The sequence below is a fragment of the Legionella sp. 16cNR16C genome (genome assembly GCF_021297775.1).
GTDB lineage: Bacteria > Pseudomonadota > Gammaproteobacteria > Legionellales > Legionellaceae > Legionella_C > Legionella_C quinlivanii_A.
The window spans coordinates 171,909-229,579 of sequence record NZ_JAJTMX010000003.1 but is presented as its reverse complement, the minus strand read 5'-3'; the positions used below and the strand labels follow the sequence as shown (position 1 = coordinate 229,579).

Sequence of the window (57,671 nt, the reverse complement as noted above, 5' to 3'; positions counted from 1 at the left end):
AACAATATTCACTGGATGCCGCCAGTGCGGTTAAAGGCGGTGATTTGGGCTGGGTTACCCCAGGAGAGTTAGTTCCTGAATTTGAAAAGGCAATGGACGGCTTGCCGCTGCATAAGGTCAGCAAACCGGTAAAATCAGTCTTTGGCTGGCATTTAATCGAGGTGCTGGAGCGGAAAAAAGTGGATGATTCCGCCTCTTATCAAAGGCAACAGGTTCGTCAATTCCTGCAACAGAAGAAATTTACTGAAGCCGTGCAGAACTGGCAGCAGCATTTACGTACCGATGCCTACATCAAAATTATGGATAAGGAATTGGCATGAGGCCTCTGCTGCTCAGCAGTGGTGAACCAGCCGGAATCGGCCCGGATATTTGCCTCGCTTTAGCAGAGGAAGAATATCCGGTGGTAATAGCGGGCGATCCCGATGTTTTAGCCGAGCGCGCCAGCCAGTTAAATCTTGCGGTGGAATTGGAAGTTTTTCAAGGCAGTGCTTCATTCACGCCTCGCCGAGGCAGTCTCCAGGTGTTGCCGTTTTCTTGTGCAAAAAAAGTAAAGCCTGGAGAGCTTAACCCGCAAAACGCGCCAATGGTTATCCAGATGCTCTCGGAAGGAATTGATGCCTGTCTCGCCGGTAAGTTCGCAGCCTTAGTGACCGCCCCAGTGCATAAAGCCATTATTAATCAGGCCGGTATTCCATTTACAGGGCATACCGAGTTTTTAGCCGAGCGCTGCAAAGCGGATACCGTGGTTATGATGTTGGCCTGTGAAGCGATGCGTGTTGCCTTGGTTACTACGCATTTGCCACTGCGCGCAGTGGCTGACGCGATTGATGGACCGCTTTTACAATCCGTGATTCGCCAATTGCATCGATCGCTGCAGATTGATTTCGGGATTAAAAATCCGCAGATTGCAGTGGCAGGTTTAAATCCCCATGCCGGTGAAAGCGGCTATCTGGGCCGCGAAGAAATCGATGTAATCATCCCCACACTGCGGCAATTGCAGGCCGAAGGTATTGAGGTTCACGGCCCCTTTCCTGCAGACACAATGTTCACTCCTCATCACAAGGCCGATGCCTTTGTCGCTATGTACCATGATCAGGGCTTACCGGTGCTGAAATACGCAGGCTTTGGTGATGCTGTGAATATTAGCCTGGGTTTGCCGATTATTCGCACCTCGGTAGATCATGGAACGGCGCTGGAATTGGCGGGTACAGGCAAAGCAGCTTGCGGTAGTCTGCTTGCCGCCGTAAAAACCGCATTGGCTATGGCCCAACAAAGAGCAAAATATGACACTAATTAGCTTAATTGCAGCCGTTGACGAAGCTCAGGGACTGGGTAAGAACAATCAGTTGCTCTGTCATCTACCGGCTGATCTGAAATTTTTCAAGCAAATAACTTTAGGTAAACCGATTATCATGGGTCGAAAAACCTTCGCCTCCATCGGTAAAGCGCTTCCGGGCCGTCAAAACATTGTGGTTAGCCGCTCGTCTGTTAGCGCAGCCGAGATTGAGGTGGCACACTCTCTGGAAGAGGCTCTGGAACTCTCTCAAGGGGCACCGGAAGTAATGATCATCGGTGGCGCCAGTATTTATCAGCAAATCCTGCCGCAGGCACAGCAGATTTATCTGACGCAGATTCATCATCGCTTTGATGCGGATGTGTTTTTTCCAGCGATTAATCAGGATGAATGGAGTTGTGAGAAAATTGAGGAGCATGAGCAAGATGAGAAAAATGCCTATTCAATGAGTTTTTATCTTTATAAACGAAAATAATTGAGATCTTCAGAAGCTTGAGCTTTGCTTACAATACACTAGCCAATTAGTGATACAGGCAATGGCTCTCCTGAGTCTCTGAGCCGCAACTAAAACATTATTATGGCGATCTATGAAATGCTTTAGGCAACCTGCTGCCCCAGGAGCACACCACATTTCAACTGCAATCTCCCTATCCTACACTTGATTTTGGTTCAGCCAGGATAAGTCATTACCTATATGTTTTATAATAGACCAATATTAATCAGTTCGCGATAATAATGATAAAAGCTAAGATAATGGCTTATTGTGGCTATATACGGTGCCCTTCTTCCCCCATTCGCCTACCTACCGCACATAAAGCTTTAGTTCACTTAAGCTTTCTTGACTCCAGCAGATCAATTGTGAAGGAAGAAGCCCCTCTCCCGCGGAAGAAATTTGAGCAAAATACTTATGTTTTTCGCGGGAGAGGGTTGGGGACACTGCCATTAAGTTAAGAATTTTTGTCCTTCCCGTGAAGGCGGGAATCCATTTCTCAATTGGCATTATAGCTAGCGCAGAGATGGATCCCCGCCTTCGCGGGGAGGACAGTTTATATACATCTAAGCTTAACCTAATGGCAGTGAGGGTTATAGCGCGGGAAAGCAGACCTTCGGGACTTAATCGCGAAAGTTCTCAAACTGTAATTCGACAGGCACTTTTTCCTTTTTCAATAAGGCAATGACTTCCTGCAAGTCATCGCGTTTTTTGCCATTCACCCGTACTTTATCACCCTGAATGGAGGTCTGGACTTTGAGCTTGGCGTCCTTGATAAGGCTAATGAGTTCCTTGGCTGCGGGTTGATCAATTCCCTGCTTGAATTTCATATTCAGAGAATAGGTTTTACCGGTATGAATGGGCTTATCTTCGATTTCCACACCGACTAAACTCACATTACGTTTAGTACAGTGATTACGGAATAAATCTTCAAGTTGTCTAACCTGAAAATCAGATTCTGATTTTAGGGTAACGGTTAGCTCTTTCAGTTCGATGCTGGATTCAACGCCGCGAAAATCAAAGCGTGTTCCCATTTCTCTGATGGCATTGTCGACTGCGTGACGAAGCTCCACCAGGTTGATCTCGGAGACAATATCAAAAGAAGGCATAGCATTTTTCTTTAGTTAGTTAATTCCGAATGATTGTACCAAAAAATCATTTTCTACGATGCTGATTTTTTGGTGAGTAGACCTGGCAGTTCATATTGATCAAATATCTTGTTAATTTGAACCTCATTGTGATAAAATTTTATCCACCCATATGCGCTTATTAATAAAACCTTAAGCAAGACAGTTTATAATTTTTTCAGATTTTTTACCTTAGGAGTTGGTATGTCAGTTGAACAAGTAGCCAGGCAAGTCAAAGCAGATCTTTTGCAGATGCTGCAAGAAACAGTAACGCTTCCCAGAGATTATCAAGAAGGTGTAAAGATACCTGCTCATAGAGCCGACCGTGTTCAAAAGGCGATTCTTGAGAACATCAACAAGATTTTGGAAGGTGCTTTTCAAGCGATTGAAGACGAAACCAGAAAGGAATTTGCGGAAATTCATGGCAATAACTTTCTGCGTAAAAAAGCATTGGAAAAAGAATTCAATGATGCAAAAACGAAAGCACGAAAAGACTTATACAAGAAATTAGCGCTAGTTCTTCATCAAGACAGACTTCAACATGATCAGGCCTTACGCCCTTATTTTGACTATACTGGCCTGGAAATTCGAGTTCCCTTTCAGCTCCTGTCAGCTTTTGAAAATAAAAGCAATCTGATTGATGAAATTGCCAAAGATCCGATCAGCGGATTTGCATCGTCTATAAAATATTTTCTTAACGCATTCAAGTACATATTCAATGCTAAATATCGCTATCCGCAACCCTTAAAGGGCTTCGCCATTGCCGTGGATGGAGCAATTGCAGTGGTCGCTCTGCTCACTAGCCTTTTGTATCTAATCCCGTTCGGTATGATTCATGGGTTGACTTCTCTGATGCGCTCAGCAGCTGCTGGATTTGCCAACCTTGTTACTTCCAGCAAATTGGACAAAGTCGCTAAGGATTATCGAAATGATCCGGTGAACTTCGTAGCTGCTGAAACTCAATACTTGGAAAAAGTGCGCAGCACAATGCTCCTGACAGTCGAACTTATCGCTATGCAAAAAGCCGAATGGGATGAAATGGAAGCACGAGGCATTCGAGTGGAGCGCACCGCACTTCCTGATATTACCGTTGAACAAGTACGTGCGATGACGAGAGAACAGCTTCGCCAACAAGTATTTGGTGAAAAAATGAGGAAAGCTATGGAGGAAAGGGCATTCGAAACCATGATGGCTCAGGCCTACGGAAGACCAGCCCCCGAAATCACAGAAGAAGAGATTAACCGCCTTATTGATGAAGACATTCGTAATGAATATCTATCCTCCACAGGATTCACCCGAGTTAAACATACCGCGCAAGCTTTCGGCAGGGCAGTTTTTGGGCCCCTTCCTGAAGGTTTCGGTAACAAACTCCTTTCTATTTTTGTCACCAGACCCTTACAGTTAGCGCTGTCACCCTTCGCTGTCGCTGCCGCAGCTTTTGCAGAAACACTACGATATGCAAATGTTGCCATGCTCTTGGGAGTGATTACTGCGGGAGCACTCGCTTATACAGCCTTTAACATCATGATTAGCCTCCCAGTGCTGGTAGTTGATGGGATTGCAGCAATTGGACGTGCTTTGACTTCTGGATGCTCAAGCAAAGAAGAACCGGATGTGGAAAAAGGCTTCGGGCACTCGCACAGCAAAATGCCTGGTTTTGGCCCAAAGAACGAAACTGGTCATACGCAGAGCAGTCAGCAGCGTTACGGCTACGATGGCCAGTCTTCATATAGTTCAGTTCATTCACAACCATCTGACAGAAGACCTAGTTCCAGACCAGCAATCGAAGCAGGTGGCCCAAGAACTGCCCCCGGATATACCAGTTAATAGCCGCAAGTTCTCAAAAGCCCCGCTTCAGGGGCTTTTTTTATTAAAGCGATTGCTTAGACAGCTCTGCACATTTTTCTTCCGCATCTTTTTGACATTGCTTGAGACAGTCGGAATTGCTGCCCTGGATGCACACCGACTCCTGACAGTCTCGCACCGTTTCCTGAATACAAATATCCATATCAAAATCGTCATCAGCGGCATAAGCAGCCATCACCAGGCAATTTAAGGATAAACAAAGACAGATTGGAATGAGTTTCATTATTATTCTCGTCGTGACTATCCATTGTTAATAGTAGACGATTTAGAACGGATTGTTTGAAAAGGTTAGGCTTGCAGCCTTTCTAAACAATCATTCGTGTTCTTCCCTCTCCCGACCCTCCTTGCCATTAAGTTAAGCTTAATTGTATATTAAACTGTCATCCCCGCGAAAGGCGGGGATCCATCTCTGAGCTAGCCACAATGTCGACTGAGGAATAGATTCCCGCCTTTCGCGGGAATGACAGAAGTCTTAACTTCATGGCAATGTCTAACCCACGCCCGCGATGACTAGCTGAATTAAATCAATGGCTAATTGGAAACCCGCACCCGCGCCTTTTGCGGAGCTGTGCTGAATGCTTAAGCATTTAGTTGACTATTGATAGTCCCAAAGCACATCCGCTTTTTCCCGGGCAGCCGATTTCAACATATTAACCAAAGGAAATGCCCGATTTGACAAGCTAACCGGCTTTTCTTCTTCCTCATCATCAAAACCCTGTTTTGACGGGGCTTTCCGCTGTTTTTCGAGCGCGGATTGTAACATGGCCAAAGCTTCTGGAATTTGCTCTTCCGTAAGGGCGCCGGGTATTTCGCCGGAATGACCCATCATGCTTATCAATTCCTTAGCTACTTTTTCAAACATCACAATATTTTCATAGGCATCACTGACAAATTTAACTAGCATACGAGTTCTCCCTTGCATAGTATTCAGGCAATCGGCTATTAACTCATTTTTAAGCGCACAATGCTATAGTGAAATAAAGGACTGTGAAATATTCAGTCAGGGAGGATCTATCATGGACGGAATCTCAATGTGGAATGCGCTGGAATTGAGTTCGCAGCCTGCAAGCTCTTTAGATCAGGATCTCGATGTTGAAATTGCAATTGTCGGTGCCGGCATTACCGGGATCACAACAGCCCTATATCTGATTAATGCTGGGAAAAAAGTAGTTATTCTGGAAGCAGATCAAATAGGAGGTTATACGACTAGCCGCTCGACAGGAAATCTTTACACCGCAGTACAGCCACTTTATCAGCAAATAGAAAAAAACTTTGACCTCGAAACCGCTAAAGCAGTCGCTCAGGCTCGGCAAGCTGCTATTCAGTTAATTGAAACGAACGTCAATAATGAGCAACTTAATTGCAATTTTTCTCGCCGCCCCTGGTATGCTTATAGCAATGGGCCGAAGAAATCTGTCTTTGATAATGAAGTCGATGTGTTCCGCAGAATGGGCCTTGGATTTGAGGAAGTTTCTGAGCTGCCCTTCCATTTCCCTTTTCAAAGGGCCATTGTGATGCCAAACCAGGCACGCTTCAATCCTTTACGCTATGTCAAAGCACTTGCGGATAAGTTACAAAAGGCAGGATGTATGATCTTTGAAAATACCCGCGTACTTTCCATTAAGGAAGATCCGGATCCTGTACTTTATACACCGCATAATCAAGTCCGCGCGGAGAAAATTATTCTGGCCACCCATACACCAATTGGAGTGCATGCAATACAAACCTTTACCGCCCCTTATCGAAGTTATGTCTGCGGTTTTAAAATGCCAGAATCCTTATGTCCAGAAGGGCATTTATGGAATTTTGACAGCCATCGTGTATTATCTACCCATGCCGGTGATACAAGCAACAGGCCGCAGATTGTTTTGATTTCTGGTGCTCATCATAAGACCGGGCAGGAAAAAAATCCCGAAAAACACTATATTGAACTGGAGTCGGATTTCCTCACCAGCCAACCAGAAGCCAAACTGGCATACCGCTGGTCTGCACAGCATTATCAATCAGCTGACGCCATACCCTATATCGGCTTTAGTAATAAGAAAACACAAACTGTGTTAATGGCTACTGGTTATTTCGCTGATGGTTTGATTTATGGTAGTTTGGCGGGATTGATTCTTGCTAATTTGATTATTGGCAAAGATAATGAGCTCAACCATTTATTTAAGGCTGACCGTAAAGCAAGTTTTGCCAGTTTGCCAAGCTTTTTTAAGGAAAATATGAATGTTTTAAGTCAATATTTAAGCGACTTACCGCAAATTAAACAACCGCTCGTAAAAGAAATCCGAATGGGTGAAGGAAAAATTATTGAGATGGATCGGGCCAAGTTTGCTGTGTCACGTGACGCTAATAACCAACTTCATGTGGTATCGGCCGTGTGCCCGCATATGAAATGTATTGTGGACTGGAATCATAGCGAACAAACCTGGGATTGTCCTTGCCACGGTAGCCGTTTCAGCCCTGACGGGCAGGTACTGGAAGGCCCGGCAATGCAAAATCTCCCGGTAAACTCCAATTTTAAAGAAGAATAAGGAAGCAGCATGCAATTAGTATTAGTCATTTTGTTTTGTTTAACGGCTTTGGGTGGCATATATCTCGCCAGTTATGTGTTTAGCAATAGGGAAACGCCTAAGGGTGTGGCTATTGCGCATGGGAGTCTGGGGGCTATCAGTATTCTGTTTTTTGTCGTACTGGCCTTTTTCTATTCTTTACCTTTAGCAGCACTTGCTATCTTTATTCTTGCAGCAATGGGCGGTATTTATATTTTCCTGAAGGATATTAAGGGCGTTCCACCTTCAAAACTAATGGTACTCGGGCATGGACTATTGGCATTATGCGGCGTGTTAATTCTCATCCTGTGGATAGTGAAACAATGACCTATGTCAAAAAATAATCGCAAGGAAAACAAGTTAAACTGGTCGGCTTTGTTTGCAGGGGCAATTGGCGGAGTCGGCTTGAATTTTTTACTTAATCTTCTGGCCCTGGCCATTGGATTAAGTAGTTTTTCAATCGCTCAGGATGGGAGTACCCGCTTCTCATTTGCCGGCTATTCTCTATTTTGTTTTTCCGCTTTTATCGCTATGTTTTTTACCGGCTGGCTGGCTGGTAAATTATCCTCCGGGCTGTTGTTGAGAAAAGCATGGGGCATAGTGCATGGTTTTCTGGCCTGGTGTCTGCTGCTAGTATTGACTGTAATGCTGATTACCAACCTTATCCAATATACCGCCTTTCATGCTAATTTCACCTCGAACTTAGTCGGTATAAAAATAAGCGCCAACTCGCCGATGGTGACCGAAACACAGTCAGAACAAAAGGGAGTTTCGGCCATCCCCGATACAGAGAAAGCTAAAAAGATTCTGCGAATCAACGGCTTTCAGACTTTCTTTCTGTTTTTAACAGGTGCCTTGGCCAGTTGCCTGGGCGGCTACCTGGGTTTTGTCCCCGGCAACCTGGGAAAACCATACCATGAAAGCAGCTGATTGTATTATCGATCTAATTGTCGCTGGAAAAGAGAAGGCCTATGTGGTCTTTGAAGATGAGCAATTTATCGCCTTTCTCGATCACCGCCCTCTTTTTCCAGGACACGTTCTGCTTTCACCCAAAACCCATATCGCCAATTTCGATGAACTGCCAATCACGCTGGTTGAGCCATTATTTATACTGACTCAGAGGCTTAGCAAAGCAATAATCAAGGCCATGCAAGCCAGTGGCAGCTTCATTGCTACAAATAATAAAGTGAGTCAAAGTATCCCTCATCTTCATATTCATATTGTCCCCAGAAATAAAGGCGATGGCTTAAAGGGTTTTTTCTGGCCAAGGCAGCGATACCGGAACGATGTACATCTGCTTGAGACGCAACTTAAGATAATTGACTGTTTGAAAGAAACATAAACCAAAGCTGGTTTGTTTTAACTGATTTCCTCGTATAATAAGCCTTTTTATAAATTCGGTGTATATCGTGTCTCAACTCAAAACATTTCGGGCCTTTTTAAACAATTCCTGGAAGTCCTATGAGAATTGTCGCAAAACGCTCTGGTGGCCATACAGCTTTTTATTACTCACCCCGCTTGCAGCGCTGGTTCTGGCATTTGTTGCTCCGGCTTTAATGGCAAAAGCAGGATTATTTTCCGATCATTTTATGGATAGCAAGCTATATCAGGGCTTTTTGCTATTGCTGTTTTATTCAGTAGCCGGCCTGTTTATTCATGCTTGTAATCTGGTATGTATGAAGCATATTAATGGGGAAGCAATTAATGAAAATACGGGTTTTGTGAGTATAAAAACGACCTGGAAAACGGTGCTGATCTTCACTGGCGCCTCTCTAATCACCTGTCTTGGCTTTGCGCTGTCTCCTTTCCTGGGAATTTTAGCCTGGCTGGTTTTTTTATTAGCAGCAACAAGCGCATCCTCTTCACCGACAACATCATTTAAATCAATTTTACAAACCAATCTGCATTTGTACAAAAATCACTATGGCAAAATAATAGGCCTGGGCTTGGCACGTCTGCTGGTTTTACTGGTTTTTATTAGCCCATTAATACTATTTGCCTTGTTTCAGCACACCCCAGTCGGCCTTCGCTTTTTGACTGCCTTGCTTGCCTTTCCCTCGATGGCTTATCTATTTGTAAGACTTCTTCCCTTTTATGTGTTTCTTCCTAATTATTTTTATAAACACATGGCTTGAGCTACAGGGTGTGTTTTTAAACACACCCTGGCATTCCCACATCTCTTTGCTCATTCATAACTCACAATTTTTAAAATTGAAACTATACTTAGCTTGTGTGGAAAAAACTTTATAAAAAAGGATCCATTATGAAGATACAATCTCTAAGTATTTCTAAAGTTTTAACTCCCCTTGCACTGGGTGCGCTTTTGACACTCGGTATAGGTTATACCTCCAGTGCCAATGCAGCTCAAGGCTGCGGCTTCGGTAATCATATGAATTACTGGGGTCGATGCGTGCCTAATGAGCCTGGTCCCTGGGCTAAACCTGTTCCTGGCAGACCTGATTGCTGGGTAAATGATCACGGGGCTTTTCGCTGCTATCGTTGATAACTCTTTGCTCATCACTCGTTGATGGGCAAATTCTTTATTGTTGAAGTAAATCAGAGTATTCAGAAGGGAGAATTAGTGGGCTTACCACCGGCCTGTTATGTACAGGTGGAAGTCTGGTTACAGGCTTTAGGCGTCTTCAAATGATGAAGCATGCTCACGGCCTGCAAGAGCTGACCTCCTGGGTAATAGTTTGAGCGGTGTAAGCCCAACTAATTCTTTCAATTAGATTAGCGCAATTATTGATCGTTTACAAGAGCTACTGTCTTTTAAAAAGACATTTTCAGCCAAGCTCCGGACCAGTTCTTCTGCCTTCTAATCGCGGTAATGGATCCATTTTTGACTTTCCATTTGCAAAATCGGCAATACTGGCGGCCTGAACACTGTCATAGGCCCCATAGCTGCTGAGATGAGTGCAAAGCTGCTCGATCACCGTATAACTGTTTCGCTGGTTCATCCCCCGATAAACATAATCCTTTAACGTACGACCACCGTCTCTGCTTATCAACAGCGTATGCAAGGCCAGGACTTTGGTACCCATACTCACGGCACCGCTTTCAAATAAGCGTTGATAAAACAATGCCCTATTTACACCCAGTTTTCCATGGTACCGGGCGCTGAAAAAGCCATCATGTGCAAACTGAAAACCACTATGATTTTGATAATCCTTAATATAATCCTTGATACCCTGCAATGTTCGGCTGATTACCTCATCAATGTTGGTTTCATTAATTTTTAAAACTATCGCATCGTATTGCTGCATTTTTTTAAAATAAGATGCAGCGATCTTCTCATCATTATAACCAGGTTTCGGCATATACTGGCTATCATCAAAGCCTGGGTATACGATACGTCCCTTTCGTGATAAACGGCCTTCTTCTATGATCTTGTCACGATGCGGGATGACTAACTCAGGAATGATATTTTTGATCATTACCTCTGAAGAAACCCGCTTGGCAATCGGCAGACGAGAAGGATTGAAGTCATCACGGGTCCGGATAACTTCAAGCGTGTCCGCCATATTAATCAGCTGGCGAATGTAATCCACTTCTGGATGTATTGCCGCATGCAGGTCCATAAAGGTGGCTTGATTATCTTTAAAGCGAACAGCATCCCCAAAGAGTTTGGCTAGTTTGACTTTTTGTTCACTGGAAAGTTTTTTAAATTCCGAACTTTTCAGATAAATTTCCCTGAAATATTCTTCGCAATGGTTTCCGCTATCTTCATCCCAGAGGTCCATACCATCACCGAGACGGCCGGTATCATGGAATAAAGTCGCAATCTGAACCATTTCGAGAAGCAGGGCAATATTATTACCCAAGCCAAGTTTCTCACAAATTTCCAGCATGCAGCGATCATAGTCGGCATCATATTTTGTGTAGATTTGATCAATTTGAGTAATCGACTCCATGGCGGCCGAAGCGTGGGGCATACCATGCGATAGTCGAATATAGGTTTCAAAAGTGCCAGCTTCCTTTTGAATGGCAACATCTTCTCGTTTATGCTGTATCTTTTTTAAAGATACAGGGTAAGGAATTTGTAGTTTCCGTAAGTTCACAACGCTTAAAGGCTTGGAATAATAATGGAAATTTGCGTAATGGACTGCTTTATTGATATTGGACATATTCGACAACTCTACAACAAAAGTGCGCTTATTTTATCCCATTTGCGCATATATAAACAATAGAGAGGGTGTAAAAAGGAAACAATTTCTGCTTTTTATTGTTGGGCCAAGGCCCTATAGCCGTCAGGCTAAGGATATCTGATCCCCTCTCCACCGCGCGCAGCGGGGGGGGGGTTAGGGTGAGGGGGCTATAAACAAGGTCGCGTAGCGATTCATTAATCATATTTCTGTGGCGATGGTTTATTGCCACAACAAAATGGAATCACTAACGTGATAAATTTTTTAACCCCCTCTCCCTACCCTCTCCCCCACGCTGCGCGCGGTGGAGAGGGGATAACATTACTTCTTAGCCTGACCGCTATGGGCCAAGGGTCCCACCTAGGTACATCATTTATTACTCATTGACGAACTGCTGGATGAACTGCAGGACATCTCTTTATCATCATGAGATTCCCCGATGTGAAAATCAGTCACATCTTTAATCCTTTTTTGATAAGTATCCGGAAGCACAGACTTAAGCTCAGCCTCCGACAGATTATTAGCAAATGTTATTTCTATCAATCTGCATTTCTTACCAAACCCTGACTTCAGCGTATACTGCTCATCCTGATTCCACTCATTTTTTATGCATTCGCGCCTGAAACGATCCAGATGACGGATAGAGATATACCAGATATGAGATTCTGGCAGGCTGGTTTTCTCCAGGAGATCACAACTGCTCCTGACTGTCTTGGGCAGCATCTCAGACAACTGATTAAAGGTGAGCCTGGCACTAATCACTATCATCAGCCAATGGGAACCATTGGAACGTTGTGCGGGTTGCTTTCCATCTGCATAAATACCGTTAAGGTAAACCAGCTCGTAAGTAAACCTGAACTTACTCTTTTTTACTTCATCTTTAAAGAGAGGTAATTGTTCAGTAGATATAGGCAAATAAAATTTCGGTTTTGTAAAAAATTTAGACTCTAAAAACTTTTTGACCGGCTCAACGGGCTCCTCTGGTTTTTTTGACTTAACCAAACTTCCGAAGAATGATGAGGATTGTTTTTTTGAATACATTCCTTGAAACACTAAGCAGTCCTCCCTTGAAAAAAACAGCAAACTCTCCACCGGTTTAGATGGATGAGCAGGGCTGTCAGTTTTCTCTGCATCGGGTATGAATTGCCAGAAATGGATCGGTCCGGAACTATCCTCTAGTGAACAGTTACTATAGTAGACTCTCCTAGATTCTAAAGGGGTCAAAGATAAGGAGTCCTGATTATCAGAATGTTTTGAAATGATAAAGGGCAATGGCTCTGGAGCTTCCACACCTAATTCCCCTGCATGCTCTCCACAGGCTATTGACTGATTTTTATTATCTTTTACATATTTTTTAATATCATTAAAAGAAAGATTGTCGAAACTTAATAACACAGCATTCTCAGCCAACCAGGTTTTGGATATCTTGCGCATAACGATTGGCATGCGTCTCTCCTTCTCAAATCTATAAAAGAAGGCATTATACACAAAATAGGTAAATTTTACACAGTAATGAAACAATTTAATCGAATTTACTAATTCAATGTCGCTCCATCGTTATAAAAACTGAGTCAAAGCCTTCACCCTATTCACAAAGTTCGGACCAGGATCGGTTTTTGAGCGCTCATATTCTGGATCTTTCTCCAGCCAGAGCGGGCTATGTTTATACTCAAGATATTCATGATGCCCAATCACATGCTCGATTTGCGGATACTTGTTTTTTAAATAGCAAACCAGAAATGCATTCGCCTCTGCTTGTTGCTCTGTTAAATCATCCTTGCCATCAATTCCGCCGACATTTTCAATGCCAATAGCGTAATGATTCAGCCCGATTACATGTCTGGCCATTAAATTATCAGGCATGAGCTGATAAATACTGCCATCACGATCCACCAGATAATGGCTGGATACATTCAAGTCATCCGGAATTTCACTCCTGCGAGGTGAGTTTGCAGGTAAAGCAGGGGGATTAAATACGCGCATAGCGAGCTCAAGACTGGGTAAACAGGTCCAATGTAGAACAATCATTTTGGGCTCGATGTCAATAGAGGAGGAATCGATTCCGTAATGAGTGAATTGATATAGCCGGGTAAGCTCCACTCGCTTGTGATCAAATTGAATTGATTTTTGCCTGATGATTTGCGGTTGGTGGCAGGAAAATGCCTGCAGTTTGGCTGCAAACAGGCATAAGAACAGTCTAATTAAATTCATACACTCATTGAACTTTTTAAAACCTCATTGTTGCAGATTTAGGTTAAACAATACAGTTCTCTTAGCTGTTCAGATTTAAAAAGCATCTGTGTAACAAACTGTATTGAATTTGACATCTCGGGGAGATGGTCTACTTTTAAGTAGTGAGCTTTTTTTATGCTCAGTAGTATTTATTTCTAACAAAATATAACAAGGAGAGTTAATTATGGCTACTCAAAATCATGGCGGTGGACGAGGTTCTAACCTGACTCAGGCAGATCGTAAAAAAGGCGGTGAACACTCCCACGGCGGTCAAGGCAAAGGGCAGGGCTCTTTGAAGTCTAAAGGCGGTAAAAGCGGCAGCTCTAAAAATAAATAAGTCTGTAAACCTCAGAAATCCGAAGCTGTTCCTGTAACTATTTAAAACTTTGAAATCGCTTTGCTGCTCGTGGCTTATTACCGCAGGCTCGAGCAGGAAAGCATTCAAGGTTTTTCTTTTGGTCTATACAAAAGCATAAGACCCATGGTGCTTAACTTCTGTTTCCTGATATTCGGGATATAATTTTTTGAATTCCGTATAACAGTCTTTGAAGCGCCCTTTTTGCAATATCACCAGATGTTCCTGAAGCTCAGAGGTCTTACTCTCCTGCAGACAAACTGACAATAATTTCTGAACAGCAAACAATTCTTTTCGGCTATGCGTTTCATTAAAAAAACAGCCGCCTCGGCGAATGGCATGTTGTAAGCTGCCTATTTCTTCCCTGAGTTTGTCTTCAAATCCTAAACGAGCGATCTGATTGTCGAGTGTTGGGGCTAACTCGGTAACTGACTTTTGGGTGAGCTGTCCATAAGAAGCCAATGCTTCACTGCAAAGCGCTCTGGTACTGCGATTTATTTCCTCATTGGTCTGTGTTACAAAAAAATCAGCAAGACGACTCCAGAACGAAGTCTGCTGCCGAGCATGATACTGCATTTGAGCCAGCACCTGAATGACTTTTGGTGCCCAGACTTCGGTATTATATAATGACCCTTGCTGCACCATTGTATTGAGAGTCGACACTAACTGACGCAATTGTTTTAGTTCCATCTGAAAATTATGCCGATAGCGGCCAGTTAAAACACTCCACCAGGAACCATAGTTTTGCGTTTGCCGTACCAGTCTCTGTTCTGCCAGAAGATCTGAAATAATTGCCTGAGTTAACTGTTGGTGATAAGGATTGGTGCTTCTCATAAATAAATCAAGCTTCTGGGTGAAAGACAAGACATTGATAATTCCCTGTGGATTTACAGCCCCTGCTCTGGCAGGGTCTTGCATCTCATTAGGGCTAAGCTTTATTGATCTAACCCCGGCATTTAATTCATCAGCCAGACGTCTGATCTCAATCACAACCTTCGAGCTGTTAGCAACTCGTTCTACACTGAAATGATAATTACGATGCGGAAAGCATTGTTTTAATTTTTCAGCTACTCGATCGAGTACTTGCTGCGGACTGCTTTTTGAAAAGAACGTCTCAGTAGGAAGAGTTAGTCGGGCATGACTAATGGTTTTAGGCGTCTCTCGTAATAGAGCATCAACCAGTGAATCCAGCGAATAATAATTTTCTTCAGGTTCTGCCCACAATAAACCTGTTTCTTTTGTTTTAAAAGATTCTGGAAGTTTTTTGTTGTCGCCGACAATAACTATTGAAGTATCATAAACCTGTGCCGCGTGCAGCAGGTTATCTTTTCGGATGAACTCACTGCTTCTAATAAGCTTACTGTCAGGGCCTGTAAATTCATTATCCAGGACAATCAGGGTTCCATGTGCATTGTCTGCCAGAAGCGAGCCGGCTTCTGACTCCAGCGGAAATTGCCCGTAATAGGAAGTATTCCATACAGCGACTGGCTTTTGGGCAATGCTTGTCAATTGCTTCATCCAGAACTGCACTGCTTCAGGAGAGGTTTCAGCATTAATTACCAGCGTAAAACCACTCTCTGAATGCTGGTATCTGGGGGTGACCTGCACAGTAAAAACCTGTTGCTGAATCAGTGACATGGATTTATTTCTATCGATAGGCTTTAGCTGTAAATTGGCTTTATATTCACGCCTTGAGCCAAAAGCGAAGCGCTCATCAAGTACAACCCTGGCCTGCAGTTTCTCTGTTTGATCAGGCCCTAAGGTTTCAACTGCCTTTCCGGTGAGAACGACAGAATTGCTTTCATCTTCATCTACAATCTGCAGAAAAACATCTCGTCCTTCCTTACGGCCCAAGGCTTTTGTTGAGATATTCTTAACCTCCAGCTCCAAATCCAAAGGCTCACCAATAGCAACGGTATAAAATTTCTTTCTGGGCAACAATTGAACCGGATAACAGACCCTAATCGGTGATATGTCCGACTCAGCGTAAGGACGAGCAAGCCTGGTATTCATCAGTTGAACACGAAGATGGGTCGTTTCAGCATAGGGCTCACTGCATTCGCCTTTTATGATAAGCGGTTCCCTGATTTTCAAAGTCAGGGGAGCTGACTGATTGTCAGCACGACCACCGGCAGGAATATCTCCCCGCACTTGCCCTGCTCCAGTTTGCTGGAAAATGCTTCGCACAGACAGATCAACATTAACAGGCATCAACTCTACAGGGGAAGACATACTAATTGACTGATTGTGAATATCGTAAACCACTTGCACTGTATCACCCGGCTCAAACAGACCATGCTGCTGACCTGTCCAGTATCGCGGATTAGTTATTTTCAGTTGATAGGGGGCTGTATGTGTTGATTGAATTATTCCCTGAGAGAGAATGTGATACCTGACGCTGCCGTCAATACCCGGAGCACCTGGGTATAAAATTTCTGTTGGGGTGTAACCATCGGGGCCGTCTTTACCGTCTGGAGCATGGCTATCAATAAAGGGCAGGGGATTATAGGGCTCAAAATCCTGATGAGGGTGATTGTGGTGGTGACGGTGGTAGTGATAGTTTCCAGGGTCATCAAGGTATCTTCCACCCTTACCGCCCTTGCCCCCTTTGCCGCCCCGACCATGCCTTCCCGCTCGACCAGGCATTCCAGCGCGAACATCTGTATCGCCGACCAGGGAGAATAATGACAGATCAGCAGGATCATTCACGCAAATCTCAACCTCTCCTCCATTTCCAGCAGGACCGCCATTTGTTCCCTTTTCACCATCCTCCCCTCTCTTACCATCCTGGCCTCTTTCAGCGGGCAGGTAACAGGTCGCATCACTTCCCCAGGCACCGTCAGCTCCTTTTTTACCGTCAGCTCCTATCTTTCCATCAACGCCATTACCACCCCGCGCCGATACTTCAAGACTGTCTTTTTTAGAGATAAGCCCGTTGATACGCTGTTGCCCGGAAGAAGAAGTCTCCACAGTTCCCTGATATCTCACATGAGAAGCAGAATCTTCTGTGAGCGTAATTTTAATCTTCCCCGCAGACTCTCCTGTGTTTCCTGAAACCGATAACTTCATGGTGACGACCTCTTCTTGTGAAAATCAGATGCCTTAGTCAATCGCCTCTTTCTGTTCTTCCTTCCTTGAAATACCCAACTTTTCCTTTAATCTGGCGACTGCATCAGGATCATATTGCTTGGCAGTTTTATGTTTGACAATAATATCGGCAGCGGATTTGCCTGACTGCTGTGCTGGAGAGGGATAGTTACGCTCACCAGGCTGGTTATAATCATAGCTGGAAGAATAATGCGTGTAATGATTATTCGTGGATTTTGAGGGCTCAATGCGGGCTGCTGATGTAATCACTGGTTTTATCGTTTGTAATTTTCTTGCATTGCGAACGCTTTTTTCAACCCGTTTCTTGATCTTTGCCGCGGCTCTCTCCGCTTCGTCTTCGCTTACCTGACTTGTGGCATTGCCTTGTAAATCAACCCGCATTTCACGTGCCTTGAGACAGGCCAGATAATCAAGACGCCGGGTAAAAATGACTACCGCTTCACGTAATTTGCTGCGTGAGATTCCATCTTCTGCCGCTTTGTCTGCATAAACGAGTATATCCTCCATAATCCCGTTCTTTAACGGGCGGATACGCTGCGTGTTATCAAATGCCTGGGGAAACTGTTCGCAAAGCCATATCAGAGCCTGATTGCGTGATTTTTTTGACTGATTTTTCTGTGATTTATTAATCACCGCTGTTCGTGGATGAAGCTCTTGTCTTCTCATTCTGATACCTTGAGTGGATAATGATTAGAGAATTGAAAATAAACCTCGGCCAATCAACAGTCGTTGATGTAATCGCGAGGAAAGGCAGCCATTCTACAAAACAAAAAAATAAAAGTAAATTTTAACTAAACAAAATATGTACTTCATGAACAATAATATTTCTTATTCTTCAATTATATTTTGACCTGGAGGTGCTTGACTGTTCCTTTGAAGTATAGGCCGCATCGCCAAATACAATCCACCGGTATATAATACTCTTAAATAACAGCTTTTTAGATGTTGAATGATTTTGCTGCTTACTGCGGTTTGAACTGAATCCCCCGACAAGCCGCGGCACATAGGGAAAGTTAATTCGCGGTATGCAGCGGACCAGGCATTTTGTTATTGGATTTTCATGAAACCTTGGCACCAAAGTTAGGATTATCATCCATGAAATGGTTAATGTCTCTTTTAGCGCTATTTTTTCCCTGGCTGGTATTATTAATTTATGATAACCCGGGGGGCGCTATTGTCGCATTGGTGATGCAGGCGACTCTCTTTGGCTGGCTCCCCGCTAGTATGTGGGCATTAAGAGTCGTGCGGGAAAATTATAAAGAGAAAAAACGGGTTAAGAAGGCACGCAAAGCTAAAAAGACAGAGATGGAGGCGGAAGACTAGGTCAGGGATATCTCAAACCAGTCAAATCCGCGCCGGCGGAAATCCATTTCAAACAGGGCACTATGCCAAATCAAAATAGATTTCCGCCGGCGCGGAAATGACAAAGTTGAAGGAGAGTAAATGACCATACGGGTGATTGTAAATGGTGCCTCGGGCAAAATGGGACGTCTCGCCTGCGAGACACTCCAGTCCCAGGAGGAATTCCAATTGGTTGGAGGTCTTGGCCGTGAGGATAATCTGGAAAGAACGATTGCTGAAACACAAGCATCTGTTGTAGTTGACCTAACCCGTGCGGACTCTGCCTTTAAAAACGCCATGACCATTATTAATGGGGGTGCTCACCCAGTGATCGGCACCTCCGGTTTATTACCTGCCCAAGTGGAAGAATTAAAAGCAACTTGCGCCAACTTAAAACTCGGCGGCATCATCGCCCCTAATTTCTCAATCGCCGCAGTAATGATGATGCATTTCGCAGCACTAGCTGCTAAATTTTTCCAAAATGTGGAAATTATTGAAGCGCATCATCCGCAGAAATTTGATGCGCCATCCGGCACTGCCATTAAGACCGCTGAAATGATTGCCCAAAGCCGTCAAATTCCGCCAGAAGAAACGCTCGCCCAGGAATCCATTCTCGGAGCTCGCGGCGGTCAGCATGAAGGGATCCCCATTCATTCTATCCGCCTGCCCGGAATTCTGGCCCGCCAGCAAGTCCTGTTTGGCAGTCAGGGAGAAACCCTGTCTATAGTTCATGACAGCCTTGATCGCAGCTCTTTTATGCCAGGCTTGCTGCTGTCATGTCGAAAGGTTATTCAGTTGGACCAGATGATCTACGGACTGGAAAACCTGTTAGACTTCTAGGCGTTTTTATTCAATCCCCTTGCTCTTCCTCAGTTCATTTGGGCCGCAATATCCGCACCGCCCACAGCTTCATCCATCAAGGGGATTGCTGCATTCTTCGCAAAGGCCAGGTCTCTCTTTTCCTTAAGCGTTTTCATGGCAGCACTGTATTTCTCACCTGGAGGAGCTGCGTCTCTCAGTTTAAGAATGGCCTCATAAACTTCCTTAGTATCTTTATCGCGATAGTCAGATGAGCGGCTTCCCAAAATGTAATAAATCTCCGCTAAAATCCTAGTGGAATCATCCTGTCGGCTAGTTGCCTTCTTCATAAAATCAATACCGCCAGGCATAGCATCGACGTAGGACGTTTTATTCCAGAAAGGAATACTCTTACCAAACACATAGCGCTTGTCTTTCCAGAAAGCCGTTTCACCTGTTAATATCTTTATTGATTCCAGTAACTCAACGGTTTGCTGGTTGTCCAGTCGTTGCGCGGCCATGATACACTTGGACAAGCCATTAAATATCAAGCCTTTTTTATGCCCTTCTGATACCTGAGAAGGATGTGCCTGCTTAAAGGCCGCTATTTTTTTAACTTCATTATTCGTGGCATTTTTATCATCGCAAAGCAGAGAATTTTCAAAAGGTTTCATCTTCTCTTCAATTGCCAGTGCAATATCTCTGGGAAAATAATTTGCGGGTGTTTTAATGCCTTCGGTTCCCGGCGCGTTTTCATCAGCAAATTCATGAGCATGCCGATCAACATAAAGATCAGAAACTATATCCACAAAGTTGTCTCGCTTTACTCCGAACTCATTAAATTGAGGCCATTCACCATACAGTTCATAGTAAATTTGCATTGCATCGGTATGAATGATTTCCAATGCTTTCCTGTCCTTACCGCTGACACATGATCCATAACTGGCTGCGTTGATAAAATCAGCCAATAAATGTTCATAGGAACTTAAGGTCAGTTCTCTACCGGTATAGTCCCGAAAATTAGTTGTGAATGGACCAGACTCCAGGGTTTTCTGGTAAGCCTCAATTAATTTCTCCAAAGCCGAGGTTTTGGGAAATACTGACTTCGCCGCATTGAGTAACTCAAGACAGTTTGGATCATCTGCTGCCGTATAAAGCAGCCGTTTTGCCATATTCAGCGCATGGTTTTTAGTAAGTACTCTAAACTTGTCTTTGGGTGCATTGGCAATAACCCATTTACGCATTACATCGAGATACTGATCAGGTACTCCAACCCATGAGGCGCCAATAACAGGACTGATCAAGGTTTGAACAAAAGCGACACTCTTCTTGTAACGCTGCTCAATAATTTCAAGAATTCGTTTAAAATTACGCAGCGCATGCAATTCACCGATAGGCTTGGGTTGCGTCTTCACATCACGAGAGGCCAGATGGCTGCTACGCAGCCTGGGAGTAAACTTCTTTTTTTCGCTGCAGTCAGCATACAGCATAGCACAATTGTGTTCGGCCAAATTCGCCAATCCCGGAATGCTTCTTAATCGGCTCGGCAAAAAATGCACCACATCTTCAATTCGTTCACTTTTATCAAGGGCCGCTTTTAACAGTTTCTGTTCGGCAAGGGGGAGATACACGAACCAGCTTGGCAAGTCACGAATGGTTTTAATGTATTCATCCGTAGTCTTGGTAAAATTCTCACGAAGGCTTTTGCCAAGCTCATGAAGCTTGCCCTCAACCCGTTCAAAACTGTTTCCTTCGGAAATCAATAATACCCGAATTAACTGCCGGCGATTCTCTGATATTGCCTGAAACCACTTCGGCTGGTTTTTGACAGAGCCATCAATAATTGCCAGATAATCGGCATTGCTGAGCGCCTTGGCGTCAGTTATCTTGCGCCACCAGGCGATTATCGCATTATTTTCACTGTTAAGCTGGGTGGCAGTCTGGCATTCCTCAGGAGAGGTGAGAAAAAACACCTGCTGATAATAGGGAAGTGTATCCAGCCACTTGGGTAAGTCAGAAAGATAGGTCTTCTTAATCTTTGCAAGATCATCGATGGTTTCTTTGGAGCAGGCGGGTAATGTATTCTCCCAGTTCAGAATAAAACCTTCCCTGAATTGAGATATTTTACTGAGCGAGGCCAGGTTGTTACGCCCTTTCTGCATAATGACATATTGCTCAGCCCGATTGAGTAAACTCACTGCATCCCTGACACGATAGGGCCAATTCCAATTGTCAATCAGTGAATTCACCAGCATGCCTGTAAAACTGGCTAATACTTCCTGATATTTATCCTGATCGCCCAGCTCGGGCAGCTGATTACTCTGTTTACAAAATTCCAGATATTTTCTAAGTTCTTCAGGCATGCAACTTGAAGGGGTAATTGATTGGTAAATAAACTCAAAAGCCTCTGCCAGAATATCCATCCGGCGTTGATAAATTTCTTTTAAATCAGGTGTCTTTTCGTGTTCCTTAATCACTAAATCGTCAAGACTATCCAATTTAAGCTGAGATTTCAGATTTTGCTTCATTTCTGAAGTCAGAACGAGTCCTTTTTCAACCCTCAAGATTGTTTTTGGCATTTTGCATCGATCCTTGCATGCTTAGGTCATTTTATTATTGATTAAAAAGCCAAACTTAACAATTTTTTGTTAGTATTTTCAAATAGAAAATTGTTTGCCCTTCATTTTTCCAAAAAAAAGGACGATTTTTCAAGTCATTTCTTTCATGTTAAGATGCTTGTTTTCATCAAAGAAAGGTTAAAGGATGACCCTCCTCAATACAAGAGATTACACCGGCTACTCAGAAAGTAGTTTGGAAGAAGCCATTGCCCAGGCGCTCGCCAAGTCAGGCAAGGATCATGATCAGGTCAAAATCATTGAAACCCGAAGCGCTCAGCCTCAGGACAACAAGCGCTATTATCAGGCAACTTTGTCTACATTTAGCGAATATTGATAAGAAAGCCGGCCCTTTCTTCAACAGGAGTGAAAAGATGGAAACTTCCATTGGTCATTTTATTAATGGCAAAATAACCATTAATGACAGTAAAAACACGCATCAGGTTTATAATCCAGCTCTCGGCGAAATCATTGCTGAAGTCCATTTTGCGGACGAACAGATCTGTGAACAGGCCATTTCCGCTGCTGAGAAAGCAGGCAGCGCCTGGGCTGAAACACCGCCGCTCAAACGAGCCCGCGTTTTTTTCAAATTCCGCGAGCTGCTGGAAAAAAATCAGAATGAATTAGCTGCGATCGTTAATCGCGAGCATGGCAAAACTATCGATGACGCGAAGGGTTCTATAGCCCGGGCCATTGAAGTAGTTGAGTTTCACTGCGGGCTTGTCAGCCATTTGCAAGGTCAGTTTTCCGCTGAGGTTAGCACAGGAATTGATAGCCATACTCTCTATCAGCCGCTGGGAATCTGCGCCGGTGTTTCACCTTTTAATTTTCCGGTTATGGTTCCCGTATGGATGATGATACCGGCGATTGCCTGCGGAAATACTTTTTTATTAAAACCCTCAGAGCAAGATCCCTCCGCACCACTTCGCCTTCTGGAATTACTTGACGATGCCGGTCTGCCTCCGGGAGTGGCCAATTGCATTCAGGGTAATAAGGATACCGTGGACTATCTGCTTCGCCATCCCAAAATCAAAGCATTCACTGCAGTCGCTTCTACTCCAGTCGCCGAATACATCTATACAGAAGCCTGTGCACATGGCAAGCGCGCGCATACCTTCGGCGGTGCCAAGAATCACTGCGTCATTATGCCAGACGCGGACTTCGCCCAGGCAGCCCAGGCAGTCACAGGAGCAGCCTATGGTTCAGCGGGAGAACGCTGTATGGCTATTTCCGCGGTAGTTGCTGTAGGTGATGAGACCGCTGATCGCTTTATTAATGAAATAAATCCACTGATTAAAGCAATTAAAGTGGACGCCGGAGATGTGGCAGGCTGCGATATGGGACCTCTGATTAGTAAAGCCCATAAAGAACGTGTTGTTGAGGCTATTTCCAATGGTATTGAAGAAGGCGCCAGACTCTTGATAGACGGACGCTCATTTAGTCATCCACAGCATCCTCAGGGATTTTTCGTCGGGCCGACCTTATTTGATCATGTCACTGAATCCATGAGTATTTATCAGAAAGAAATTTTTGGCCCGGTGCTCATTGTACTTCGCGTGAAAAGCTTTGATGAAGCCCTGGCCCTGGTTAACCGTAATCAATATGGTAATGGTACCGCCATATTTACCCGTGATGGCTATACCGCCCGAAGATACAGTCAGGAAGTTCAGGTGGGCATGGTCGGGGTTAATATTCCGATTCCTGTTCCCATTGTTAATCATCCTTTTGGCGGCTGGAAGCATTCTTCTTTTGGCAATACCAATATGCATGCTCTGGAAAGCATTCATTTTTATACTCACCGCAAAACGGTGACCAGCAAATGGCCTTTAACCAATTTGAAGCAGAATGCGTTTGTAATGCCGACTCACGATTAATAGCAAAGAGAATAAGGAGAGGCCACATGGCAAAAATTGGATTTGTTGGATTAGGCCATATGGGATTGCCAATGGCTATTAATCTGGTAAAAGCAGGTCATGAGGTGACTGGCTTTGATTTACAGACAAGCGCTCTTGACGCCCTGGTTGAAGCGGGCGGTTATGCGGCCAAAAAACTTCATGACACCGCCAGAGATAATGAAGTGATTATTACTATGCTGCAATCCGGCTCGCAGGTCGAACAGGTTTGCCAGGGTGAAGATGGTCTGTATGCGACAGCCAGACATGCCATTCATATCGACTGCTCATCGATTGATGTACAAACCAGCAGGAAGCTCCATCAGCTGGCTGCTGATAAACAACTTCTGTCTCTGGACGCGCCAGTCTCTGGCGGCGTTGCAGGCGCTAAAGCGGGTACGCTGACATTCATGGTGGGCGGCAGGGAATATGCTCTGGATAAAGCCAAAACCGTGCTGAACAGCATGGGAAAACGGATTATTTATGCTGGAAGGGCGGGAAGCGGTCAGGCAGCAAAAATCTGCAACAATATGATTCTTGGCGCCACCATGATTGCGGTTTCAGAAGCCTTCACTCTCGCTCAGGCATTGGGCTTGTCGGCTGAAAAACTCCATGAAGTGGTTAATTCCTCGTCCGGCCAATGCTGGGTCACTTCAAAATATATGCCGGTGCCGGATGTGATACCAGATGTCCCCGCCAATAGTGATTACCATCCCGGGTTTACAGTGGCCATGATGTTGAAAGATTTAATGCTGAGTCAAAAAGCTGCCACTATGGCTGGAGTTCATACTCCAGTTACCGGAAGAGCCACCTTGCTCTACCAGCAGTTTAGCGAAGCCGGATTTAGTGAGCTTGATTTTTCTGCCATTATTAAGGCATTGAACGTATAAGGTTTTTTCTATGAACAGTCATTCAGGCGCTCTCAATTTTTGGGCTTCTGTCGCTAATAAACAAATCAGCTGGTATGCCCCCTGGAAAGCAGTGATGCAGGGGGGCTTCAGGCAGGGATTTACCCAATGGTTTGTCGATGGCAAATTAAATGTATGTTTCAATTGCGTGGACCGGCATTTGCCTCACCGTGCTGAAAAACCCGCAATTATCTGGGAGGGTGATGAAGAACATGAGCAACGGACTTTAAGCTTTTCCGCCTTGCATGAGGAAGTCTCCCGTATGGCAAATGCCTTGAAGAAGCTGGGCATTCATAAAGGGGATACGGTCGCTATTTATTTACCGATGATACCGGAAGCGGCCATTGCTATGCTTGCCTGTGCGCGCATTGGAGCAATCCATACTGTCGTCTTCGCAGGATTTTCCGCCCATGCTCTGCGGCAAAGAATTCAGGCTGCGTCTTGTAAATTACTGATTACCGCTAATGGCTATCAGCGTGGCGGTAAATTTTATGCGTTAAAAGAGCAGGCAGATGAAGCCAGTGCAAACCTTGCATTGAAAACCCTGATTATCCGCTCCACCCATCGCGCGATTGATTTTAACCCCGCTGTTAACTTTTACTGGGATGAGTTGCGTGAGCAGGTTAGTAATGATTGTCCGACGGAATGGATGGATGCTGAGGATCCGCTGTTTATTCTTTATACATCCGGAAGCACCGGACAACCCAAAGGGCTCGTGCATACCTGTGGCGGCTATATTGTCCAGACTACTTATAGTCACCAACTGGTTTTTGGATGCAGGGAAGAGGATGTCTTCTGGTGTACTGCTGATGTCGGCTGGATTACCGGCCACAGCTACGTCGTTTATGGCCCTTTGGGAAATGGCACCACCACACTGATGTATGCCGGCATCCCCAATTGGCCCAATCCATCACGCTGCTGGAAGATTATCGATAAATACAAGGTTAATGTATTCTATACCGCGCCTACCGCCTTAAGAGCTCTTAAACGGGCTGGCGATGAATGGCTAAATGACAGCTCAAGAACATCGTTGCGCCTGTTAGGTACAGTGGGTGAACCTATTAACCCGGAAGTATGGGAGTGGTACTATCAGCAGGTCGGCGCCGAACGCTGTCCGATAGTAGACACCTGGTGGCAAACTGAAACAGGCGCTATCATGATAAGCGAACAACCGCCCTATCAGCACCAGAAAGCGGGTTCTGCCTCCCAGCCTTTGCCAGGCATTTACCCCATTCTGCTCAGTGATGAAGACGAAGAACTGGATGGACCCGCACAGGGCGCACTGGCTATTAAATTTCCCTGGCCGGCAATGGCGAGAACTATTCAGGGCGATCATGAGCGCTACCGCAAGACCTATTTCAGAGGCGATTACTATATTACTGGAGACGGCGCCAGACGAGACGAAGAAGGCAACTTCTGGCTTTTGGGAAGAATTGACGATGTATTGAATGTTTCTGGCCATCGCCTTGGAACTGCTGAAATTGAAAGTGCGCTGGTGTTACATCCTGCAGTTGCCGAAGCCGCTGTTGTGGGCATTCCCCATCCTATTAAAGGAGAGGGCGTACTAGCCTTTGTCAGTTTGAAGACAGGTTATCAAGCGAATAGCCCATTAAAACAGGCTTTAATGAATTTAGTGATTGACGAAATTGGCGCCATTGCCAAACCAGAAAATATTCAATGGGTTACTGATTTACCTAAAACGCGATCCGGAAAAATCATGCGGCGCATCCTTCGACTGATTGCCGCTGGAAAAGCGACATCCATTAGCGATTTGGGGGATATTTCGACTCTTTCTAACCCGCTGGTGGTTGAGGAATTATTAAAAATAAAGATTGAATAGAGACAACCCTGGGCCTGCCCATTAAATTAGAGAGTGTTCATTAAATTATGCCATTACTCACAGGCACGCCGTCATCTCGAACGCAGTGAGAGATCTCCCAAATCCTGGTTTGTGCCCCATCCGGAGATCTCTCACTGCGTTCGAGATGACGTGACACAGTTTGATGAACACTCTCTTATTTTGGTCATTCAAGCGCGCCAACGCCTTCGCGGGGATGACAGCCTAATATACAAGCGGCCCTTGGCCATTAGCCAATCTTTACATGCCTAGTTTTGTTTTGTGCATATCTGATTCGTCTTCTATATCCATGTCAGACTCATGCTCTTCAGCATTACCAATTACTTCCAGCGGTGGGGGCACGTGCTCATATTTTACAAAGGGGCCACTATAAAATAGCGCAGCTGCAGGCTGGGTCAAAGTGAACTGGCTTTTCTCATTTGCGGGCTTTCCGATCAAATGCTCAGAAAATTGCACAATCAGCTCATTCAATTGTAGCTTGTTGAGTGCTCGCAGACGATCCGGATCCCAATTATGACGCTCGAGCGTACGTGTCACATCTTCAATAAGACAGGTTGCAACGAACGGGGTCTTAAGTTCATGGACTGGCAGCATCACCATGAATTTTAAACAGTGGATTGCCCAGGATACCGCTTGAGATGGATTAGCATAATATCCCAGTAATGCGTAACCCGCCACCTGACGTAAAGCCAGGGGATGCCCGAGTTCGGCGGCTATCTGTAAATACTGCCCATCACCTTTACCCAAAAACGGGTAGCCTTTCTGCAGATCAGCAAGTATATAATAGAGATCAGCCGTTCTGGCTTTTTCACCTAGTTTGGCAAGAAGAGACGCCAGTTTATTGCGCATAGCCTCCTGTTGCTCTTGTTTGCAGAGCTCCTCCAGGCGTCTGACCAGATTGTAAAAAGATAGCGCATCATTCTCAGGAAGCTCGTCGATTGCCTTCTCCAGCAGCAGTCTCTCCTCTTCAGCAGGGAGAGGCTTTACAGGGATGGGCCTAAAAAAACTTGAAATCATTCTTCACTCAGGAATTTAAAAATTGCATACATTTTATCCTTAGTGACCATAATTTTTCAATACTATCAGTATCAATTTACAGCAGATAATCATTGAACCAGCTATTAGCCAAATGCGATACTTCTTCAAGCTTGCCTGATTCCTCGAATAAATGATTCGCACCTGCAATAATTTGCAGCTCAGCATGGGAATTCATTTTCATTTTGGCATCCTGGTTAAACTTAATCACCGTACTATCATAACCGCCCACGATTAAAAGAGTGGGCGCTTTTAAATCCTGTAAATAAGCTAAAGCCAAATCAGGCCGTCCTCCTCTGGAAACAATGGCTTTGACCTGATCGGGATCGCGAACTGCCGCTTCTATTGCAGCGCCCGCACCAGTGCTGGCACCGAAATAACCAATCCCAGAAGGCATGGGATCCAAAGTCTGCTGACACCAATGCTTGGCATCAATCAAACGCGAAGCAAGCAGGGAAATATTGAAGCGGATTTCGCGGGTAAAACTATCGATCGCTTCTTCTTTTGGGGTCAGGAGATCAAAAAGTAACGTAGCATGTCCCATATTGTTCAGAGAACGGGCAACAAAATGGTTGCGGCTGCTTAAGCGGCTGCTTCCGCTCCCGTGGGCAAAAAGTACAATACTTTTTGCCGATTCCGGTATGAATAGAAGGCCATCCAGACAGGCATTGCCACTGGGGATACGAATAGTATGCATTTTGTTCCTGAGAAAATTATTCATGCGCTTTCACAATGCCTGGCCCATATGTTTAATAGTAGACAAGTGCGATCAATTATGGTGTAAATTTATTCAATTAGTAATGATATAGGCACAGATTATTTGTATTTGCACAGAACGGGGGGATAGTATAAAATGCGACCAATTTGAATTCATAGAAGCAGAATATGTTATCTTCTTTTTTCCCTTCTCAAACAACAGGCTCCCGTAAAGTCTATATCCCTGTGCCACTACACAACCTCTCTGAAAACCAATCGGATGTGTCCATCGGGCTTAAAACAGACTATGTGAGTTACTCGAAAGAACAACTGGCAGCCGCAGTAAGCCTGGAAGACGTTGCCGGTGTATTATCACGATATTTCGCATTGGCCAGGCGCCAGGTGGGTCTGGACCCGAGTGAAGCAGATAAAATTGTCAATCAAAATGGTATCACCATGTACTACATGATAGTCGAGGCCACCTTGAATGAACGCTATTTGTCTAAAGAAAAAGAATCAGCCTATATTGGCAAAGAGGACTTTCATTTCATTGCCAAAGATACCCAATTTTCTAAAATTAATATCATGTCCCTGACACCAATGGTCAAATACGGTACACGAACTCCCCGCAATACTCATGACAGAACAAAACCGGAGTCACTCTGGCCGAAGGAGGTTACCGGGGAGTTCCTCACCCTTTACAATCCGGTCTACCCTCCCTCGCAAAAAATCGCAGAGCCTCCTCGTCCTGTAATTATACCCAGAGCCTCAACTCGCGTGCGGCCATCGCCTACTCGAACGCCCGCTCCCCAGGAAGTGAGAAAGCAACTCAGCATGGATATTTTTAATTCTGATAAAACTCCTGAAGCATTCGCACAGCTTGTTAAGCGTGTTGAGCAGCAGTTTAAACTGGATGGCGCATCAGCTGAAGCCCAGGCAGAACTCATCAGTCTTTTTGATCAACTGGCCACTAAAGCACAAAGCGCAGAAGAACATTTCAGGCTTGCTCATTTGCAGGCGCAGTATAAATACTTAGGCAATGAGACTGGCTTGCATATTCAAAATGCTGCACGGCTTGGATACCCACTAGCTCTATGCCAGGTTGCCGATTATGCTCTGCAAGGACGCTTCTCTGATACGAGCAAATCAGTAGCCTGGGCAATAAACTGCCTTGAGTTCCTGACCAGGCTCCCGGCCAGTCATCACGCTGACGCTGACAAACTTCCGGGTTTCCTGCAAAATTTGCGATGCGTATTGGAAGCGCATTCCCTTGATAAAGATAATCTTCCCAAAAACGGTTCTTCATTGAGTGCATTGATTAGCAATTGCAAGCAGGGGAATAGTTGTTTCTTCTTAAAGGATCCTGCATCCTTTTTGTTTTATAATCATTCGTTTGCCGCCAGTGATCTGGACGTTCCTCCTTCCCTGGAAGACTGTGAAGAGGATATTGGTTTTAGATGCAGTTAAAGGAATACTTATCCTGCCCTCAAGTTAAGCTCAATTGTATATTGAACTGTCATCCCCGCGAAAGGCGGGGATCCACCTCTGAGCTAGCTATAATGCCAACTGAGAAATAGATTCCCGCCTTTCGCGGGAATGACAAAATTCCTTCGCTTAATGGCAGTGAGAGTTAGAGAGAGGGGTTTTAAGAGGACTCGTTCTGAGGATCGGTCAAGCCATACCATTGATTTAATTGCTTAATCAACTCCTCTACCCCTTCTTTCTTAAGGCTTGAAAAAGTCTGGACCGTAATCAGATCAGGCATTAAATCGTATTGTTTTTTTACTTTCAGCAAGGTGTTTCTGGCTTCGCTTTTACTGATTTTATCCGATTTGGTCAGCAAGATATGCACAGGGAGTTCGCGATCCAGTGACCAGTTAATCATCATCTGATCGAGTTCTTTCAGGGGATGCCGGCAATCCATCAACAATATCAAACCTTTCAGGCATTGACGAACTTCGAGATAATGCGCCAGATTTTTCTGCCAGTCCTGTTTAGTCTTTAAGTCCACTTTGGCAAAACCATAGCCCGGCAGATCGACCAGGCGGCGCTCTTCATCCAGACTGAACAAATTAATCAGCTGGGTTCGTCCCGGGGTTTTACTGGTTCTCGCCAGTTGCCTGATGCCGGTTAAACAATTGAGGGCACTGGATTTGCCTGCATTGGAGCGGCCAGCGAACGCTACCTCGTAACCTTCATCTTCGGGCAACTGATTGACTTTTGCGGCGCTTTTCAAAAAAACGGCCTGCTGATAGGGATTCTTTATCATCTTGTGAATTTCATTTTGGGATTTTTGCCGAGGCAGTGTAACATTATCCTATGCGATAGGGAATTTAAGTTCATTGCTCGATAAATAGATACAGTGAACTTTTAAAAATCAGAATACTAGTCTTTGGTGCGATATGAAAAAAATAATCCTTGCTGCGATGCTGTTGGCTTTCTCCACTGGTTTTGCGGCTCCGGAATCCGAAGCTGTGCAGAATCGGCCAGAAAAAATCAGTTTATGCTCTGCCTGTCATGGGGAAAATGGCAGCAGCAACAATCCGCTCTGGCCCAATCTTGGGGGACAACATGTCGATTATTTATTGAAGCAGCTGCAAGATTACAAGGCTGGCAAAACCCGCGCCGATGCCAGTATGACCGGCATCGCCGCTACTTTGAGCCCACAGGATATGGAGCTTCTATCCACTTATTATGCAAAACAACCGGTAGCGCATGGCAAAGTGCCTAAACGCTTTGTAAAACGCGGAGAAGAACTTTATCGAGGCGGAGATTTCGATAAGCATATCACCGCCTGCATCGCCTGCCATGGTCCACGCGGAACAGGTAATGGACAGGCCGGCTTTCCTCTATTATCGGGGCAGCATGCTCCCTATACCATAGCGCAGCTGCAAGCCTTTAAAAATAAGAAACGCAGCAATGATATTAACCATATCATGCAGGATATCAGCAAGCGTATGAGCGATGAGGATATGGAGGCGGTGGCTTATTATATTCAAGGACTGCACTAGAGCCTGTTTTTATTTGCAATTGGTGCATTGCTCTATTTCAGAGTACAATAGCAGCCATTGCCCTTTACTTTGATTAAATGCGAGAACTTAATATGTTAAAAGCGCTTTTATTATCAATTCTGTTATTCCCCGTCATGGGCTTTGCAGAAGATTTTACCGCTGGAAAAGACTTTGAAGTACTTGAATCCGCCTCCCCGAAAAGCAGCAACCAGGTCAAAGTTACTGAATTTTTTAGCTACGGCTGCCCCTGGTGCTATCGTCTGGAACCTAATCTTGAAAAATGGGTGGCACAGCAAGGTAACACGATCAAATTTAACCGGGTTCCCGTAGTCTTCAAACCCGATTGGGGATTTTACGCCAAAGCCTACTACGCAAGCCATCTGCTGGGTTTAGGCGACAAGCTCAATCCGGTTTTATTCAAGACAATTCAAATTGATAAAACCCCATTAAATTCTAACGAGGCAATGATAAACTTCTTTATTTCTCAGGGAGTCGATAAGGATATTGCCGAAAGCGCATTCACGCATTCAACCACGATCGATATGAAAGTAGGCGAAAGCAATGGCTTAATGGCTAAATACCGGGTTAACGCAGTACCGGCATTAATCGTGAATGGCCAATATAAAATCGATTTGCAAATGGCAAAAAGCGAAGAGCGTTTGTTCAAGATCCTGGATTATCTGGTAGCCCAAACCAAGGCAGGAAAAACAGCCTGAGTTTAATGTGTAGCAGCCTGAGTATTAAATCCCAGGCTGCTGTTTAAAAGGAAAAGCAGTGACTCCCTTGCAGTTCGCCGTCATTGGTAACCCCATCACCCATAGCCTCTCACCGGATATTCACCAATCATTTGCAGCACAATTCGGAATAAATCTGGAATATCATCGGCTACTGGGCGATGAGCAGCATTTTGCACAGCAAATCTCTGATTTTTTCAGGCAAAATGGGACTGGCCTGAATGTCACCCTGCCATTTAAAGAGCATGCTTTTCAACTGGCTGAGATAAGCACCCTACGCTGCCAAAAAGCGCGATCTGCCAATACCTTATGGAAAGAACAAAATCAGCTGCATGCCGATAATACCGATGGCATCGGTTTAATCAATGATTTAAAACGCCATCTTGTTTTAGACAAACTGAACGTTCTTATTCTGGGGGCTGGCGGGGCAGCACGCGGCATTATTTATCCCTTGCTTGAGCAAGGAGTAAGGCAGTTGGCAGTTTATAACCGCAGTCCCGAGCGGCTTAAAATATTAGCCAGTGACTTTCCGGATATTAATCCTGTTCAATGGGGGGCTTTGCAGACTTCTTTTGATCTCGTTATCAACGCCACCTCAAGCAGTACATTGCAAAAAGCGATACCCCTTCCCGATACTTTATGGTCAGCAAAGCCCTTTTGCTATGATTTGTCATACCAAAAACAAGCGGATACTTCCTTTGTTTCTTTGGCTAAGTCCAACGACTGTCGGGCAATCGATGGTTTGGGTATGCTGGTTGAGCAAGCCGCGGAAGCCTTTTCCATTTGGCATGGAGTCAGGCCTGATACGCAACCGGTACTGCAGATGCTGCGCGGCGGCTAAGAAAATCCAATGACCGGAGTGTTCAATCCTCAAAAAACTCCAGCACAATTTCCCTTGAAGCAAAGGTATCCTCATAGCCCATTTTCCACAGTTCGCGAGTAAAGGGGCTTTCAAATAACAGGAAGCTTAGCAAGTCTCCTGAATGGCTTTTAGCCCCTAACATATTTAACATTAAGCGCAGTAAAGAAGGCATTGTATTATATTGAGCCTGTGCAATGGCACCAATATCAGTACTCGGTCGCAAATGCAGGGTTTGCACCCCCCGCCAAGGTGCGTTTCTTTTTTTCCACAGAGACAGCAGTTTGGAAATCTCATTCATTCGATTAACCATCTCTATATCACGGTCCAGGTTATCCAAAAATAATCCATTGAGCATACTACCCAGAATCCTGGCGAAACCAATTTCGCCATTGTGTAATTTTTCATGATGGAAAACAGGCAATTGGCGAGTTCCCAATATCAATATTTTCTCTGCCTTGAAACGAATCGCACCGCGTAAGGGCGAAACCAGCCCCATACTGCCATCGCCATAATGGTAATTATCGATACGAGTGGTTGGAAAAAACAGAGGCAACGCGCTCGAGGCCAAAATATGCTCCATCTCAAGCGTTGCGGGCTCACTGATATGACGCGGATAATGCCAGTCCTCAAATCCATCGGCATGAGTCTGGTAAAAGGAAATCGTTTGCTGGGCATCGTAACAATAAGTAATTACCTCCATCGTACCCAAATGATTATTAAGGATGTTTTCTTTGAGAGTCGTAAAATTAATATTACTGCTGATAAACTCCCGCAAAGGGCTGGTATCCAACAGATGACCAGATTGTCTTTGTTTGATTACCAGGTTACTGACATTGCGAAAAACGGATTTGCTCAGCGCATAATTACTGGCATTAAAAATCTGCTGACAATAAATGTTACTCCACAGATCTTCCAGCTTCTCGGCTGCTTCGAGAAAATTTTGCGCATTCTCTGCCAGCACTGCTGCATTGATGCTGCCAACGCTAACGCCGCTCACTATCGCGAAAGGCAATTCTCTTACATTAAGGATTTCTGCAATCGCTTTAATCACTCCAGCCTGATAAGCGCCACGCGCACCACCACCGGCCAGATAAAGGGCTACTTTTGCCATGTTCTTATTATTTATTGGTATCCTGCTAGGAATATAGAGGAGAGCATGCAATCATGGCAAGTAAGAACTTGAAATTTCTACCCTCAAATTAATTAGCATCATTTTTTGTTAATGATTACTTGCTATATTAAAGACAATAACGGGTAATTAATTATGAAAGAGAAAGAAACCGAAATCCAGGCATCGACTAATCCCTGGCAGCAGAAACTGAACAAACTGCAGCAGATTAGAGAACCGCTTAGCATAACCCCGGTACCGCCCAAGAAAAAGGCTCTGGTATTGGAAGCCCTTAAGCGAATTCCTTTATTTTCCGGATTTCTTCATAGTGTGGACGGCGCTGGAAATGCGTTTAGCAAACTGGCGATGGTTTCAGGTAATATTTCAGGCCCTGTGCAGAGTGCCAGCCGAGGATTTCAGATTGGTAATGCGGTTTTATCCGGAATCGATTTTATAAGAATCCCGCTGATTTATCTGGCAGCCTATATGCTAGGTGAAAAACCTCCGATAAGCCTGTCCAAAAATGCCCGCCTCCTTTATTCGGCCGCTCTGCTTGGCCTGGCTATCACCGCACTGGCAATACCACCCATTGCTCCAATCATTGCAATGACCGCAGCCGTGATGGCGCTAGGCCTTAGTGTTGTGACCTTGGGAAAGCATCTTCATTCAATCTATGCAGCAAAAAAAGAGATTGCATCAATTAATACAGCCATTGAACTTGAAGAACAAAATCTTAAGAATCTTCAGGAGCAGGCTGAACTATTTGAGCGCAAACTCACTGCAGCTATCGATTCTGGGGATGAGGAGACCGCTAAGCAGTTATCCCGGCATATTGATAAGCTGGACCAGGATTATGAAGCAGTTAAAAAATCGCTGCAGGCCCTGCACGATCGCCGATTTTCGCGAGAAGAGAAACTCAAACGGCTCGGAGGAATGGGGATTGTCGATAAGGTCGTCGGAATAGGTTTATCCTCTCTGGTTATCGCAGGAATGGTACTAAGTCTGTTTTTTCCACCGGCAGGTCTTGGCATTGTTGCAGGAAGCGCGCTGGCGGGCGGCCTTTATGTGTTAGGGCGAGTAGGCATTCCACTGCTTAAACAGGGGTGGCAAAAGTTAACCGGTAAAGATAAGGCAGCCGAAGCCAAGGCAGAAACACCAGATGATGACGATACAGAAAATGAAAAACAAGAACTCCTGCAGGATAGTAAACAGGATCAGCTTGAGTCTGCATCACAATTAACACAGACACCTGATTTGCCTGATAAAGAATCGCCACTCATCTTAAGCTCCACCTTACAAACTGAGTTGAGTCTTGAAGCCCCCAACTCGCCTGCTGTGTTAAAGCGCAAACTGGAGCACCTTCATTGGGTTGGAGAGATAGAGCAGGAGTTGGACAATGCAATCGAGCACTCCAATCAAAGGGATATATTAAAAATCTTTAATCAGATCGCAGTTCACCTCAATGAAAGCCCTGAAAAAATGAATAAAGACCAGGTTAACGACTTACTTGAGGATTTTGAGTGCATGGATTCTGCTCTTAATTTGCTCAAGCAGGCAAAGCAGTCCGTAATCGAAAACAAGCTGGATATAACTTCCCATGAAATCAAAGATTTCATGGGATTTGCTCCTTTAAAAACCGCTCTTGAAGATCGCAACTTCGACTTCCAGCCACTTTCCGAGGCGCTTGAGCGGCAAAGCTCCGGAGGCAGCGAGGGAGATCAGGATACCGAGCAGAAAGGAATCAAGGAAGAAGCGAAAAACGGCTATCATTAAAACGGCAGTCAGCATTGAAACCTACTTTGTTTCTGACTTTGCGTGCGTATTGCAAACTCAGATAAACTCGTATAGCTTAGATAGATGTGCGTTCAAATAGCGTTATGAAATACCGAACCCACTCACATAATTAATCTAGGCAAAGGACTGATCAACATGCTGAAACTGTTTCGGAAGCAACCCCGGGCTTTTCATATGATTTTCATGCTGGAGATTTGGGAGCGTTTTGGTTATTACACTGTACAGGGAATTTTAACACTTTATTTTATTCGCTTTTTAGGCTTTAACGAGACCGATTCTTATTATACTTTCGGTGCCTTTTCTGCCCTGGTTTATGGCATGGTCGCTTTTGGCGGCTTCCTTGGGGATAAGGTGCTAGGCACGAAGCGCACTATTATTCTCGGCCTGATTATTCTTTCCCTGGGCTATTTGTCATTAGCGCTTGCCGATAGCGAGACTGTTTTTCTGGCTTTGGGCCTGGTTTGTGTGGGAAATGGTCTATTCAAAGCCAATCCTTCCAGCCTGCTTGCGAAATGCTATACGGAAAATGATCCGCGCCTTCATGGAGCCTTCACACTTTATTACATGGCAATCAATTTAGGCTCAACGGTTGCCTTATTTATTGGACCTGTATTTGCCAATCGCTACGGATATTCCTATGCTTACTTCGCAAGCTTCATAGGCCTGATATTGGGATTGGCTAATTATTTCTTCCAGAGAAAACATGTGGCGCATATCAATACACCAGCGGAGCTTAAACGTATTCCGCTCTGGCAGTGGCTCACTATAGGAGCCAGCATTGTTGCTGCCACCTTAGCCTCCGCCTACCTCTTGCAGCATGTCAATATTGCCAAGGATTTGGTGTGGCTCGTTACTGCCCTGGTCGTGGCAATCTATTTTATTTATATGCGCCGCGAACAAAAAGCCGGGTTTATGCGCATGCTGGTGGCATTTATTCTTATGCTGGAAGCTATCGTCTTTTTTACCCTCTATCAGCAAATGCCCACCTCTTTAAACTTGTTTGCCGTGAATAATGTCGTTCCCAGCCTCCTGGGCCTAAGTATCGACCCTCAGAGCTTCCAGGCATTGAATCCTATCTGGATTATTATAATGAGCCCGGTGCTGGCAATAGGTTATGGCAAATTGCATCACAAGGGCATATCGTTTTCCATACCCTATAAATTCGCCCTGGGCATGCTCTGCTGTGGGGTGAGCTTCGGGCTTCTGTACTTTGCCCGCTTCGCTCATGATGGTAATGGCATCGTTTCATCCTGGTGGCTGATTGTCAGTTATTTCTTCCAGAGTACTGGCGAACTACTGGTTTCCGCCTTGGGCGTGGCAATGGTGGCCGAGCTTGTGCCTGCCGGAATCGCCGGCTTCGTGATGGGTATGTGGTTTCTTACTTCTTCGGTAGCAGGCTTTATCGGCGCATCAGTCGCCTCGCTGACCGCTTTGCCAGAACATGTCAAACCCGGGATAGCCTCCCTGGACATTTACACCAATGTGTTTGCTGGAATTGGCGTGGTGACCCTCTTTATTGGGGCAATTATGTGGCTTTTGGCAGGAAAGCTGAATCAGTTCATTCATCCTGGCCTGAGCAAACCACAATCAGCTGCTGGACCAGAAGCAGGTGATCAGCATTTAAATCTTTTGGAAAGCCCTTAGCCGGATTCTTTGGGGCAATAGTGCATTGCCCTAGTATTCTTTTGCCAGAGAATCAGGTAGCTTTAATATTTGCATTAATCATCAAGGACAAATCATGCAAAACTTTATTAAATTCTCGTTACTCAGTAGTGCAATTATTTTTAGTTCAGCCTGTAGTATGAATTCAACAGATTATCTGGAAAACAGCACACCTGTTCCAATGACAGCCGCACAGAAAACAACCGATGGAAAAATAATCGCCGGACTTATTGCATTAAATCAAAATGAAATAGCAGCAGGACAGCTCGCAGAAGCAAAAGCGGTTAATCCCTCAGTCAGGAATTTCGGACAAATGATGGTAAGAGAACATGGTGCTAACCTGTCAACCACTGAAACAGTTGCACAACGCACAGGAATTACTCCAATCAATGGCCCCGTCGCTCAGACTTTAAAATACAAGGGACGAGTCGAACTTGCCAGGCTAAAACGCCTGAATGGTCCAGCTTTTGACAAAGCCTATATAGCTGCAATGGTGAAAGGCCATGCAGACGCTTTAAAGCTGATTGATAATAAATTAATGCAACAGGTTGTTAATCCGATGCTGCGCGCTCATTTGGAAAGAACACGCGCTCACGTCAGTCAGCACCTGCAACAAGCTCAGACGATTCAGCAATCACTGCAGTAAGTTTTTGCCCTCTCTCAAGCAAGCGTCAATCAAGCGAGAGAGAGGGCTTGTAATATCTCTATCGATTTCCCGGTTCAAAATGAGTACAATACAGCCTTTTCCAATGGAAATGACTATCCATGCAAACCTTGCAAGCTACCTGGCAGAGACTGTCGACCTATAATCTGGCGCCGTTTTTTTTGATTGGCTTATTCTTTGTTGAACCCTTAAGTTCAACAGCAAAGAGTATCTTCCTGGGACTGGCTGTTCTTTCAATTATTTTTACTCCCTGTTACCGTGATAATCTGGCTGCCATATTTCGTAAACCCTGGAGCCTGCTTGCCCTATCCCTGTTTTTTCTGGCACTGACGGCCAGTTTCTGGAGCCCTGCAAGCTGGGGAGAAAAATGGCTGGTTATTGAAAAATACAGTAAATTCGTCTATTTGCCTTTATTAACTCTGGGATTTGTGGAAGCGGACACCCGCCGAAAAGCGGTACATGCCTTTCTTGCAGGAATGCTTTTAACCTGCATTTTATCCATTTTACAATCCAGAAATATCATTCCGGGCGGCCAGGGGAATGCGGATGCGATTTTCCGCAACCACATCATGACCGGCATTATGATGTCTTTTGCGGCCTATCTATCCGCTTATTATTTTTTTCAAGGCAAAACAACAGCCCGCTATGCCTATGCCCTGGTTTACCTGCTCTGTACTTATCAGGTCCTTTTTATAAGCACAGGCCGCACCGGCTATGTGATTTATTTTCTTTTGATGACGACTCTTGCCTGCCAGCTTTTTAGCAGAAAACAGGCCCTGATAGCGATTACTCTGATTCTGGCATTATTTGCTGTATGTTATAAATTAAGCCCGGCAATGAATTTCGGTATACACCAGGTGAAAGCGGAACTTGATTATTATCACGCCTATAAAGATACGTCGGTAGGCTATCGCTTACAGTTTCATAACTTCGCCAAACAATTATTCAAACAACACCCATTATTTGGTAATGGAACCGCAAGCTTTACTTATGAATTTAAAATTCACAAGCCAGTGCCTTCCTGGGATCGGCGGTTACTGGAACCCCATAGCCAATACTGGCTGATTGCTGTTGAATTTGGTTTGGCAGGTATTCTGCTGTTTGCTGCCTTTTATCTGGGACTGCTCAGTGCCGCCAATCGTTTGAGAGAATATCGCTTCACAGCTTTTGCGTTATTGCTTGTTTTTGCGGTAGGCAATATCTCTGACTCCCTGCTTTTTTACTCAGGGTCGGGATACTTTTTTATCGCCTTTATGGCGCTTTGTCTGGGGGAGTCTTTGCAAAACAGGGGCCAGAAGGAGATTACTCATTAAGGGATTTTTCCTATAAATCCTCTCTCCCCTCAGGGGAGAGAGTTAGAGAGAGGGTTTAAAATCAACCCTCACCCTAGCCTCTCCCAAACTTGGGAGAGGGGATTTTCTTATGGTGAATTACATAATTAGCATAAATAAAGCCATACCAATCATCATTAAGTTTTCAGTGAGCGAAATAAACCCCAAAGGTACCTTACTGTCACCACCCACACAGGCGCATTTAAGTTCACGTTTGTCGATATATACCGCCTTAAATACTGAAACAGCCCCTACAGTTCCAATAAATAAAGCAATTGGAACAGAAAGCCAGTTTAACGCGCCTGCAATCATTAATATCCCTGCAAGGCCCTCTGCAAATGGATAGATATAACTGTAGGGAACCCAGCGTTTAGCCAATAAATCATAGTTTAAAAACATGGTGGAGAAGCTTTCGATATTCTGTAGTTTCAACAAAGCAAGGATTGACATGCTAAAAGCGATAAACCAGCCCAGGGCATGTGGCGTAAACGGATTAGTAAAGCTAGCGTAACTCATTGCCATTGCCATGAGTGCCGTTACTGCAAAAAGTGCAATAACAGGGCGATAGCTTTTTTCCTTTGGATCTCTTATTTTCTTTCCAAAGTATGCTCGCAAATCGTCATAACCACCTATTCGCTTACCATTAATGAACGTTTGAGGCGTGGTGCTTACATTATGTTCGCGCTTAAAGGCATCGACTTGCTCACGCGTTGTTAAATAATTGTCTTCAACTTCATAGCCTTGACGTTTTAACAAATCTTTCGCTTTAAGGCCGTAAGGACAAACATGATGTTCCATCACCATTCGATACAAAACCGCTTTTCTAATTGGAGTATTTTTCATTTCTGCCCTTTTTGATTACTCTGTAACTAGTAATATAGAGTACGCAATCATAATACCTAGTCAAGTCAGGTGCAGAAGAGCTGCGTTCCTAGTGCGAATTAAATGCCTTCAGGCACCAGGCGTTACTATCGGATCTTCCGGGAATTCCTTTTCTTTGAGATTTTCAAGAATTGCTTTCTTTTGCTGAAATAAGAGCGCTTGCGTGGTTTGTGATAAATCGACAGCAGCTTGCTGCGTTTTACTAAAGAAAAGAGTACGTCCTGCGGCCCCTCCGCCAAATGCGGCGGCACTGCCAAAAAACAATGCGGCTACTCCCATCGCAATTGCTGTTCCCAGGCCTGCGCCTTTGACAGCACCGACCACACCGCCAACACTGGCTCCAGCGAGCCCTCCAGCCACATGCCCTACCAGAGTACCCACCAGCGCTCCGGTCACCAAACCGACGGCCGCACCGATAAGAGCTCCCAATAAAGCTCCCACCAATACACTGGCAGCGATGGCAAATTGCTGTTTTCCACTGGGTTTGATAGTTTCTTTCTCAAACTTCTTCACTGAGTCAATGAATTCGTCAATAGCTGCCAGGCGCACTTCGGGGGCCAGGCGAGGATCGTTGACTTTGTCATACTGTACCCTGAAAGCCGACATTAACTTTGCAGTCTCTGCAACGATTTCACCAATTCGTTTTGATTCACTTTCAAGATTGTCTTTAAAATAAGCATTACATAAACGACTATGAAGAACAGATTTAAATTCATCCAATCGGGTGCCGATGACCAGTAATTGCTCCTGGGTCTGGGCATTCTTCTGCGTCCAGATTTCACTGGGTAGCATCAGTTCATCAATCTGTTGCAGAGCGACAAACAGCTCTTCATTTTCCTGCCATATATTCTGGTAGAAAGAATATAAAATCTGATCACGCTGTAAAGGCAGGCGACTGACATCTGCTTGCAGAATATTAAGCAGATTAACCTGATCGGAGCGCTGTAGCCGGCAAAAATGATTTAAAAACAGAGTTTTTGCATGCTCCTGTTTTGAAATCATATTCTCCAGAATAAATGTCTTTAGTGAATCACCTAATGCGGCAAGATTATTCCTGGCATCTCCTGGTACAGGCGCCCCAACCCGTTTGGCAAATGAAATCAGGATGTCGGGTTTATCTTTATAGACATCGATTGCTCTGTCGATTTCGGCTGTGATTTTATCATTCAACTTGTTTGTGTCGACCGTTGAGAATCGAGCTAAAACATGGAAAAATTCATTGCCTTCCGTCAAGGCGACGGGCAATTTTTTATGATAAGCCGGCGGCCCATGACGCGAAGGACGGTAACGGATTAAATCCAGGAGCTTATTGACATGAATTTTTCCATCCAAATGGCGGTTGAGCAAACGGAAATCACCCAAAGCCCCGCCAAAATCAATATGCGCGGCACGCGTATTATTTTTTGCAGGAATAATGAATAGCTTGCCCTGCGCCTCGACACAGTATTCAATAACTTTATCTGAAAGAGTTTCGAGATTAGGCATGCCTTCAACCGGCTGTAGCTCCTGGGCCTCAGCATTATATTGATGAACCTGTTGCTTATAATAAATCTGAGAGCCAATTTTTACTGCTTCATAGTCTTTAGAGTTGTCGGGAACCTTAGTCCAAAGTACGAAACCTTCATAACGGCCATTCGTAATAATTGGGAGATAATTTTCTGAACCTGAACGCTTTATGGGAACAGCGCCAATATTTTCATAGTGCAGATCAGGATCGTCTGGAATAGCTCGTAGAGCCAGGCCTACGGTTAAATCACGATAACGACCCGATTGAATCATGACATCGATGGCTTCATCGTGCTGAAAATAGGAAGGACGCTGATTGGGTAAGGTCTCCCAATTGGGCACCTGAGCCCTTAGCGGCTTATCTGTGGGCAAATTATAGGCAAGATGAGCATCTAAAAATAAATCACGGTACCCGGTGAATACGTTGGAAGCGATGTACACACCTTCATTCTGGGTCGGTACATAATCCACATTGGCAATAATGTCTGGATTTTCGCCGGTTTCCTCTGCAATAAAGCGCATTAGCTGACTGGCAAACACTTCACAGATATTCTTGTCTTCCTGCGGGTCTTTTTTTAGATACACCAAGACGTCTTGCTGCTCTTCTGATTTAACCTGGTACAAGCCGCCATGCTTCCCGCCGTCATTTGCGCCGCCGCTTTTTCCACTGAGAAAATGCCAGTTTTGCAATAGATATGAAGAGCTCGAAGGCTCTTTGTCATAACCATCAAAAACGGGCAATATAGGAGGCATAATAAGGACAAACCTTTGAAACATTATCCTAATTATAGAAAAAAAAACTTAAGAAATTATTAGCAACTGATAATAAATTAATTGTAACTCTCCAGGTTCGTCATCCTGAGCGTAGCGAAGGATCTCAAACTGCTTAGAACTGAGCCAGATTCAGGAGATCCTTCACTGCGTTCAGGATGACGTTGAGACGATCCACAACCTGGGGAGTTACAATTAATTAACGTCAGAAAATAAAGGATTGGCCTCTGGCCACGAACCCCAAAAATCCATCTTTTTTGGCATCCGGTAATTGGCCGGGATTGTAATGATACAACCAGATTTTCTTTTTAAGTTCCGGAGGAATAGTTACCAGCTCCCTATAATGAGCATGCACACCACTGGGAAAATTCTGTGTTTCGCAATCATGAAAAATAACATCCGCTTCTTTATAAAAAAGCATCATCTGATCAGGCACATACTGGGTATCAGCAGTAAAGAAAATTTTTGTCGAATTGTATTCAAACATCAATCCAAAACAAGGCATTAGAGAATAATCATTAAATACGTGGATCATTTGTATTAATTTGAACGTGATTCCCTCCCAGACAAACGTTCCATATTTGTTGATCGAGTGAACATTGAAATAAGTCTGTAAACTGGCTCGCTGATTGGGTAAAGTGCTTAAGCCCCCTGCCAGGGATTTTGACCACAGATCGCCCACAACGCTATCAGAAACAAACAGGTTGGGCTTGCCCTGATATCGCGCATCGAAAAAAGTACTTAAAGCAAACCACTCCAGTCCACCAATGTGATCACTATGCAAATGACTGATATAAACGCTGCGGATATCATGGTAATCGATCTTTAAATCATACAAGGCAAATCTGACATCAGAACCGGCGTCAATTAGAAGACTTTCTCCATTTAATTGAAGCAATACATTGGATTGAAAATTATTACTTCCCACCGTAAATGCAGAGCCTGTTCCCAGAAAAGTCATCTTTAGTGACATATTTGCCTACCTGTTATTCCAACTGTTACTTTATGGAGGGAAGTCAGCTCCATTTGCAGCGAAGGCGCTTGTCGATTGCCCCTTTTTCGCACTCCATTGATACACTTCATAATCATCGACCGTTTTCCCATTGCTCACAAAACCGCTGGTGTCCTCGGATGGTTTTATTGAGGTCTTTGAGATAGCAATGGTGCCTGGCTCAGCATGTTTTTGCATATGCCCTGCTATGTCAATAACCTGATCAGTTATCTCCTCCAGGGGCAAACGCTCATCATAATAAATCACCCCGGCGTGAATCCCGCAACGTACCGCGAAATCTCTGGAAATCTGCTTAACCTTTTCATTAAAGTGCTCTAATTGAATTATAGAAGCCTGCGCAGCATTCACTGCATTATCCACCGTGTTAAAACAAGCCATAACGCCATCCGGAGTCCAGGCAGATTTCACACAGCCATTTTCATCGAGATTTTTCTGCACCATTTTTTTAAATCGTAAAAAATCGAGCTGAATAAGGGAGCGATCTTCTTTCGTTTTCATGCCGGTAGAATTCACCACATCGATGGACAAAAACGCGAAATATCTCGACATTGCCTCCAGTTTCTTTTTAAGAGCCATGAACTCCTGATACAGTTTCCTGGAAACTCTCTTGTTTTTAGTACTATTAATCTGCTCGAGTTTTTCTTCCAATGCAAGATATAAACTACTATTTCGAGCAATTTTGTTCTGGCTTCGCCAGGCAAGCAAATCTTTTTTCTGCTTGAGATAATAAGAGTAGCGTTTAATGCGTTTGTGCAGGTATTTTATATTGGATAACAAAATCAAAAATACGATGATTTTAATTAAACCAGTCAAGTCATGTTCCTTGTTAGGAGGAACTACCTTGGTAATCACTGAATCAACTGGTTTTGAAATCGGCTGCTCAATTTTTTCAAGCGCGGCAACATATTGATTGTTCGCCCACTCAGGCTTCCATTGTTTCAGATAGGGAATCAAAAATAACAGAATAGCGGCGAATAATGCCACTCGAACTAAAAGCAACACCAGGGATACTGTTCTCAGTAAGAAAACCAACATTCTGTTCCTCCTTAAAAACCTGCAAGAACTCTAAACCAGTAAATCATGCGTTCTGAAAATGACTTCGCCATTTTCAATCCATGCCTTGGTAATTGAGTATTCCGGAAGTTCTATCCAGGTTGTTCTATCATTGGTTAAGGGCTCTGAAGCGAATAAAATATTATTTCGCTTATTGAAACCATGCATTTTATATACCCCATCATACACACCGTACTGCTCACCAAAGGTGACCCATAAACTGTGATATTCAAGAAAGGCTTTTTGTACCTGTCTGGTGTTACGGCCAAAATCATAAACAAAACGGGTTACAATCAGATATTTTCCATTAGTCACAAACAGATTAACCGGTGACGCCAGCTCAATTTTGCAAAGCTGTCGCACTTCACGAAGAATTCTTAATGTCTCAATCAGTGATTCCCAGGCTTCATCGAGCGAAACATCCGCCGTGTAATCTTTAAGTTGAGATAGAAATAAGGCATAGATCCATTCACTATCAGTAGTTCCTCTGATCTGCGAAAATACATCCGGTCTGATTCGTTGGGTGAGCACCTGCTTCATTACCGATATATGTTCCAAAGTACCATTATGAGCCAGAGCAAGTTGAGTATTGTCCAACTTAAACGGGTGAACATTCTGCTCGGATACGGTCTCATCAGTGCTGTATGCAACGCCTCTTACATGCCCGAGAAAGCAACTGGCCGATATCTTTTTTGATAATCGATGCAGGTTTTTGTCAAAAAAAGGCAATTGCGTGGTTTTGTAATAAAAAGGCTCCCTATCATTATACGAGTTCGAAGACCAGGCACAAAAGCCCAAGCCTGCCAAATTCTGAATATGATGCATTAACTGAGGGGCATAGCTTTGATGCGCCAGTGAATTATCCGGCCCATAAAGCAAATCATAAATCGGGGTTTCCTGTTGTCCCAGGTAAATGAGTACCCTGCACATAATGCCCTCACTTCAACAAATGATGATATTCGGTATCGATTCGGATAAATTGTCTATTGACTATATAAACCGAACGGGCGATACCCCGATGAATATACTGGCTTATTTTATAAAAAATTTCGGGATGCGTTTTTTGCAAGTTAAGATAGTCGGTATCATCGAGTTCCAGAACAATACTTTTTTCACAGATGACGTAATTGGCGTGCTTTCTGAATTCGGCAAGAAAGAAATTTTCCATGAATATCTCGCCAACTCCAAATACCGCAAGTGATTTCTGCAATTTGTCCTCTTCTTTGAAGAAAAGCATCACAGCTCCCGAATAAATCAAAGCCAGACGGCGATTGTCTGAATCGTCAGTGATAAAGCGATAACCTCGATCATAACTGCGAATGGCCATCTGTTTTATCAGAAATCCAAACTGCTCTTTGTTCATATCCTGAAAAAAATTCATGTGCCGAACATGCTCTAAATCCAAATCCTTTAAAGTCAGCTCTTCACTACTGGCCTTTGGATCTGCTAATCGTCTGGCATGGGCACTAGCCCAGTATTCTTCTGGCAGCTGACGGAACAATTCACGCATGTGATAAAAATTGGCGACAATCTTCTCAGCGGTTTGGTAAGCAATCGCTTTTTCAATTTTATACGCAATTTGCGGAGCCGCTACTCTCAGCATTAAAAGTACATCCTGGGATAAAATAAAGCAGAAGGTATCTACCTCGGCAATAATATTGGCCGTAAATGGGGCGTGAGCCAGAAAGGACACCTCACCAAAACATTGACCTGGCTGCAAAGTGGTGGCTTCTTTAGTGTAATCCCCTGGTAAAGCAATCCATACGGATACCAGTCCATCTCCAATCAGATACAAATCCCCCCCCATGCGTCCCTGACGCAGGATGGTTTTACCCTGAGAAAACACTTGCTCCTTGATGTAGTCAGCAAGAAACACCAGTTCTTCTCGAGTAAGCTGCTCGAAAAACACCATCCTGGTTAATGTTTCAAAATTATTTTTATTCATGATCGTGAAATAGGGGGCCTTATGAGCAAGTATAGACCAGCCCAGATAACCTGTTTAAAATCAATACGATTTTGGCAGAGAGCTTACCCTGGTAAATACTTCTTTGTTTCATGCAATTCGTTTGTCGGTGTAAGATGTTGCCAGCACTGCTAAAAAGAGGTTTATAGTGAAGCGATTTCTGAACTCCTATCTGTTTTCTTTAATATTAATTCTGGCATTTATTCTGGGGGGCGTTTTTGCTTATTTTTTTAAGCAAGAAGTGAAGTATCTCAAACCTGTAGGTGATATTTTTCTTAATTTATTATTTACCGCCATTGTTCCGCTGGTTTTTTTCAGCATCACATCGGCAATATCTCGCCTGGGATCCCTGACACGTCTGAAAAAAATAATGAGTTATATGGCTTTAGTTTTTTTATGTACCAGCTTTATTGCAGCCCTGTATGCCTTAGCGGTTGTGAAGCTGTTTCCTCTGGAAGGCTTATCAAACTTACTGATGAATAACCCAGCCCAAATGGAATCAATTAAATTGGGGCAGCAGGTGGTGAGCATTTTTACTGTTCCTGAGTTTTTTCAATTGCTTTCCCATCAACACCTGCTTTCTCTTATCCTCTTTTCCTTGTTAGTGGGCATTGCCTGCGCTGAGGCTAAAGAAAAATATGAGCCTTTTATCACGCTGCTACAGATTGGCGAGACGCTGTTCATGCGGATTTTTTCATTCATCATGTATTTGGCACCGCTGGGTTTCTTTGCCTATTCTGCCACCCTGGTAAGTGAGCTTGGTCATGAGATTATCGAAACTTACTTTCATATTGCCGTCACTTACTACATTGCCGCCCTTACCTATTTCACTCTCTTTTATAGCTTTTATGCCTTTCTGGCGGGGGGAAAGACAGGCGTTTCAACCTATTGGAGACATATTTTTCTACCCGCAATCACCAGCCTCGCTACCTGCAGCAGCGCTGCCAGTATTCCTGCCAATCTGGCGGCCACTCGTCGAATGGGGATCCCTGCTGATATTTCAGAAACTACGATCCCTCTGGGTTCTCTCGTTCATAAGGACGGCTCCGTCATTGGCGGCATGTTTAAAATTGCCTTTCTGCTGACTATTTTTCAATTGAACTTTGACACGGGCAGCGTCCTACTAACCGCGCTAGGCGTCTCTTTACTGGTAGGAACAGTGATGGGGGCCATCCCCAGCGGCGGCATGCTGGGGGAGCTGCTTATCCTGAATGTTTATGGCTTTCCTCCTTCGGTGCTCATTGCGATTGCGGCAATTAGTATCATCATTGATCCGCCAGCGACATTATTAAACGTTACGGGAAATACGGTCAGCAGCATGCTCATTGCGCGCTTGAGCAAAGAAGAAGAGCAAATCCCCTCTCCCAAGTTGGGAGAGGGCCAGGGTGAGGGTTGATTTTAAACCCCTCTCTCTAACTCTCTCCCCTGAGAGGAGAGAGGATATTAAGGAAGAGATTAAGCGAGCCTTTGGCGTACCGCTTCATATAATGAAACCGCGGCAGCCACGGAAACATTCAGACTTTCAACACTACCAAGCATTGGCAGCGAAAAAAGACCATCACAATGCTCGCGGGTCAATCGCCGTAAACCACTGCCTTCAGCACCCATCACCAGCGCAACAGAAGAGGTTAACTCAAGTTGATAGATGCTTTCCTGAGCCTCGCCGGCGGCTCCATAGAGCCATACGCCTTCCTGTTTGATGATTTCCATCGCACGCACCAGGTTGGTCACTTTGACTACAGGAATGGATTCAGCGGCGCCGCAGGCTACCTTACTGACCACAGGAGTAATCCCCGCGCTCTTGTCTTTAGGAATAATAACAAAATCCACACCAGCCGCATCAGCCGTACGCAAACAGGCCCCCAGATTATGAGGATCAGTAACGCTATCGAGAATGAGGATTAAAGGCGGCTTTTTGCAAACCGCTACCATATGCGCCAAATCACTCTCAACATATTCAGGCAACCTGCCTGTAATCGCCAGCACACCCTGGTGCGCCAGGTCAGGATATTGTTGCTTCATCTTTTGCACTGAAAGGAATTCCATTGGAATTCCTGCCTCTTCGGCCAATTTGACCAGCTGCTGCATGCGCTGATCCTGACGTTCCTGGCTTAGCAGCAATTTATGTACAGGGCGATGAGGTTTTTTTAGTAAAGCGGTCACCGCATGGAGACCATAAACCATTTGATCAGCCATTCTTCTTTTCCTCATCGACAGGTTCAAAGTCAATCTTGCGTTCATCCAGATCAACACGGGCAACCAGAACCGTCATTTTATCACCCAGGCGATAGGTCTGATTCGTCCGCTCGCCTACCAGCCGATGTTTTACTGCGTCAAAAGAATAATAATCATTACGAAGAGACGTTACATGCACCAGGCCTTCGACGTAGATTTCATCCAGTTCCACAAAAATTCCAAAACCGGTAACCGCAGAAATGGTTCCATGGAAAGTCTGACCCAGTTTGTCCTGCATATACTCACATTTTAACCAGGAAACCACTTCTCGGGTGGCTTCATCAGCTCTTCTTTCCGTCATCGAGCAATGCTTGCCTAATTTATTCATCTCATCGTGGGAATAGCCGAATGAATCAGAATCCTTTTTATCCAGTAAATGCCCTATTGCGCGGTGAATCAACAAATCCGGATACCGGCGGATGGGAGAAGTGAAATGCGTATAGGCAGGATAAGCCAATCCAAAATGCCCTTCATTATCCTCACGATACTGCGCCTGTTTTAAGGAGCGCAGCATTACAGTTTCAATAAGGTGCCGCTCATGCTTGTCATGGATCATTGACAGGGTTTTCTGAAAATCTTTGGGGCTTGGCTTTTTTCCACCCTCCAAACGCAGACCGAGCTCTCCCAGAAATTGCCTCAAAGCAGTTATTTTGTCTTCTTCAGGCACCTCATGCACACGATAGAGAGCGGGTATTTCTGCTTTTTCGAGAAAACGGGCAGTTGCCACGTTGGCTGCCAGCATGCACTCCTCAATTAATCGATGAGCATCATTGCGGACCACCGGTACTATTTTCTTTATTTTGCGCTTGTCATCAAACTCAATTTTGGTTTCGGTGGTTTCAAAATCCATCGCACCCCGTAATTTTCGGGCTTTAAGCAGCACCCGATACAGATCATACAGATTTTCCAGCATCGGCCACAGCGGCTGGTGAGTCTCATCCGCATTTCCCTGCTCAAGCCAGTCACCCACCTGATTATAGGTGAGTCTTGCGTGAGAATGAAAAACTGCCCGATAAAAGCGGGAGCGAGTAATTCTTCCTTCAGAACTGATGGCCATCTCCGCCACCATGCACAGGCGATCCTGATGGGGATTTAATGAACAGATTCCATTCGATAAGGCTTCCGGGAGCATCGGCACCACTTTACCGGGAAAATAGACTGAATTACCCCGTCTGGATGCCTCCTGATCCAGTGCTGAACCTACTTTTACATAATGACTCACGTCGGCAATAGCCACATAGAGCTGGAATCCCCCTTTGGGCTTCTTATAGCAATACACTGCGTCATCAAAATCCCGGGCATCTTCACCGTCAATAGTGACAAAGGGCAGATCCCTTAAATCGGTTCGTCCTTTTATCTGATCCTCGGTGACGCTTTGCGGAACACGAGTCATCTCTGACTGTACTTCGGAGGGCCATTCGGCAGGGATAGCGTGCGCATGGATAGCCACTTCTATTTCCATTCCCGGGGCCATATGATCCCCAAGGATATGAACTATTTTACCAATTGCCTGATTTCGTTTGGAAGGAAAAGCGATGATTTCAGCCAGAACCATCTGACCATTTTTGGCCTCAGCGGAAAAGCCCAGCGGAATAGCGATATCCTGAGTAAGACGCTTGTTATCAGGTATGACAAAGCCTACGCCATGTTCGGTAAAAAATTTACCAACTACGCTAAGATTCCCATGTTCAATCACTTCATGGATTTGCCCCTCCGGACGACCACGCCGATCAAAACCGGACTGGAAGGCTAACACTACGTCGCCATGCATCACTGCGCGCATTTCCGTGGCGGATAATACAAAATCATCGCTGCCATCATCGGGGATAAAAAACCCAAAACCATCCGGATGTCCCTGGACAGTTCCACGCTGGAGATTAATGCGTTTCAGAAGGCAAAAACGATTGCGGCGGTCTTGCATAATCTGACCATCACGCAGCATCGCTTTTAAGCGATAGCCAAGAACTTCCTGTTCATTTTCATCCTCTACAGCCAGCCGGGTTAATAGCTGCTGACGCGTCATAGGGCGTCCGTATTCCTCCAGAACCTGCATAATAAACTCACGGCTGGGGATAGGAACCTCGTATTTTTCTTTCTCCCTTTTATAGTAGGGATCCTTTGATTTTTTGCTCACAATTCTCAATCTAATAATTATATTGTTCAGTCTACCATTTATTGAGACTGATCAGGTAATTTAAATCCTCGTCCACCCAGGTTTGCTGACAGGGAAGCAAGGGGCATATTTTCTGCAGCCCAGAAGGTGCCGGCATTCTTTTCCGGAATTTTTACACCGGTCCAGGCACACACAGCAATCGTTCCCTCACAGGGAATCTGTTGCTCATGGCCCGGTCTGGATTCGATACAACTTAGCTCAAATTTCTTTTTATCGAGACTCAGCGCAGACCAATTACCAGCGGTCAAACGACTGCTCCACCCGGCACTCGCATCGGGCTCGGAAACCGGGTGAGTAATCCATAAATCAGATTCGGATAGATTATGGATCAAAATAACGACCGGCTGTTTTGTCTTCAACATCACGGTTTCACCCTGAACTGTTACAGGCTGGCAGGTAGTGGGAAAATTGTCTGCTCGACTTATTAAAGAGGGCAATAGAAGCAAAGCAGCTATAATTAATCTCATTAATAACCTCCTGATTTTGATAAACCTCGCGTTTCTGCGAAAGGCTGGCAACTGTCTACTGATAGTATCACAATTTTGTAGACTGTACCTCTTGCTTTAGCTAGGCTATAGTGACTGTAATCACTATTTTTTATCCATTCTCGAGCTCGATTCAATAAGGTTATACAATGAAAAAGTTGGCATGGGGGGTTTTACTCCTGTTTAGCAGCGTTTTGCACGCCGAAACCCTCACTGTCGGGACACTTCCCTACGCTCCTCCTTTTGAAATGGCCGCTGACAAATCCAATCATTTCTTTGGATTTGATATTGATATCATGGAGGAGGTTTGTCGCCGCATTCAGGCTGATTGTCAGTTTATTCCCATGACTTTTGAACAATTAATGGTAAAAACCTATAGCGGAGAAATTAATCTGTCTATCGCAGCTATTACAATAACTGATGATCGCAAGGAAAGCTATCTATTTAGTCTGCCTTATCTTCCCAGCAGCGGTCAGCTTCTGACCAGCACCAAATCACCGATAAACGCCTTCAATGATCTGGCCGGAAAAAAAGTGGGCTCGGAAAAAGGCACAATTTTCAAAGAAATGCTGCTTGAAAAATTTAACAGCAACATTCAGATTATTGAATACTCGACGCAGCCCGAAATTTTTCAGGCATTGAGCAATAACGAGATTGACGCGCTTATTCTCGATGAAGGTTCCTCCAAATACTGGAGCGCTAATGGCGACTTCAAATTAATTGGTCCTGAAATGAAAATTGGTATCGGTTACGGTATTATGGCCAATAAAAGCGAACAGGCTCTTGTTGACCGTATCAATAAAGCCCTGCTGAGCATGGAAAATGATGGCACTTATGTCAAAATTTATTCCCAGTATTTTGACCAGACCCAGTAAGTTTCACAGCTGATAGAGATACATGCTACACTAGTGCCTTTTTACATCCCGGGTTTTACATATGCGTATTGATCTTGATGCCCTTTTTGACCTGCATGAGCAATCCATCATCCGCTGGAAAGAGGAAGCGCTTCGCTTCACTCAACAGGACTTTTTTGCTCTGGTCGAAGAAAACCATGCCTTTAACTTTCAGTTATGGAATGCTGAAGATCGTGCTCGACGAGACGATCAGGGCTTTCAGTATGTATATGAGGCAAAACGAGAAATCGACGGTTTTAATCAGCAGAGAAATAACCGTATGGAAGCAATGGATGAGTGGTTGTATAACAAGTTATCGCCCAGCACTTCAGCCAGCTGCCCTGTTCATTCTGAAACACCCGGTATGATTATTGATCGTTTATCCATTCTGGCTCTTAAAACCTATCACATGGATTTACAAACAAGGCGCGAGGATGCCAGTGACGTTCATCGTCAATTATGCCAGCGAAAACTGGATACTCTTCACCTTCAACAGCAACAGTTGCAGCAATGTTTACGAGAATTCATTGAGGAAATCAGAGCAGGAAGCCGGACATTCCGGGTATATCATCAGTTTAAAATGTATAATGATCCTACATTAAACCCATGCTTGTATCAGAAGAAATGATCGATGTACCCGCAGCGTAAGTGAGTCGTGAGCTATCAGTGGGTTTGGAGTTATCAGATCGGCTAAATATTCCACGAGATCTGGGTGAATTCAGCGCTTTTATAGAAACGGCATCATCTTGCGAAGGTCTGCCTATGGATATATCAGATTCTGGGTGACTTGAGAGGGAAAACATGGACGTTGAACGACGGTGAAAATTATTACGGGAGTCAGGATGTCGTTCAACAGGCCGTCCTGATCCCTGTTTCGATGTGGGACTGGGCTGCTCCTTAAGATCTTTCACCTCAGCTTCATCATAGGTTTTGTCTTCTTCATAGTCATCGAATGGCGGATAATCCTGGCCTTTACCAGCCATATTCTGCATTTCAATATCCTGGCCGTCCTTTTTGGACACAGCATCAATGGCATCACGTCCAAATCCACGCGCCAAAGCCCTGCCGCCCAAAATCAGCGAATGCACGACAGAACTCACTACCCCCAACCCCACCATCAGCGGCGTATCATGATAATGTCCATTTTTATCGACATCCTGTAATGGATTAAGGATAAAATCGGTCGCTTTGAGCCCTTTGTTAGGGTTGGCTGCGCGCACTACTTCAAACCACTCCTGGAAAGGCTGTTGCGGCGAAGGATCGAGTAGAAGCCCTTCTGCCAGAACCGCTTCCACTTCTTCCTGAGCACTCATTTTTTCAGGATCCTGTAAATCAGTACAATTTTTCAGAAAATCGGAGAGGCGGGAGTATGGATCTCTCTTTTCCGGTGTTTGTTGAATACGGTGCTTGTAATTGGCATACATTGTATAAGCCACAAACCCAATCAACAGAGCCAGACCAGAAGACACAAAGGCAATTACTAACAGGGGTGGAAATGGAACAGAGGCTAAGGTCAGAAACGTGGCAGCCGAGAATACCATACTCGCCACCGCACCGTAGGCTGCCAAACCATTTTTTAAACCCGCCAGAAAAGCTGAAGAATCTGAAAGTAAAACCAAATCCTGCAGGCGCTGACGCCGCTCGGCAAATCCTTTCAATATTTCGTAGATTTCAGAGGTTAAAGCCTCGTGTTGCTCTTTAAACTCTTTGTAATTGTGCTTTTCCCGAGGCTGCGTGTATTCCTCGAGATGTTGTTTTTCATCAGCCGATAAAGCATCAAGCTCGGTATCTCCAAGAGCCCGCTTGGCCAGAGAGCCCAGATAAGCTGAACTTCTTTTAGAAATTTCCAGCGTCAAGGGCTCTAACTCAGCAAACTTCTGGGTCAGAATATCGCGATATTCCTGGGTGTAAAGCGCTAGTTCAATTTTAGCCTGTGTAATTACCAGCTTACGCTGATAATCATACTCTTCATAAAGGCGAGTGGCGACGCAGGTCACACAGTAAATAAGGCTGAACGCCGTCATGATAGCAAAAGCAGGTATAGACAACGGGCATAAACTCATTACCCCCAGATAAAGGTAAAGGCTATCGATGATTCCGCCATAGGTAGCTGCCATGAGGGCCATCACTCGCACACGAGTAGTCTGCCTTCTGACCGCCGCACGAAACTCTTCAATCTCATTGGCAGCCAGGTCTTTTCTATCCTGAATCATATCCAGATATTTGGCATTCAGGCGCATTGACTCTTTGCGTATGCTGAGCATGTGCCGATACCAGATGCGGTTGAGCGCTGCCAATATTCCAAAACTAAGTCCCATTGGCAAAATCAGAAAGTTAAATGCCTTGCTATTGTCAAGAACATTTGCAATTTGCAAAAGACTTCGTATGCCCTTATACGCATTTTTTAATGCTTTCATCACATCGCGCAGGTAGGGCCAATAGGTGGCTACAGCACTCTTAAACCAGTTTTTATCTTTCTCATCGAAATAATTACCCATAACCGACAGGGCAATAAGACTGATGGATTCGGTAATTGCAATGGAGATTCCAACTGGTGTTAGCAGCCAGTCGTGCAGGGCATCGGAAGAGTTTCGAGAAGAGTTTGTAAGAAGTAAATCCCAAAACAGTTTCAGATTACTAATGGAGAGATTGAAGGCATCGGTAACGGAATAGGCAATGTAAATATCGCCGTCATCATGGAGCTTTTTGGCAAGCAGCCTTGCTTGCGCGTCTAACCTGCCGGGTATTGCCAGCATGAAGGCGAGTGCTTGCGACAACCCTTTTTTATACATTTCTTCTGCATCGGGTTTTAACTCTTCTTCAACTTTTTTAAAGCTTTCAGACTTCGACTTCATGCTCGTCAGGCAACGGCTAAGATGCTGCGCATTCTACCGAATTACAGGACATATGGCAAGAAAATTTTCACATTGATTTCAAAAGATACAAAAAGGCAGGACAGTCGACAATTTTATCACATTATTTTTTTTTTACAACCTATTAAACTAATCAATTTGTTCGTTTTTTGATTATTTGATAAAAAAAACAGGTTAAAATCCCCTGACGGCACTATATTCTGTTAATTATTAAAAAGTCAATAAAAACAGTATATTATATACATCACTGCTCCCGCAACGAGGCCTGCTGCCGGAATGGTCAGCAGCCAGGCAAGAAAGATTCGACGTATGATTGACCAGCGTGTTCCTGACGCTCCCTGGGCTTCAACGAGTCCAACTCCCGCAATTGCCCCTGTGACTGTATGCGTGGTTGACACCGGAATTCCATATTCTGTAGCTACGAAAATGGTTATGGCTGCTCCTGTTTCAGCGGCGCTGCCTTTGAGCGTATTCAATTTGGTTATTTTATTCCCCATTGTATGCACAATTCGCCATCCACCGGCGAGAGTTCCCAGGCTTATCACCAAATGGCAGGAGATAACTACCCAGAATGGTATATAGAACTTATCACCCAACCAGGACGCTGAGAAAAGCAGGACTGCAATTATGCCCATGGTTTTTTGCGCGTCATTGCCGCCATGGGTCAGACTGAGAAATGCCGAAGATGCTAGCTGCAACAGTTTAAAAGTCCGCCGTATCTGTCTTGGATGAGAGTTACCGGCGGCAATTTTATAAACACCTGTAAATAGAAAACCAAGCAACATTCCAAGAACGGGAGAAATGAAAATACCGGCGATCACTTTAAGAAAGCCCATTGGGATAAGCGCTGTAAATCCGGCTTTGACGACCGCGGCTCCCGCTAATCCTCCGACCAGAGCATGAGAGGAACTGGAAGGTAAACCATAATACCAGGTCAGCAAATTCCATGAGATAGCACCGATCAAGGCAGCAAAGATTAATGGCGCGCTGACAATTGAGGTGTCAATTAAGCCGCTGCCAATGGTTTTGGCAACCATTAAATTAAAAACCAGAAAAGCGATAAAATTGAAAAAAGCGGCCCATAATACGGCTTGGCGAGGGGTTAATACACCAGTGGTCACAATGGTGGCGATGGAATTGGCGGCATCATGAAAACCATTAATAAAATCAAAAACAAAGGCAATCATGATAACCAGAATGATGAACCAGGCAGAATCCATAATTGTTATTTCCAGTTATGCGTTAATCTGACCTTTTGGCCAGGCTTTCTACGGCTAAACTAATACAATATTTCGAGATCGATTTAAAATCCGGGTCTCTGGATTAATCATTTGCTTTGACAAGGGGTTTAATTCGCACTTTGGCAATCCTCGCACCCTGCATCTGTTCAATACGGACAACAAAATCATTAAATTCAATGGTTTCACCTTGGGTCGGCACCGATCCTAACTGATGTAAAATCAAACCGGCAATGGTTGCCGCCTCTTCTTCCTGCTCTTCAGACAAACTAAGCTCCCTGTGCAAGGCGCGCTCAATGGTATAAAGAGGACAATCGCCTTTTACGGTAAACGACCCGTCTTTGTGTTCAATCCAGGCATCCTGCGTTTTATGAAACTCGTCTTTGATTACTCCCAAAACCAAATGCAGGAGATTATCCAGGGTGATAAAGCCAATTATTCCTCCCTGACGACTGACAATCAGAGCAAAATGCGGCATTCCTTCCTGGAAGCGTCTTAGCAAAACCAGGGCCGGCATGCGATAAGACACTTTAGGAATCGGCCTTACCAATTCCTGTAGATTCAAAAGCCCAGCTTTCTCTGTTCTATGCAGCAAGGGTTGTATGTCTTTCACATGCAAAAGGCCGATGATTTTCTTTGTTTTTTGATCAAAGACAGGATAGCGGCTGTAGCGATAACGATTCAGAATTTCTATCAGGCTATCCTTTTCAACAGGATTGGGCAATTTAATCATGTCATTGGAGGACTGCATGACGTCATCCGCACGAAGATCAGCAAGCTCTAAGGTTTGCGCCAGAATATTGCTTTCCTGAGAGCTCAGCTCACCATGCTGCTGACTGGATTGCAGAATTAGCTTGATTTCCTCGCTCGAATGGGATTGTTCCCCGGGATGTATGACATCAAGCCCTAGCAATTTCAGAAAAAAATTGGATGAGTAATTGAGCATCCAGATAATAGGAAACATCAGCCAGTAAAAATAATAGAGGGGAGCAGCGGTCCATAGTGAGATTTGCTCGCTTTGCCGAATCGCTAAGGATTTGGGCATCAGTTCTCCGACAACAATGTGTAAAAAAGAGAGCAGCGAAAAGGCAAAGACAAAGCTGATAAATTCA

The 57,671-nt window shown here is 44.5% G+C and carries 53 protein-coding genes and 1 other RNA gene (2 of these 54 cut by a window edge); 28 read left to right on the top strand and 26 right to left on the bottom strand.

Going from position 1 to position 57,671, the window contains the following annotated elements; translation table 11 throughout:
• The 3 genes in view from LXA66_RS11105 to LXA66_RS11095 are tightly spaced (each overlapping or abutting the next) and all read left to right on the top strand, a layout consistent with a single transcriptional unit that may run on beyond the window.
• Window positions 1-320, top strand: partial view of a peptidylprolyl isomerase gene (locus LXA66_RS11105; RefSeq protein WP_233013236.1) — the 3' portion only. 970 nt of this gene lie to the left of the window's left edge; the window shows 320 of its 1,290 coding nt (coding positions 971-1,290); its start codon lies beyond the left edge, outside the window; the stop codon is at window positions 318-320.
• Entirely contained in the window at window positions 317-1,297 is a 981-nt protein-coding gene (gene pdxA / locus LXA66_RS11100) for a 4-hydroxythreonine-4-phosphate dehydrogenase PdxA (RefSeq protein WP_233013235.1), read from the top strand. Before LXA66_RS11105 ends, pdxA begins: the two co-directional genes overlap by 4 nt.
• Window positions 1,284-1,769, top strand: a complete 486-nt coding sequence (locus LXA66_RS11095) for a dihydrofolate reductase (protein ID WP_233013234.1) — start codon at window positions 1,284-1,286, stop codon at window positions 1,767-1,769. Before pdxA ends, LXA66_RS11095 begins: the two co-directional genes overlap by 14 nt.
• A 638-nt stretch (window positions 1,770-2,407) precedes the next feature.
• Here LXA66_RS11095 and LXA66_RS11090 read toward each other — a convergent pair.
• The gene (locus LXA66_RS11090) at window positions 2,408-2,893 is read right to left on the bottom strand and encodes a YajQ family cyclic di-GMP-binding protein (protein WP_112218988.1); all 486 of its coding nucleotides are present in this window, start codon (window positions 2,891-2,893) and stop codon (window positions 2,408-2,410) included.
• Window positions 2,894-3,115: 222 nt separating this feature from the next.
• Between LXA66_RS11090 and LXA66_RS11085 the strand changes: the two genes are divergently transcribed.
• On the top strand, window positions 3,116-4,738 hold the full coding sequence (locus LXA66_RS11085; RefSeq protein ID WP_233013233.1) for a hypothetical protein: 1,623 nt from the start codon (window positions 3,116-3,118) through the stop codon (window positions 4,736-4,738).
• A 43-nt stretch (window positions 4,739-4,781) separates the two neighbouring features.
• Here LXA66_RS11085 and LXA66_RS11080 read toward each other — a convergent pair whose 3' ends face one another.
• Both LXA66_RS11080 and LXA66_RS11075 read right to left on the bottom strand, forming a co-directional pair.
• Complete coding sequence (locus LXA66_RS11080) at window positions 4,782-5,000, bottom strand: hypothetical protein (RefSeq protein ID WP_233013232.1); 219 nt, start codon at window positions 4,998-5,000, stop codon at window positions 4,782-4,784.
• Between the two features lie 372 nt (window positions 5,001-5,372).
• Window positions 5,373-5,681: a DUF1840 domain-containing protein gene (locus LXA66_RS11075; protein ID WP_233013231.1), complete on the bottom strand. Its 309-nt coding sequence runs from the start codon at window positions 5,679-5,681 to the stop codon at window positions 5,373-5,375.
• A 112-nt stretch (window positions 5,682-5,793) separates the two neighbouring features.
• Here LXA66_RS11075 and LXA66_RS11070 point away from each other — a divergent pair, with 112 nt between their 5' ends.
• From LXA66_RS11070 to LXA66_RS11045, 6 genes are all read left to right on the top strand, one after another.
• Window positions 5,794-7,308 (top strand): FAD-dependent oxidoreductase, encoded by a 1,515-nt coding sequence (locus LXA66_RS11070; RefSeq protein ID WP_233013230.1) that lies wholly within the window; start codon window positions 5,794-5,796, stop codon window positions 7,306-7,308.
• Window positions 7,309-7,317: 9 nt separating this feature from the next.
• The gene (locus LXA66_RS11065) at window positions 7,318-7,653 is read left to right on the top strand and encodes a hypothetical protein (RefSeq protein WP_133140855.1); all 336 of its coding nucleotides are present in this window, start codon (window positions 7,318-7,320) and stop codon (window positions 7,651-7,653) included.
• A gap of 3 nt (window positions 7,654-7,656) precedes the next feature.
• Window positions 7,657-8,256, top strand: coding sequence for a hypothetical protein (locus LXA66_RS11060; RefSeq protein WP_233013229.1), 600 nt, complete (start codon window positions 7,657-7,659; stop codon window positions 8,254-8,256).
• Window positions 8,243-8,668, top strand: coding sequence for an HIT family protein (locus LXA66_RS11055; protein ID WP_233013228.1), 426 nt, complete (start codon window positions 8,243-8,245; stop codon window positions 8,666-8,668). The genes LXA66_RS11060 and LXA66_RS11055 overlap by 14 nt, the downstream gene beginning before the upstream one ends.
• A 67-nt stretch (window positions 8,669-8,735) precedes the next feature.
• Window positions 8,736-9,461, top strand: a complete 726-nt coding sequence (locus LXA66_RS11050; RefSeq protein ID WP_233013227.1) for a hypothetical protein — start codon at window positions 8,736-8,738, stop codon at window positions 9,459-9,461.
• 128 nt (window positions 9,462-9,589) lie between these two features.
• A complete protein-coding gene (locus LXA66_RS11045) occupies window positions 9,590-9,829 on the top strand; it encodes a GCG_CRPN prefix-to-repeats domain-containing protein (protein WP_112218979.1) in 240 nt (79 codons plus the stop codon).
• Between the two features lie 65 nt (window positions 9,830-9,894).
• Here the strand turns inward: LXA66_RS11045 and ssrS are convergent.
• The 4 genes from ssrS to LXA66_RS11025 form a co-directional block, all read right to left on the bottom strand.
• Window positions 9,895-10,052: non-coding RNA, 6S RNA (gene ssrS, locus LXA66_RS11040), on the bottom strand.
• A 60-nt stretch (window positions 10,053-10,112) separates the two neighbouring features.
• Entirely contained in the window at window positions 10,113-11,453 is a 1,341-nt protein-coding gene (locus LXA66_RS11035) for a hypothetical protein (protein ID WP_233013226.1), read from the bottom strand.
• A gap of 387 nt (window positions 11,454-11,840) precedes the next feature.
• Window positions 11,841-12,917 (bottom strand): hypothetical protein, encoded by a 1,077-nt coding sequence (locus LXA66_RS11030; protein WP_233013225.1) that lies wholly within the window; start codon window positions 12,915-12,917, stop codon window positions 11,841-11,843.
• Between the two features lie 111 nt (window positions 12,918-13,028).
• Window positions 13,029-13,682 (bottom strand): N-acetylmuramoyl-L-alanine amidase, encoded by a 654-nt coding sequence (locus LXA66_RS11025; RefSeq protein ID WP_233013224.1) that lies wholly within the window; start codon window positions 13,680-13,682, stop codon window positions 13,029-13,031.
• 205 nt (window positions 13,683-13,887) lie between these two features.
• Between LXA66_RS11025 and LXA66_RS11020 the strand changes: the two genes are divergently transcribed.
• Window positions 13,888-14,040, top strand: coding sequence for a hypothetical protein (locus LXA66_RS11020; protein WP_157072317.1), 153 nt, complete (start codon window positions 13,888-13,890; stop codon window positions 14,038-14,040).
• A gap of 123 nt (window positions 14,041-14,163) precedes the next feature.
• On the opposite strand, the gene LXA66_RS11015 is transcribed toward LXA66_RS11020, so the two are convergent.
• A complete protein-coding gene (locus LXA66_RS11015) occupies window positions 14,164-17,127 on the bottom strand; it encodes a hypothetical protein (protein ID WP_233013223.1) in 2,964 nt (987 codons plus the stop codon).
• A gap of 33 nt (window positions 17,128-17,160) precedes the next feature.
• Window positions 17,161-17,832, bottom strand: a complete 672-nt coding sequence (locus LXA66_RS11010; protein ID WP_133140863.1) for a ProQ/FinO family protein — start codon at window positions 17,830-17,832, stop codon at window positions 17,161-17,163.
• A 429-nt stretch (window positions 17,833-18,261) separates the two neighbouring features.
• On the opposite strand from LXA66_RS11010, the gene LXA66_RS11005 reads away from it, so the two are divergent.
• Together LXA66_RS11005 and dapB are read left to right on the top strand one after the other, a co-directional pair.
• Complete coding sequence (locus tag LXA66_RS11005; RefSeq protein WP_233013222.1) at window positions 18,262-18,489, top strand: hypothetical protein; 228 nt, start codon at window positions 18,262-18,264, stop codon at window positions 18,487-18,489.
• A gap of 120 nt (window positions 18,490-18,609) precedes the next feature.
• Window positions 18,610-19,347, top strand: coding sequence for a 4-hydroxy-tetrahydrodipicolinate reductase (gene dapB / locus LXA66_RS11000; protein ID WP_233013221.1), 738 nt, complete (start codon window positions 18,610-18,612; stop codon window positions 19,345-19,347).
• Between the two features lie 29 nt (window positions 19,348-19,376).
• Here the strand turns inward: dapB and LXA66_RS10995 are convergent, their stop codons facing one another.
• Complete coding sequence (locus tag LXA66_RS10995) at window positions 19,377-21,884, bottom strand: hypothetical protein (protein WP_233013220.1); 2,508 nt, start codon at window positions 21,882-21,884, stop codon at window positions 19,377-19,379.
• A 184-nt stretch (window positions 21,885-22,068) separates the two neighbouring features.
• Here LXA66_RS10995 and LXA66_RS10990 point away from each other — a divergent pair, with 184 nt between their 5' ends.
• From LXA66_RS10990 to acs, 4 genes are read left to right on the top strand one after another with little or no spacing between them, the layout of a single operon-like run.
• A complete protein-coding gene (locus tag LXA66_RS10990) occupies window positions 22,069-22,257 on the top strand; it encodes a hypothetical protein (RefSeq protein WP_112218970.1) in 189 nt (62 codons plus the stop codon).
• A 37-nt stretch (window positions 22,258-22,294) separates the two neighbouring features.
• Window positions 22,295-23,794, top strand: coding sequence for a CoA-acylating methylmalonate-semialdehyde dehydrogenase (locus LXA66_RS10985; RefSeq protein WP_233013219.1), 1,500 nt, complete (start codon window positions 22,295-22,297; stop codon window positions 23,792-23,794).
• A gap of 26 nt (window positions 23,795-23,820) precedes the next feature.
• Window positions 23,821-24,702, top strand: coding sequence for a 3-hydroxyisobutyrate dehydrogenase (gene mmsB / locus LXA66_RS10980; protein ID WP_233013218.1), 882 nt, complete (start codon window positions 23,821-23,823; stop codon window positions 24,700-24,702).
• A gap of 10 nt (window positions 24,703-24,712) precedes the next feature.
• Complete coding sequence (gene acs / locus LXA66_RS10975; RefSeq protein ID WP_233013217.1) at window positions 24,713-26,560, top strand: acetate--CoA ligase; 1,848 nt, start codon at window positions 24,713-24,715, stop codon at window positions 26,558-26,560.
• A 258-nt stretch (window positions 26,561-26,818) separates the two neighbouring features.
• Here acs and LXA66_RS10970 read toward each other — a convergent pair whose 3' ends face one another.
• Both LXA66_RS10970 and LXA66_RS10965 read right to left on the bottom strand, forming a co-directional pair.
• Entirely contained in the window at window positions 26,819-27,595 is a 777-nt protein-coding gene (locus tag LXA66_RS10970; RefSeq protein ID WP_233013216.1) for a hypothetical protein, read from the bottom strand.
• Window positions 27,596-27,671: 76 nt separating this feature from the next.
• On the bottom strand, window positions 27,672-28,310 hold the full coding sequence (locus LXA66_RS10965) for a dienelactone hydrolase family protein (RefSeq protein WP_370637248.1): 639 nt from the start codon (window positions 28,308-28,310) through the stop codon (window positions 27,672-27,674).
• Window positions 28,311-28,498: 188 nt separating this feature from the next.
• Between LXA66_RS10965 and LXA66_RS10960 the strand changes: the two genes are divergently transcribed.
• A complete protein-coding gene (locus LXA66_RS10960; RefSeq protein WP_233013214.1) occupies window positions 28,499-29,776 on the top strand; it encodes a hypothetical protein in 1,278 nt (425 codons plus the stop codon).
• A 178-nt stretch (window positions 29,777-29,954) separates the two neighbouring features.
• On the opposite strand, the gene yihA is transcribed toward LXA66_RS10960, so the two are convergent.
• Entirely contained in the window at window positions 29,955-30,578 is a 624-nt protein-coding gene (gene yihA / locus LXA66_RS10955; protein WP_233013213.1) for a ribosome biogenesis GTP-binding protein YihA/YsxC, read from the bottom strand.
• 133 nt (window positions 30,579-30,711) lie between these two features.
• Here yihA and LXA66_RS10950 point away from each other — a divergent pair, with 133 nt between their 5' ends.
• The 3 genes from LXA66_RS10950 to aroE all read left to right on the top strand — a co-directional run bounded on the left by LXA66_RS10950 (window position 30,712) and on the right by aroE (window position 32,895).
• A complete protein-coding gene (locus LXA66_RS10950; protein WP_233013212.1) occupies window positions 30,712-31,320 on the top strand; it encodes a cytochrome c in 609 nt (202 codons plus the stop codon).
• A gap of 77 nt (window positions 31,321-31,397) precedes the next feature.
• On the top strand, window positions 31,398-32,036 hold the full coding sequence (locus LXA66_RS10945; RefSeq protein WP_370637247.1) for a thiol:disulfide interchange protein DsbA/DsbL: 639 nt from the start codon (window positions 31,398-31,400) through the stop codon (window positions 32,034-32,036).
• Window positions 32,037-32,094: 58 nt separating this feature from the next.
• Complete coding sequence (gene aroE / locus LXA66_RS10940) at window positions 32,095-32,895, top strand: shikimate dehydrogenase (protein WP_233013211.1); 801 nt, start codon at window positions 32,095-32,097, stop codon at window positions 32,893-32,895.
• A 22-nt stretch (window positions 32,896-32,917) separates the two neighbouring features.
• On the opposite strand, the gene LXA66_RS10935 is transcribed toward aroE, so the two are convergent.
• Window positions 32,918-34,027 carry a patatin-like phospholipase family protein gene (locus tag LXA66_RS10935; protein WP_233013210.1) on the bottom strand — a complete coding sequence of 370 codons (1,110 nt, stop codon included), beginning with the start codon at window positions 34,025-34,027 and terminating at the stop codon, window positions 32,918-32,920.
• A 153-nt stretch (window positions 34,028-34,180) separates the two neighbouring features.
• On the opposite strand from LXA66_RS10935, the gene LXA66_RS10930 reads away from it, so the two are divergent.
• The 4 genes from LXA66_RS10930 to LXA66_RS10915 all read left to right on the top strand — a co-directional run bounded on the left by LXA66_RS10930 (window position 34,181) and on the right by LXA66_RS10915 (window position 39,457).
• On the top strand, window positions 34,181-35,797 hold the full coding sequence (locus LXA66_RS10930) for a hypothetical protein (protein ID WP_233013209.1): 1,617 nt from the start codon (window positions 34,181-34,183) through the stop codon (window positions 35,795-35,797).
• A 156-nt stretch (window positions 35,798-35,953) separates the two neighbouring features.
• Window positions 35,954-37,462, top strand: a complete 1,509-nt coding sequence (locus LXA66_RS10925) for an oligopeptide:H+ symporter (RefSeq protein ID WP_233013208.1) — start codon at window positions 35,954-35,956, stop codon at window positions 37,460-37,462.
• A 94-nt stretch (window positions 37,463-37,556) separates the two neighbouring features.
• Complete coding sequence (locus LXA66_RS10920) at window positions 37,557-38,126, top strand: DUF4142 domain-containing protein (RefSeq protein ID WP_233013207.1); 570 nt, start codon at window positions 37,557-37,559, stop codon at window positions 38,124-38,126.
• Between the two features lie 119 nt (window positions 38,127-38,245).
• Window positions 38,246-39,457 carry an O-antigen ligase gene (locus LXA66_RS10915; RefSeq protein ID WP_233013206.1) on the top strand — a complete coding sequence of 404 codons (1,212 nt, stop codon included), beginning with the start codon at window positions 38,246-38,248 and terminating at the stop codon, window positions 39,455-39,457.
• Window positions 39,458-39,574: 117 nt separating this feature from the next.
• Here LXA66_RS10915 and LXA66_RS10910 read toward each other — a convergent pair whose 3' ends face one another.
• The 6 genes from LXA66_RS10910 to LXA66_RS10885 all read right to left on the bottom strand — a co-directional run bounded on the left by LXA66_RS10910 (window position 39,575) and on the right by LXA66_RS10885 (window position 46,644).
• Entirely contained in the window at window positions 39,575-40,318 is a 744-nt protein-coding gene (locus LXA66_RS10910) for a glutaredoxin (RefSeq protein WP_233013205.1), read from the bottom strand.
• Window positions 40,319-40,426: 108 nt separating this feature from the next.
• Complete coding sequence (locus tag LXA66_RS10905; RefSeq protein WP_233013204.1) at window positions 40,427-42,616, bottom strand: glycine zipper family protein; 2,190 nt, start codon at window positions 42,614-42,616, stop codon at window positions 40,427-40,429.
• A 223-nt stretch (window positions 42,617-42,839) separates the two neighbouring features.
• Entirely contained in the window at window positions 42,840-43,607 is a 768-nt protein-coding gene (locus LXA66_RS10900) for an MBL fold metallo-hydrolase (protein WP_233013203.1), read from the bottom strand.
• 30 nt (window positions 43,608-43,637) lie between these two features.
• Window positions 43,638-44,681, bottom strand: a complete 1,044-nt coding sequence (locus LXA66_RS10895) for a hypothetical protein (RefSeq protein ID WP_233013202.1) — start codon at window positions 44,679-44,681, stop codon at window positions 43,638-43,640.
• A 30-nt stretch (window positions 44,682-44,711) separates the two neighbouring features.
• Complete coding sequence (locus tag LXA66_RS10890) at window positions 44,712-45,629, bottom strand: class II glutamine amidotransferase (protein WP_233013201.1); 918 nt, start codon at window positions 45,627-45,629, stop codon at window positions 44,712-44,714.
• Window positions 45,630-45,636: 7 nt separating this feature from the next.
• Window positions 45,637-46,644, bottom strand: coding sequence for a cyclic nucleotide-binding domain-containing protein (locus LXA66_RS10885; RefSeq protein WP_233013200.1), 1,008 nt, complete (start codon window positions 46,642-46,644; stop codon window positions 45,637-45,639).
• A gap of 163 nt (window positions 46,645-46,807) precedes the next feature.
• On the opposite strand from LXA66_RS10885, the gene LXA66_RS10880 reads away from it, so the two are divergent.
• Window positions 46,808-48,058: a dicarboxylate/amino acid:cation symporter gene (locus LXA66_RS10880; RefSeq protein WP_233013937.1), complete on the top strand. Its 1,251-nt coding sequence runs from the start codon at window positions 46,808-46,810 to the stop codon at window positions 48,056-48,058.
• A gap of 59 nt (window positions 48,059-48,117) precedes the next feature.
• On the opposite strand, the gene rlmB is transcribed toward LXA66_RS10880, so the two are convergent.
• From rlmB to LXA66_RS10865, 3 genes are read right to left on the bottom strand one after another with little or no spacing between them, the layout of a single operon-like run.
• Complete coding sequence (rlmB, locus tag LXA66_RS10875) at window positions 48,118-48,858, bottom strand: 23S rRNA (guanosine(2251)-2'-O)-methyltransferase RlmB (RefSeq protein WP_233013199.1); 741 nt, start codon at window positions 48,856-48,858, stop codon at window positions 48,118-48,120.
• Window positions 48,851-51,031: a ribonuclease R gene (gene rnr, locus LXA66_RS10870; RefSeq protein WP_233013198.1), complete on the bottom strand. Its 2,181-nt coding sequence runs from the start codon at window positions 51,029-51,031 to the stop codon at window positions 48,851-48,853. Before rnr ends, rlmB begins: the two co-directional genes overlap by 8 nt.
• A gap of 38 nt (window positions 51,032-51,069) precedes the next feature.
• Entirely contained in the window at window positions 51,070-51,537 is a 468-nt protein-coding gene (locus LXA66_RS10865; protein WP_112218947.1) for a hypothetical protein, read from the bottom strand.
• A 167-nt stretch (window positions 51,538-51,704) separates the two neighbouring features.
• Between LXA66_RS10865 and LXA66_RS10860 the strand changes: the two genes are divergently transcribed.
• A complete protein-coding gene (locus tag LXA66_RS10860; RefSeq protein WP_233013197.1) occupies window positions 51,705-52,430 on the top strand; it encodes a transporter substrate-binding domain-containing protein in 726 nt (241 codons plus the stop codon).
• A 61-nt stretch (window positions 52,431-52,491) separates the two neighbouring features.
• Window positions 52,492-53,076, top strand: a complete 585-nt coding sequence (locus LXA66_RS10855; RefSeq protein ID WP_233013196.1) for a DUF4254 domain-containing protein — start codon at window positions 52,492-52,494, stop codon at window positions 53,074-53,076.
• Here LXA66_RS10855 and LXA66_RS10850 read toward each other — a convergent pair.
• The 3 genes from LXA66_RS10850 to LXA66_RS10840 form a co-directional block, all read right to left on the bottom strand.
• Window positions 53,042-55,303: a hypothetical protein gene (locus LXA66_RS10850; protein WP_233013195.1), complete on the bottom strand. Its 2,262-nt coding sequence runs from the start codon at window positions 55,301-55,303 to the stop codon at window positions 53,042-53,044. The two genes, LXA66_RS10855 and LXA66_RS10850, sit on opposite strands and share 35 nt — an antisense overlap.
• Before the next feature lie 236 nt (window positions 55,304-55,539).
• On the bottom strand, window positions 55,540-56,541 hold the full coding sequence (locus tag LXA66_RS10845; protein ID WP_112218943.1) for an inorganic phosphate transporter: 1,002 nt from the start codon (window positions 56,539-56,541) through the stop codon (window positions 55,540-55,542).
• A 103-nt stretch (window positions 56,542-56,644) separates the two neighbouring features.
• Window positions 56,645-57,671: the 3' portion of a hemolysin family protein gene (locus LXA66_RS10840; protein ID WP_233013194.1), read on the bottom strand. Its footprint extends 299 nt past the window's final position; only the last 1,027 of its 1,326 coding nucleotides appear in the window; the start codon falls outside the window, past its right edge; the stop codon is at window positions 56,645-56,647.

Excerpts from the sequence above, each read along its gene's own strand:
- pdxA (WP_233013235.1), top strand. The coding sequence starts at position 317 with ATGAGGCCTCTGCTGCTCAGCAGTGGTGAACCAGCCGGAATCGGCCCG.
- LXA66_RS11095 (WP_233013234.1), top strand. The coding sequence starts at position 1,284 with ATGACACTAATTAGCTTAATTGCAGCCGTTGACGAAGCTCAGGGACTG.
- LXA66_RS11090 (WP_112218988.1), bottom strand. The coding sequence starts at position 2,893 with ATGCCTTCTTTTGATATTGTCTCCGAGATCAACCTGGTGGAGCTTCGT.
- LXA66_RS11085 (WP_233013233.1), top strand. The coding sequence starts at position 3,116 with ATGTCAGTTGAACAAGTAGCCAGGCAAGTCAAAGCAGATCTTTTGCAG.
- LXA66_RS11080 (WP_233013232.1), bottom strand. The coding sequence starts at position 5,000 with ATGAAACTCATTCCAATCTGTCTTTGTTTATCCTTAAATTGCCTGGTG.
- LXA66_RS11075 (WP_233013231.1), bottom strand. The coding sequence starts at position 5,681 with ATGCTAGTTAAATTTGTCAGTGATGCCTATGAAAATATTGTGATGTTT.
- LXA66_RS11070 (WP_233013230.1), top strand. The coding sequence starts at position 5,794 with ATGGACGGAATCTCAATGTGGAATGCGCTGGAATTGAGTTCGCAGCCT.
- LXA66_RS11065 (WP_133140855.1), top strand. The coding sequence starts at position 7,318 with ATGCAATTAGTATTAGTCATTTTGTTTTGTTTAACGGCTTTGGGTGGC.
- LXA66_RS11060 (WP_233013229.1), top strand. The coding sequence starts at position 7,657 with ATGTCAAAAAATAATCGCAAGGAAAACAAGTTAAACTGGTCGGCTTTG.
- LXA66_RS11055 (WP_233013228.1), top strand. The coding sequence starts at position 8,243 with ATGAAAGCAGCTGATTGTATTATCGATCTAATTGTCGCTGGAAAAGAG.
- LXA66_RS11045 (WP_112218979.1), top strand. The coding sequence starts at position 9,590 with ATGAAGATACAATCTCTAAGTATTTCTAAAGTTTTAACTCCCCTTGCA.
- LXA66_RS11035 (WP_233013226.1), bottom strand. The coding sequence starts at position 11,453 with ATGTCCAATATCAATAAAGCAGTCCATTACGCAAATTTCCATTATTAT.
- LXA66_RS11030 (WP_233013225.1), bottom strand. The coding sequence starts at position 12,917 with ATGCCAATCGTTATGCGCAAGATATCCAAAACCTGGTTGGCTGAGAAT.
- LXA66_RS11025 (WP_233013224.1), bottom strand. The coding sequence starts at position 13,682 with ATGAATTTAATTAGACTGTTCTTATGCCTGTTTGCAGCCAAACTGCAG.
- LXA66_RS11020 (WP_157072317.1), top strand. The coding sequence starts at position 13,888 with ATGGCTACTCAAAATCATGGCGGTGGACGAGGTTCTAACCTGACTCAG.
- LXA66_RS11015 (WP_233013223.1), bottom strand. The coding sequence starts at position 17,127 with ATGAAGTTATCGGTTTCAGGAAACACAGGAGAGTCTGCGGGGAAGATT.
- LXA66_RS11010 (WP_133140863.1), bottom strand. The coding sequence starts at position 17,832 with ATGAGAAGACAAGAGCTTCATCCACGAACAGCGGTGATTAATAAATCA.
- LXA66_RS11005 (WP_233013222.1), top strand. The coding sequence starts at position 18,262 with ATGAAATGGTTAATGTCTCTTTTAGCGCTATTTTTTCCCTGGCTGGTA.
- dapB (WP_233013221.1), top strand. The coding sequence starts at position 18,610 with ATGACCATACGGGTGATTGTAAATGGTGCCTCGGGCAAAATGGGACGT.
- LXA66_RS10995 (WP_233013220.1), bottom strand. The coding sequence starts at position 21,884 with ATGCCAAAAACAATCTTGAGGGTTGAAAAAGGACTCGTTCTGACTTCA.
- LXA66_RS10990 (WP_112218970.1), top strand. The coding sequence starts at position 22,069 with ATGACCCTCCTCAATACAAGAGATTACACCGGCTACTCAGAAAGTAGT.
- LXA66_RS10985 (WP_233013219.1), top strand. The coding sequence starts at position 22,295 with ATGGAAACTTCCATTGGTCATTTTATTAATGGCAAAATAACCATTAAT.
- mmsB (WP_233013218.1), top strand. The coding sequence starts at position 23,821 with ATGGCAAAAATTGGATTTGTTGGATTAGGCCATATGGGATTGCCAATG.
- acs (WP_233013217.1), top strand. The coding sequence starts at position 24,713 with ATGAACAGTCATTCAGGCGCTCTCAATTTTTGGGCTTCTGTCGCTAAT.
- LXA66_RS10970 (WP_233013216.1), bottom strand. The coding sequence starts at position 27,595 with ATGATTTCAAGTTTTTTTAGGCCCATCCCTGTAAAGCCTCTCCCTGCT.
- LXA66_RS10965 (WP_370637248.1), bottom strand. The coding sequence starts at position 28,310 with ATGCATACTATTCGTATCCCCAGTGGCAATGCCTGTCTGGATGGCCTT.
- LXA66_RS10960 (WP_233013214.1), top strand. The coding sequence starts at position 28,499 with ATGTTATCTTCTTTTTTCCCTTCTCAAACAACAGGCTCCCGTAAAGTC.
- yihA (WP_233013213.1), bottom strand. The coding sequence starts at position 30,578 with ATGATAAAGAATCCCTATCAGCAGGCCGTTTTTTTGAAAAGCGCCGCA.
- LXA66_RS10950 (WP_233013212.1), top strand. The coding sequence starts at position 30,712 with ATGAAAAAAATAATCCTTGCTGCGATGCTGTTGGCTTTCTCCACTGGT.
- LXA66_RS10945 (WP_370637247.1), top strand. The coding sequence starts at position 31,398 with ATGCGAGAACTTAATATGTTAAAAGCGCTTTTATTATCAATTCTGTTA.
- LXA66_RS10935 (WP_233013210.1), bottom strand. The coding sequence starts at position 34,027 with ATGGCAAAAGTAGCCCTTTATCTGGCCGGTGGTGGTGCGCGTGGCGCT.
- LXA66_RS10930 (WP_233013209.1), top strand. The coding sequence starts at position 34,181 with ATGAAAGAGAAAGAAACCGAAATCCAGGCATCGACTAATCCCTGGCAG.
- LXA66_RS10925 (WP_233013208.1), top strand. The coding sequence starts at position 35,954 with ATGCTGAAACTGTTTCGGAAGCAACCCCGGGCTTTTCATATGATTTTC.
- LXA66_RS10920 (WP_233013207.1), top strand. The coding sequence starts at position 37,557 with ATGCAAAACTTTATTAAATTCTCGTTACTCAGTAGTGCAATTATTTTT.
- LXA66_RS10915 (WP_233013206.1), top strand. The coding sequence starts at position 38,246 with ATGCAAACCTTGCAAGCTACCTGGCAGAGACTGTCGACCTATAATCTG.
- LXA66_RS10910 (WP_233013205.1), bottom strand. The coding sequence starts at position 40,318 with ATGAAAAATACTCCAATTAGAAAAGCGGTTTTGTATCGAATGGTGATG.
- LXA66_RS10905 (WP_233013204.1), bottom strand. The coding sequence starts at position 42,616 with ATGCCTCCTATATTGCCCGTTTTTGATGGTTATGACAAAGAGCCTTCG.
- LXA66_RS10900 (WP_233013203.1), bottom strand. The coding sequence starts at position 43,607 with ATGTCACTAAAGATGACTTTTCTGGGAACAGGCTCTGCATTTACGGTG.
- LXA66_RS10895 (WP_233013202.1), bottom strand. The coding sequence starts at position 44,681 with ATGTTGGTTTTCTTACTGAGAACAGTATCCCTGGTGTTGCTTTTAGTT.
- LXA66_RS10890 (WP_233013201.1), bottom strand. The coding sequence starts at position 45,629 with ATGTGCAGGGTACTCATTTACCTGGGACAACAGGAAACCCCGATTTAT.
- LXA66_RS10885 (WP_233013200.1), bottom strand. The coding sequence starts at position 46,644 with ATGAATAAAAATAATTTTGAAACATTAACCAGGATGGTGTTTTTCGAG.
- rlmB (WP_233013199.1), bottom strand. The coding sequence starts at position 48,858 with ATGGCTGATCAAATGGTTTATGGTCTCCATGCGGTGACCGCTTTACTA.
- LXA66_RS10865 (WP_112218947.1), bottom strand. The coding sequence starts at position 51,537 with ATGAGATTAATTATAGCTGCTTTGCTTCTATTGCCCTCTTTAATAAGT.
- LXA66_RS10860 (WP_233013197.1), top strand. The coding sequence starts at position 51,705 with ATGAAAAAGTTGGCATGGGGGGTTTTACTCCTGTTTAGCAGCGTTTTG.
- LXA66_RS10855 (WP_233013196.1), top strand. The coding sequence starts at position 52,492 with ATGCGTATTGATCTTGATGCCCTTTTTGACCTGCATGAGCAATCCATC.
- LXA66_RS10850 (WP_233013195.1), bottom strand. The coding sequence starts at position 55,303 with ATGAAGTCGAAGTCTGAAAGCTTTAAAAAAGTTGAAGAAGAGTTAAAA.
- LXA66_RS10845 (WP_112218943.1), bottom strand. The coding sequence starts at position 56,541 with ATGGATTCTGCCTGGTTCATCATTCTGGTTATCATGATTGCCTTTGTT.